The sequence below is a fragment of the Streptomyces dryopteridis genome, from assembly GCF_049606955.1.
GTDB lineage: Bacteria > Actinomycetota > Actinomycetes > Streptomycetales > Streptomycetaceae > Streptomyces.
In genome coordinates, this window is record NZ_CP187114.1 from 112768 (window position 1) to 170189 (window position 57422).

49 protein-coding genes and 2 pseudogenes (2 of these 51 only partly in view) are annotated in these 57422 nt (G+C 73.6%); 20 read left to right on the forward strand and 31 right to left on the reverse strand.

Annotated elements, in window-relative coordinates; all coding sequences use genetic code 11:
* Nucleotides 1-222 carry the beginning of a hypothetical protein gene (locus ACN20G_RS26885; protein WP_424215785.1) on the reverse strand. It extends 297 nt beyond the left edge of the window, so 222 of the gene's 519 nt are visible here — the first part of the coding sequence; it begins with the start codon at nt 220-222; the stop codon falls past the left edge of the window.
* Nucleotides 223-557: 335 nt separating this feature from the next.
* Between ACN20G_RS26885 and ACN20G_RS26890 the strand changes: the two genes are divergently transcribed.
* The 4 genes from ACN20G_RS26890 to ACN20G_RS26905 all read left to right on the forward strand — a co-directional run bounded on the left by ACN20G_RS26890 (nt 558) and on the right by ACN20G_RS26905 (nt 4822).
* Nucleotides 558-761 (forward strand): hypothetical protein, encoded by a 204-nt coding sequence (locus ACN20G_RS26890; protein ID WP_424217376.1) that lies wholly within the window; start codon nt 558-560, stop codon nt 759-761.
* A gap of 181 nt (nt 762-942) precedes the next feature.
* A complete protein-coding gene (locus ACN20G_RS26895) occupies nt 943-2490 on the forward strand; it encodes a flotillin family protein (protein WP_424215786.1) in 1548 nt (515 codons plus the stop codon).
* A 175-nt stretch (nt 2491-2665) separates the two neighbouring features.
* Nucleotides 2666-3124, forward strand: a complete 459-nt coding sequence (locus tag ACN20G_RS26900) for an amidohydrolase family protein (protein WP_424215787.1) — start codon at nt 2666-2668, stop codon at nt 3122-3124.
* Nucleotides 3125-3277: 153 nt separating this feature from the next.
* Nucleotides 3278-4822 (forward strand): amidase, encoded by a 1545-nt coding sequence (locus tag ACN20G_RS26905; RefSeq protein WP_424215788.1) that lies wholly within the window; start codon nt 3278-3280, stop codon nt 4820-4822.
* 15 nt (nt 4823-4837) lie between these two features.
* Here the strand turns inward: ACN20G_RS26905 and ACN20G_RS26910 are convergent, their stop codons facing one another.
* Entirely contained in the window at nt 4838-6730 is a 1893-nt protein-coding gene (locus tag ACN20G_RS26910) for an RICIN domain-containing protein (protein WP_424215789.1), read from the reverse strand.
* Between the two features lie 520 nt (nt 6731-7250).
* Between ACN20G_RS26910 and ACN20G_RS26915 the strand changes: the two genes are divergently transcribed.
* Nucleotides 7251-10826 (forward strand): SpaA isopeptide-forming pilin-related protein, encoded by a 3576-nt coding sequence (locus tag ACN20G_RS26915; protein ID WP_424215790.1) that lies wholly within the window; start codon nt 7251-7253, stop codon nt 10824-10826.
* Nucleotides 10827-10937: 111 nt separating this feature from the next.
* Here the strand turns inward: ACN20G_RS26915 and ACN20G_RS26920 are convergent, their stop codons facing one another.
* The 10 genes from ACN20G_RS26920 to ACN20G_RS26965 all read right to left on the reverse strand — a co-directional run bounded on the left by ACN20G_RS26920 (nt 10938) and on the right by ACN20G_RS26965 (nt 20474).
* Nucleotides 10938-11801 (reverse strand): class II fructose-bisphosphate aldolase, encoded by an 864-nt coding sequence (locus ACN20G_RS26920; RefSeq protein WP_424215791.1) that lies wholly within the window; start codon nt 11799-11801, stop codon nt 10938-10940.
* A 29-nt stretch (nt 11802-11830) separates the two neighbouring features.
* Nucleotides 11831-12763, reverse strand: coding sequence for an ROK family protein (locus ACN20G_RS26925; protein WP_424215792.1), 933 nt, complete (start codon nt 12761-12763; stop codon nt 11831-11833).
* Nucleotides 12764-12803: 40 nt separating this feature from the next.
* Nucleotides 12804-13682, reverse strand: a complete 879-nt coding sequence (locus ACN20G_RS26930; RefSeq protein WP_424215793.1) for an SIS domain-containing protein — start codon at nt 13680-13682, stop codon at nt 12804-12806.
* A gap of 68 nt (nt 13683-13750) precedes the next feature.
* Nucleotides 13751-14737, reverse strand: a complete 987-nt coding sequence (locus ACN20G_RS26935; RefSeq protein WP_424215794.1) for a sugar kinase — start codon at nt 14735-14737, stop codon at nt 13751-13753.
* Nucleotides 14734-15420, reverse strand: coding sequence for a bifunctional 4-hydroxy-2-oxoglutarate aldolase/2-dehydro-3-deoxy-phosphogluconate aldolase (locus ACN20G_RS26940; protein ID WP_424215795.1), 687 nt, complete (start codon nt 15418-15420; stop codon nt 14734-14736). Before ACN20G_RS26940 ends, ACN20G_RS26935 begins: the two co-directional genes overlap by 4 nt.
* Nucleotides 15417-16367, reverse strand: coding sequence for an SMP-30/gluconolactonase/LRE family protein (locus tag ACN20G_RS26945; protein WP_424215796.1), 951 nt, complete (start codon nt 16365-16367; stop codon nt 15417-15419). Before ACN20G_RS26945 ends, ACN20G_RS26940 begins: the two co-directional genes overlap by 4 nt.
* Nucleotides 16364-17155, reverse strand: a complete 792-nt coding sequence (locus ACN20G_RS26950; protein ID WP_424215797.1) for a carbohydrate ABC transporter permease — start codon at nt 17153-17155, stop codon at nt 16364-16366. Before ACN20G_RS26950 ends, ACN20G_RS26945 begins: the two co-directional genes overlap by 4 nt.
* A 171-nt stretch (nt 17156-17326) precedes the next feature.
* Nucleotides 17327-18304, reverse strand: coding sequence for a carbohydrate ABC transporter permease (locus ACN20G_RS26955; RefSeq protein WP_424215798.1), 978 nt, complete (start codon nt 18302-18304; stop codon nt 17327-17329).
* Nucleotides 18301-19632, reverse strand: a complete 1332-nt coding sequence (locus tag ACN20G_RS26960; RefSeq protein ID WP_424215799.1) for an ABC transporter substrate-binding protein — start codon at nt 19630-19632, stop codon at nt 18301-18303. The genes ACN20G_RS26955 and ACN20G_RS26960 overlap by 4 nt, the downstream gene beginning before the upstream one ends.
* Nucleotides 19629-20474 carry an NAD-dependent epimerase/dehydratase family protein gene (locus tag ACN20G_RS26965; RefSeq protein ID WP_424215800.1) on the reverse strand — a complete coding sequence of 282 codons (846 nt, stop codon included), beginning with the start codon at nt 20472-20474 and terminating at the stop codon, nt 19629-19631. Before ACN20G_RS26965 ends, ACN20G_RS26960 begins: the two co-directional genes overlap by 4 nt.
* A gap of 221 nt (nt 20475-20695) precedes the next feature.
* Here ACN20G_RS26965 and dgoD point away from each other — a divergent pair, with 221 nt between their 5' ends.
* Nucleotides 20696-21844 carry a galactonate dehydratase gene (gene dgoD / locus ACN20G_RS26970; protein ID WP_424215801.1) on the forward strand — a complete coding sequence of 383 codons (1149 nt, stop codon included), beginning with the start codon at nt 20696-20698 and terminating at the stop codon, nt 21842-21844.
* 89 nt (nt 21845-21933) lie between these two features.
* On the forward strand, nt 21934-23142 hold the full coding sequence (locus ACN20G_RS26975; protein WP_424215802.1) for an ROK family protein: 1209 nt from the start codon (nt 21934-21936) through the stop codon (nt 23140-23142).
* A gap of 53 nt (nt 23143-23195) precedes the next feature.
* On the opposite strand, the gene ACN20G_RS26980 is transcribed toward ACN20G_RS26975, so the two are convergent.
* A complete protein-coding gene (locus ACN20G_RS26980; RefSeq protein WP_424215803.1) occupies nt 23196-24083 on the reverse strand; it encodes a serine hydrolase in 888 nt (295 codons plus the stop codon).
* Between the two features lie 973 nt (nt 24084-25056).
* Between ACN20G_RS26980 and ACN20G_RS26985 the strand changes: the two genes are divergently transcribed.
* On the forward strand, nt 25057-26193 hold the full coding sequence (locus tag ACN20G_RS26985; RefSeq protein ID WP_424215804.1) for an N-acetylmuramoyl-L-alanine amidase: 1137 nt from the start codon (nt 25057-25059) through the stop codon (nt 26191-26193).
* Nucleotides 26194-26321: 128 nt separating this feature from the next.
* Entirely contained in the window at nt 26322-27509 is a 1188-nt protein-coding gene (locus tag ACN20G_RS26990; protein ID WP_424215805.1) for an MFS transporter, read from the forward strand.
* A 28-nt stretch (nt 27510-27537) separates the two neighbouring features.
* Here ACN20G_RS26990 and ACN20G_RS26995 read toward each other — a convergent pair whose 3' ends face one another.
* The 4 genes from ACN20G_RS26995 to ACN20G_RS27010 form a co-directional block, all read right to left on the reverse strand.
* A complete protein-coding gene (locus ACN20G_RS26995; protein ID WP_424215806.1) occupies nt 27538-28698 on the reverse strand; it encodes an oxygenase MpaB family protein in 1161 nt (386 codons plus the stop codon).
* Nucleotides 28699-28923: 225 nt separating this feature from the next.
* Nucleotides 28924-29490: a dihydrofolate reductase family protein gene (locus tag ACN20G_RS27000; protein ID WP_424215807.1), complete on the reverse strand. Its 567-nt coding sequence runs from the start codon at nt 29488-29490 to the stop codon at nt 28924-28926.
* Nucleotides 29491-29601: 111 nt separating this feature from the next.
* On the reverse strand, nt 29602-30252 hold the full coding sequence (locus ACN20G_RS27005) for a TetR/AcrR family transcriptional regulator (RefSeq protein WP_424215808.1): 651 nt from the start codon (nt 30250-30252) through the stop codon (nt 29602-29604).
* Nucleotides 30249-30929, reverse strand: a complete 681-nt coding sequence (locus ACN20G_RS27010) for a DUF998 domain-containing protein (protein WP_424215809.1) — start codon at nt 30927-30929, stop codon at nt 30249-30251. The genes ACN20G_RS27005 and ACN20G_RS27010 overlap by 4 nt, the downstream gene beginning before the upstream one ends.
* Before the next feature lie 234 nt (nt 30930-31163).
* Between ACN20G_RS27010 and ACN20G_RS27015 the strand changes: the two genes are divergently transcribed.
* Nucleotides 31164-32027, forward strand: coding sequence for a hypothetical protein (locus ACN20G_RS27015; protein ID WP_424215810.1), 864 nt, complete (start codon nt 31164-31166; stop codon nt 32025-32027).
* Nucleotides 32028-32106: 79 nt separating this feature from the next.
* On the opposite strand, the gene ACN20G_RS27020 is transcribed toward ACN20G_RS27015, so the two are convergent.
* Entirely contained in the window at nt 32107-32463 is a 357-nt protein-coding gene (locus ACN20G_RS27020) for a MerR family transcriptional regulator (protein WP_424215811.1), read from the reverse strand.
* A 78-nt stretch (nt 32464-32541) separates the two neighbouring features.
* On the opposite strand from ACN20G_RS27020, the gene ACN20G_RS27025 reads away from it, so the two are divergent.
* Nucleotides 32542-33468: an aldo/keto reductase gene (locus ACN20G_RS27025; RefSeq protein ID WP_424215812.1), complete on the forward strand. Its 927-nt coding sequence runs from the start codon at nt 32542-32544 to the stop codon at nt 33466-33468.
* A 47-nt stretch (nt 33469-33515) separates the two neighbouring features.
* On the opposite strand, the gene ACN20G_RS27030 is transcribed toward ACN20G_RS27025, so the two are convergent.
* The 8 genes and pseudogenes from ACN20G_RS27030 to ACN20G_RS27065 form a co-directional block, all read right to left on the reverse strand.
* Nucleotides 33516-33890: a hypothetical protein gene (locus ACN20G_RS27030; protein ID WP_424217377.1), complete on the reverse strand. Its 375-nt coding sequence runs from the start codon at nt 33888-33890 to the stop codon at nt 33516-33518.
* 204 nt (nt 33891-34094) lie between these two features.
* Nucleotides 34095-34823, reverse strand: coding sequence for a helix-turn-helix transcriptional regulator (locus tag ACN20G_RS27035; protein ID WP_424215813.1), 729 nt, complete (start codon nt 34821-34823; stop codon nt 34095-34097).
* Between the two features lie 82 nt (nt 34824-34905).
* Nucleotides 34906-36109, reverse strand: a pseudogene (locus tag ACN20G_RS27040) (globin domain-containing protein).
* Between the two features lie 57 nt (nt 36110-36166).
* Nucleotides 36167-37363, reverse strand: coding sequence for an MFS transporter (locus tag ACN20G_RS27045; protein ID WP_424215814.1), 1197 nt, complete (start codon nt 37361-37363; stop codon nt 36167-36169).
* A 663-nt stretch (nt 37364-38026) separates the two neighbouring features.
* Complete coding sequence (locus ACN20G_RS27050) at nt 38027-38275, reverse strand: hypothetical protein (RefSeq protein WP_424215815.1); 249 nt, start codon at nt 38273-38275, stop codon at nt 38027-38029.
* A 448-nt stretch (nt 38276-38723) separates the two neighbouring features.
* Nucleotides 38724-39446 (reverse strand): TetR/AcrR family transcriptional regulator, encoded by a 723-nt coding sequence (locus ACN20G_RS27055; RefSeq protein WP_424215816.1) that lies wholly within the window; start codon nt 39444-39446, stop codon nt 38724-38726.
* Nucleotides 39436-41040 (reverse strand): MFS transporter, encoded by a 1605-nt coding sequence (locus tag ACN20G_RS27060; protein WP_424215817.1) that lies wholly within the window; start codon nt 41038-41040, stop codon nt 39436-39438. The genes ACN20G_RS27055 and ACN20G_RS27060 overlap by 11 nt, the downstream gene beginning before the upstream one ends.
* 206 nt (nt 41041-41246) lie before the next feature.
* Nucleotides 41247-42092: a LysR family transcriptional regulator gene (locus ACN20G_RS27065; protein ID WP_424217378.1), complete on the reverse strand. Its 846-nt coding sequence runs from the start codon at nt 42090-42092 to the stop codon at nt 41247-41249.
* 284 nt (nt 42093-42376) lie between these two features.
* On the opposite strand from ACN20G_RS27065, the pseudogene ACN20G_RS27070 reads away from it, so the two are divergent.
* A pseudogene (locus tag ACN20G_RS27070) lies at nt 42377-42738 on the forward strand (DoxX family protein).
* A 9-nt stretch (nt 42739-42747) separates the two neighbouring features.
* On the opposite strand, the gene ACN20G_RS27075 reads toward ACN20G_RS27070, so the two are convergent.
* Nucleotides 42748-42963 carry a hypothetical protein gene (locus tag ACN20G_RS27075; protein WP_424215818.1) on the reverse strand — a complete coding sequence of 72 codons (216 nt, stop codon included), beginning with the start codon at nt 42961-42963 and terminating at the stop codon, nt 42748-42750.
* A gap of 257 nt (nt 42964-43220) precedes the next feature.
* Between ACN20G_RS27075 and ACN20G_RS27080 the strand changes: the two genes are divergently transcribed.
* Nucleotides 43221-43781: a hypothetical protein gene (locus ACN20G_RS27080; protein WP_424215819.1), complete on the forward strand. Its 561-nt coding sequence runs from the start codon at nt 43221-43223 to the stop codon at nt 43779-43781.
* On the opposite strand, the gene ACN20G_RS27085 is transcribed toward ACN20G_RS27080, so the two are convergent.
* A complete protein-coding gene (locus ACN20G_RS27085; RefSeq protein ID WP_424215820.1) occupies nt 43768-44709 on the reverse strand; it encodes a helix-turn-helix domain-containing protein in 942 nt (313 codons plus the stop codon). The two genes, ACN20G_RS27080 and ACN20G_RS27085, sit on opposite strands and share 14 nt — an antisense overlap.
* A gap of 418 nt (nt 44710-45127) precedes the next feature.
* Complete coding sequence (locus ACN20G_RS27090) at nt 45128-45700, reverse strand: TetR/AcrR family transcriptional regulator (RefSeq protein ID WP_424215821.1); 573 nt, start codon at nt 45698-45700, stop codon at nt 45128-45130.
* A gap of 418 nt (nt 45701-46118) precedes the next feature.
* Here ACN20G_RS27090 and ACN20G_RS27095 point away from each other — a divergent pair, with 418 nt between their 5' ends.
* Together ACN20G_RS27095 and ACN20G_RS27100 are read left to right on the forward strand one after the other, a co-directional pair.
* On the forward strand, nt 46119-46358 hold the full coding sequence (locus ACN20G_RS27095) for a hypothetical protein (protein WP_424215822.1): 240 nt from the start codon (nt 46119-46121) through the stop codon (nt 46356-46358).
* A 164-nt stretch (nt 46359-46522) separates the two neighbouring features.
* Complete coding sequence (locus tag ACN20G_RS27100) at nt 46523-47161, forward strand: TMEM175 family protein (protein WP_424215823.1); 639 nt, start codon at nt 46523-46525, stop codon at nt 47159-47161.
* Nucleotides 47162-47174: 13 nt separating this feature from the next.
* On the opposite strand, the gene ACN20G_RS27105 is transcribed toward ACN20G_RS27100, so the two are convergent.
* Nucleotides 47175-48260: a right-handed parallel beta-helix repeat-containing protein gene (locus ACN20G_RS27105; RefSeq protein WP_424215824.1), complete on the reverse strand. Its 1086-nt coding sequence runs from the start codon at nt 48258-48260 to the stop codon at nt 47175-47177.
* 72 nt (nt 48261-48332) lie between these two features.
* Nucleotides 48333-49589 (reverse strand): ATP-grasp domain-containing protein, encoded by a 1257-nt coding sequence (locus ACN20G_RS27110; RefSeq protein ID WP_424215825.1) that lies wholly within the window; start codon nt 49587-49589, stop codon nt 48333-48335.
* Between the two features lie 179 nt (nt 49590-49768).
* Between ACN20G_RS27110 and ACN20G_RS27115 the strand changes: the two genes are divergently transcribed.
* The 5 genes from ACN20G_RS27115 to ACN20G_RS27135 all read left to right on the forward strand — a co-directional run.
* Complete coding sequence (locus tag ACN20G_RS27115) at nt 49769-51064, forward strand: MFS transporter (RefSeq protein WP_424215826.1); 1296 nt, start codon at nt 49769-49771, stop codon at nt 51062-51064.
* 223 nt (nt 51065-51287) lie between these two features.
* Nucleotides 51288-51491 (forward strand): MbtH family protein, encoded by a 204-nt coding sequence (locus ACN20G_RS27120; protein WP_424215827.1) that lies wholly within the window; start codon nt 51288-51290, stop codon nt 51489-51491.
* Nucleotides 51488-52447, forward strand: a complete 960-nt coding sequence (locus ACN20G_RS27125; protein ID WP_424215828.1) for an ornithine carbamoyltransferase — start codon at nt 51488-51490, stop codon at nt 52445-52447. Before ACN20G_RS27120 ends, ACN20G_RS27125 begins: the two co-directional genes overlap by 4 nt.
* Nucleotides 52448-52733: 286 nt before the next feature.
* Complete coding sequence (locus ACN20G_RS27130) at nt 52734-55802, forward strand: amino acid adenylation domain-containing protein (RefSeq protein ID WP_424215829.1); 3069 nt, start codon at nt 52734-52736, stop codon at nt 55800-55802.
* Nucleotides 55792-57422, forward strand: the 5' end (the start) of a protein-coding gene (locus ACN20G_RS27135) for an amino acid adenylation domain-containing protein (RefSeq protein WP_424215830.1). 3664 nt of this gene lie beyond the right edge of the window; the window shows 1631 of its 5295 coding nt (coding positions 1-1631); its start codon is at nt 55792-55794; its stop codon lies beyond the right edge, outside the window. Before ACN20G_RS27130 ends, ACN20G_RS27135 begins: the two co-directional genes overlap by 11 nt.

Here is a 57422-nt window from a genome sequence, read left to right on the forward strand (position 1 = left end):
GCCCAACCCACCCCGCACCCACCGTGAGTGGCGCGCGCCCGGCAGGTCGAGGACGGCCAGGTCCCGGCCGTCCAGCGTGACCGTCCAACGCGTCGGGAGCGTGCCGCGCCACGTTCGCAGCCGCAGGACCATGCGCCGCCACGGCCCGCCGCCGGCGACCGCCGCCGGATCCGGCTCCGATCTCCGGCGCGTCAACTTCACCCGCCCGACAGGCGTGTCCATGATGACGTCGTTCCCGACCCACCGCACCCCGACCGACCGCCCCGAGCCGTTCACCCGCGGCTCATCCGTCCTCGTTCGGTTCGGGATCTCGTCCCCGGTCTCGCGTAAGTGCTCCGACACCGCCACCCCCATGGGTCCGTATGGCAACTCTCCTGCTCTCGACAGGACTGACGCACCATCGGGGGGCACTGGTTGAGTCCGAGGTGGCACGGGAAGCGGCGGCCGCCGTTCCGTACCGGTCGCGCTGCGGGTTTCCGGGAGGTGGGGGTGGGCACGAGCCCGGCTGGGCGGCGGGCCCGGGAGCAGGGGGTGGTGGGGTGGGCGGCGAGGGGTCGATGGTGGGGATGGTGGGGCGGGTCACGGGGGCGGTCGGGCCCGGGCTCGTCGGCGAGGTGATGCTGCGGATCAGGGGCGGGGCGGAGCACTTCCTCGCGTATCCGGCGTTCCGCGGGGAGCGGATCGAGGTGGGGACCGTGGTCGTGGTGGTGGAGCACCTTCCGCCGAGGACGGTCCACGTGCGCCCGGCGTATCCGGACTGACGCGGCACGCGCGGCCCGCGGGTTCGTCGGCGGCCGGGAAGGTCATGGTCGTCACGCGGCGGCGTCAAATCCGCACCAAGACGCGTCGGTTGTCTTCTCCGTCGCGGCGTCGCGGGCGGACACTCCCTTCGTTCGGTGCCGGGCATCGGGATCCGGTACCCGGCGAAGGGGGCGTGTGTCGATGGCCGTCGGCGTCGTGGCGGGGCTGGTAGTCCTCGCCGTGGTTGTGGTGATCGGTGTCTTCAAACTCATGTGGCGGGTGGCGGAGCCCAACGAGGCCCTGGTCATCTCCGGGTCCGCGCATCACACCGAGGGGCTCGGTGAGGGCATGGGGTTCCGGATCGTGACCGGGCGGGGCACGCTCGTGGTCCCGGGGGTGCAGGCCGTGCGGAAGCTGTCGCTCGACCTGAACGAGACGCAGTTGTCGGTGGAGTGCGTGACCCAGCAGGGCATCCCGCTCAAGGTGCGGGGCGTGGTCATCTTCAAGGTGGGCGACGACATGGTCTCGATCGCCAACGCGGCCCGTCGTTTCCTCGACCAGCAGAAGCTGATGTCGGAGCGGGTGCACAACGTGTTCGCGGGGCACCTGCGGTCCATCGTCGGCGGGCTGACCGTGGAGGACATGATCCGCGACCGGGAGAAGTTGACCGGGCAGACGCGGGCCGCGTGCGGTACCGAGATGGAAAAGCTCGGGTTGATCGTGGACTCGTTGCAGATCCACGAGATCGAGGATCCGTCCGGGTACATCAAGAACCTGGCCATGCCGCACGCCGCGCCGGTCCAGCGCGACGCCCGGATCGCGCAGGCGGCCGCCGACCGGCTGGCGACGGAGGCCGAGCAGGAGGCGTTCGCGCGGATGGCGGAGGCGACCCGCGACAGCGAGATCCTCCAGGCCGGGTACCAGGCGGAGCGGGACAAGGCGTCGGCGGCGGCGCGGCAGGCGGGGCCGTTGGCCGACGCGGCGGCCCGGCAGGAGGTGGTGGTGCAGGAGACGCGGGTGGCGGAGTTGGAGGCGCACCGGCGCGAGCAGCAGCTCCAGGCGGACGTGCGCAAGCCGGCCGACGCTCGGGCGTACGAGCAGCGGATCCTGGCGGAGGCGGAACGCGACGCGCGGATCTCGGCGGCGCAGGCCCGGGCCCGGGAGACGGAGTTGGCGGCGGCGGCCGAGGCCACCCGGGTCAAGACGGCCGCGGCGGCCGAGGCGCAGGCCACGGAGGCGCGGGGCGCGGCGAGCGCGACGGCCACGCGGGCCACGGGCGAGGCGGAGGCCGCGTCGGCGCGGGCGAAGGGTTTGGCGGCGGCGGAGGCACGGCGGGCCGGGGGGCTCGCGGAGGCGGAGGCGATCAAGGCGCGGGCGGCGGCTCTCGCGGAGAACCAGGAGGCGGTGGTCGCCCAGCAACTGGCCGAACGCTGGCCGGAGATCGTGCGGGCCGGCGCGGAGGCATTCGGCAACGTCGATCACCTGGTGTTGTTGAACGGGGCGGACGGCATGGCCGACATGTTCGCGAAGGCCCTCACCATGGGTGGCGCGGGTCTCGGACTGGCCCGGTCCCTCCTGGCCGGCCTGGGCCCGGACGGCGGCGCCGTGCCGGCGAGGACCGGTGCGCCGACGGGCCCGTCGGAGGGGGTCGGGCCCGAGCCCGGGGTGGTGTCGACGGCGCCGCTCGGGCAGGACGCGCGGGAGTCCCGGCGCATCCCGATCACGGAGGACCTCCCGCACGCCCCCTGAGCGCAAGGGCGGGGCGCGGGGGCGGTGCACACCATGGTGCCGGGGATGGCGCCGCGCCGGGCGTTGGCCGTGCGCGGGGACCGGATCGTGGCGGTGTCGGCCGATCCTCGCGGGTGCGACGGGTTGGTGGGGGCGGGCACGCGGGTGCTCGACGTGCCCCACGATCCAGCAGCCGTTGCCGCACGACACGGCCGGGGTGGAGGAGGGGTTCTGGGGTGTCGAGCGGGTCGCCCGGCTGTTCCCGGCGCGGGGCTGGATCGACGCGGGGGCGCAGGTGAGCGCCGGGTCGGATTTCCCGGTCGGCCGGTTCGGTGCCATGCGGTCGGTCTGGGGGATGGTCACGCGGGAGACGGTGGTCGGGGTCAGGGGTCCCGAGCACGCCATCGGCTACGAGGAGGCCCTCGCCCTGCACACCGTCAACGCGGTGCGGCTGCTGGGCGAGGAGCGGTCGCGGGGGTCTCTGACGCCGGGGCGGCTCGCGGACCTGACGGTCTGGGAACGGGATCCGGCGGACTGTGCGGGTGACGTCCTGCGGGATCTGCTTCCCGCGCACACCGTGCTCGGTGGGCGGTGGGTCACGGGGGCGGACGCGGGGGCAGGGGCGGGTGCGGGTGATCGGGGGGACGCCGGTTGACATGGGGGTGCGTCGTCGGGGTGAGGGCGGACGGCGGGGCCGGCGCCGGCGGCGGGCGGGGCGCGAGACTCGTCGTGCCCGGTCCGTCCGTGCCCGTTCGTTCGTGCCCGTTCGTCCGTGCCCGTGCCGCGGGCAGTCGTCGAGGAGTCCCGCATGCCCGTGGAACCGCCGTCCTCGGCCCGGTTGGACGAGTTGGCGGCCCGCGCCGGGTTCGCCCTCTCGGCGGCGGAACGGGACGCCATCGGTGCGGTGTCGGGCACGCTGCTGGACGCCTGGGGCGTCGTGGAGCGTCTGCACGCCGAGCACTCCCCCGCCGTGCCCGTCGGGCGGGAGCACCACCGGCCCGATCCGGCCGAGAACCCGTGGGGCGCCTGGTGTGTGCGGACGCGGCTGCGGGAGCGGGACGCGGGTCCGTTGGCCGGGTTGACGGTGGCGGTGAAGGACAACGTGGCCGTGGCCGGGGTCCCGATGACGAACGGCTCGGCCGTCCTCGCCGGTCACACGCCGGCCGAGGACGCGACCGTCGTCCGGCGTCTCCTCGACGCCGGCGCCACCATCACCGGCACCGCCACCTGCGAGGACCTGTGCCTGTCCGGGGGCAGTCACACCTCCGTGGGCGGGCCCGTCCGCAACCCGTGGGACCCCGCCCGCACCTCCGGGGGCTCCTCCAGCGGCAGTGCGGCCTTGGTCGCCGCCGGGGAGGTGGACCTGGCGCTCGGCGGTGACCAGGCCGGTTCCATCCGGATCCCCGCCGCGTTCTGCGGGGTCGTCGGCCTGAAACCCACCCACGGCCTGATCCCCTACACCGGTGCCTTCCCGATCGAGACCACCCTCGACCACCTCGGCCCCCTCACCCGCACCGTGCGCGGGGCCGCCCTCGCCCTCGGCGTCCTCGCCGGCGAGGACCCGGGCCGCGACCCGCGCCGCTGGGTCCACCACCGCGACCGCTCCGGCCCGCCGGACCCCGTCGCGGCGCTGGAGCGGGGCGCCGACGGGCTGCGCGTGGGGCTGCTCGCCGAGGGATTCGGGCTGCCGGGGGTCAGCGACCCGGCCGTGGACGCCCGGGTCCGCGAGACCGTGCACGGGCTGACCGCCGAGGGGGTGGGGGTGAGCGAGGTGTCCGTGCCGTTCCACGCCCTCGGCGGCGCCGTCTGGACGGTCGTCGCGGTGGAGGGCGCGACCCGTCAGCTCTTGGGGGGCAGCGGGTACGGGGCCAACTGGGAGGGCCGCTACGACCCGGCCCTCATGACACGGTTCGGTCGGCGACTGCCCGCGCATCTCGGCGAGCTCCCCGCGACGGTGAAGCTGTTCGCGCTGCTCGGCGGGCACACCCTCGATCTGGGGCGGGGCGGCTTCTACGGCATGGCCCGCAACCTGCTGCCCGTGCTGCGGGCCGCGTACGACACGGCGCTGGCGGAGGTGGACGTGCTGGCGCTGCCCACCGTGCCCTTCACCGCCCCGCCGCTGCCGCCGGCCGCGCCCGATCCGGCCCTCGACCTGACCCGGGCCCTGGAGTCGGTGCCGAACACGGCGCAGTTCAACGCCACCGGGCACCCGGCCCTGAGCGTGCCGGCCGGGCTGGTGGACGGGCTGCCGACGGGCGTGATGCTGGTCTCGCGGCACGGCGCGGACGATCTGTGCCTGCGGATCGGCGCGGCCGTGGAACGGCTGGCGGGAGGCTTCCCGAGCCCGCCGTGAGCACGCCGGTTCGGCTCAGGTGGTCAGCGGGGAGCCCGTCCAGCGCTGGTTCGGGCCCCCGTGGCAGGGCCAGAGGATGAGCCGGGTACCGGGTCCGGTCGCCGCGTTGCGGGCGTCGAGGCAGAGTCCGTCCGTGCCGTGCCGCAGGGTCAGGTCCGCGTTCGGGGAGGTCCAGGACTGTACGGGGGTGCCGTCGCAGGCGGCCACCACGACCGGGGTGCCGGGCACTGGGCTCGGTGTGGCGGGGGCCAGGCAGCGGCCCAGGGCGGTCAGGGTGCCCGAGGGGCCCGCGGTCCAGCTCTGGTTGGCGCCCTGTCGGCAGGGCCACAGCCCCACCGGGGTACCGGGGGCGTCGCCGCCGCCGAGGACGTCGACGCAGAGTCCGGAGCCCTGCCCCAGGATCGGGCCGGGTGCGGGGGTGAGGGTCACGCCGCCGAGCGGGTACCAGCCGGCGCCGGTGCGGGGACCGGCCAGGGCCAGGTCGATGCCGGGCCGTCCGCCGTCGGTGGTGTCGACCAGGGCCACGGCCAGGCGGTACTCCCCCGGCGGCGCGTCGAAGCGGGCCCGGGTGGTCGTGGTGGCGGGGGTGCCCCGCAGCCAGTCCCCGGGGTCCGTCACGGAGTCCGCGGAGCGGGCCGCGACGGAGTCGTCGGCGCGCAGCAGGGCGTAGGAGACGCGGTACTTGCCGTTCCATCCCGGCAGTTTGTTGGGGAGGACGCCGACGGCGGTGTTGGACCAGGTCTGGGTGATCGGCACGGAGGTCCCGGAGGGGAACGAGGCGGGGGCCTCGATCCGGTCGGGGGCCAGGCGGTAGCCCCCGTTGAGGGCGAAGTCCCGGACCAGGGACGGGTACTCGTCGACCCAGGTGTGGACGTCGGTGCCGGGGTGCCGCAGGTCCAGGGTGTTGGCGTGGACGTTCTTCGCGTCGGCGACCACCCTGCCGAGGACGGTGCCCAGGCCGTCGCGGCCGATGGCCCCGTCACAGGAGTCGGTGGGGCGCAGGACGAATTCCTGGTAGCAGTTCTCGGAGAACACGGGCGAGGCGGGGAAGCGCTCGGCGAGGGCCTGTTGGGCTTCGGCGGGGAAGTACTGGAGGCTGCCGAGGCTGTCGCGGCGGGTGGCGAGGCCGCCCGCGCTCCTGGCGGTGTCCTCACGGGCGACGGTGAACTCGCTGCCGAAGTTGAGGGTGAGCAGGACCCGGGTGAAACGGGTCCGGTAGAGGGCGGTGGACCAGTCGAGCGTGGGCCCCAGGTCCGCCTCGGCCAGTTGGAGGTGATGGCCCTCGCCCCACCAGCCCAGGCCGGTGGTGTCGACGAAGTCGACCCGGGCCGGGTCGTCGTATTCCTTGGCGAATTCCGTGAGGAAGGTCGCGAAGGCCGCGCGGAACGCGGGGTCGGTCAAGAGCGGGTTGCGGAAACCGGTGTTGGAGTTCTGGGGCGCGGGTCGGGCATGTTCCTCGTCGAAGACGTAGTCCGGGGTGGCGGAGTAGTTCGTGTCCTGACTGTCGACGGTGATCCGGAAGGCGAGCTTCAGTCCTCGTCGGAGGGCCTCTTCGACCAGGCGGCGGTAGTCGTCGTTCTCCTTCCACGCGTAGTGCCCTCTGGTGGGTTCGAACTGGGACCACGGCAGTCGTATGTAGAGCTCGGAGGCGACGGAGTCGCGTCCGCCGATCTGGTTCCAGAAGGTTTCGGGGTCGGGGATCTCCTTCTCCACGTAGAGCTGCCAGCCCATGGCCGGATTGCGCAGGATGGTGCTGGTGTCTCGTGGGGGTGTGACGAGGAGTCGGGGCCCGTCGGTCTCCCCGGACCGGGCCGCGGCGACGGGACGGGCGTGTGCCGCCGGCGCCGTCAAGGCCGACAGCAGGGCGCCCAGGAGGGCCAGGACGGTAAGCAGGGTGGTTGCTGACACGCGCCCGAGAAAGTGGGACACGAGGGCTCCTCAAGGTGTGAGGGAGGGGCGGTTTTCGGCCTGGGTTGATGGTCGATCACCACCCGAGCTTCGTCAACTATTCTGACGAACTTTCCCGCACGGCCGATGTGTGCCCGCGCGCACCCGAGAGTGCGTCGGAAGTACGAACGAACGTCGATCGCGGCCCACCGGCCCGGACGACCCTGGTCACTCGACAAAAAAACACCAATGAGACATCTATTGACGCATCATGCGAAGAATGTCCCGGACCTCACGAGAAATGTGGGTGCACGCGACCGCAGGGCGTAAATCATCATGATGACCTGTTCGCGCTCACACGAATCCACCGAACAGGGAATCGGTCCTGTGGCGAACACGTCGATTCGCGAACGCGGCGTTTTGCTCCTGCTAGGCATGACCCGGGTCGGCCGCGCGCGCATTCATTCGGGAATTCGCGCGGGCCCCTCTCCTCCCCGATTATTCGAGCACTGGAGCCCCTGTGTCCTTCTCGTCCCTTCGAATGCCGCCCGATCGCAGACCACGCCTGCATCTGGTGCACCGCGCCGTCACCCTCGGCATGGCCCTCCCCCTGTTCGCCGGCTGCGCCATGGCCGGTGTGGCCTCGCCGGTGGCCTTCGCCGCGAGCACGAGCCGGGCCGACACGGGGGACGGGACCGTCAAGGTCCGTGTGGTGCGCGAGGTGAACGCGAACGGTTCCTGGGACCGGACGCTGGAGCCGGGCATGGACCAGGTCGAGGTGACGCTCACGGACGACGCGGGCAACGTGATCACCGCGAAGACCGGCGCCGACGGCGTGGCCACCTTCACGCCGGCCGGGACCGCCCTGAAGGGCGGCAAGTACCGGGTGCAGGTCATGAACCCGAAGCCGGGCGTGCTCTACTCGGCGTTCGCCTCTCGTGAGGGCCTCGACAAGGCCCCCGACCGGCTGTCCAGCACCGAGGAGTTCGTCGACGTCTCGGGCGGCAAGAACGTCGAGTTCACCACCGCGTACTGGAACCCGGGCGACTACTGCCAGAAGAACGCCGAGCTGGCCACCGCGTGCATTCCGGCCGACGTCCCGAACAAGGCCCCGGACTCGGCCCGCACCGCCCTGGTGTTCCCCTACAACGCGCGGGGCAACAACAATCAGGTCACGAACCTGTCGACGAAGGGCGACACGGGCGCCGTGTACGGCGTCGGCTACAGCAAACAACAGAAGTGGATCTTCTACGGGGCCCAGGCGCACCGCGCCGCCGGCTACGGCCCCGGCAAGCAGGGCGCGATCTACCTGGTGGATCGTCAGTCCAAGGAGACCTCGCTGTTCACGACCGTGCCGGACGCGGGCACGACGGAGCACGACTTCACCGACGCCGGGCACCACGACGTGGACTTCATGCCCGCCGTGGCCAAGGAGTCCCTGGGTGATGTGGAGGTGTCGGAGGACGGCAGCGAGCTGTACGTCGTCAACCTCAACGACCGCAAGCTGTACGTGTACGACGCCACGCAGAAGACCGCCGCCGCCCCCAAGGGCTCCTACCCGATCCCGGACCCGGGCTGCGCGGACGCCGGCGACTGGCGTCCCTACGGGCTCGGCGTCCAGGACGGCGTCGTGTACGTGGGCGGGGTCTGCTCCGCCGAGTCCACCCAGTCCAAGGCCGACATGCGGGCCGTGATCCGCACCTTCGACCCGAAGGCCAAGACCTTCGGCGACGTCATCATGGACGAGAAGCTGGACTTCCCGCGCGGCAAGGCATTCGTCGGGGTCTCGTGCGAGGGCGCGGGATGGTGGCCCTGGTCGGACACCTTCCGTTTCCAGCAGGACGGCAAGAGCTGCGGGTCGAGCGGTTGGATCGGCTACCCGCAGCCGATCCTCGCGGACATCGTCGTGGACACCGACGGGCAGCTGATCCTGGGCTTCCGCGACCGCTTCGGCGACCAGGTCGGCATGGACACCTTCGTGGCGAAGGGCAACAACAACCGCTGGTCCGTGGCCTCCGGTGGTGACCTCAACCGGGCCTGCAAGGACACGGACGGCAAGTTCAAGCTCGACGGCAACGGCGGGCCCTGCCCGAACAACGCCAACTCCTCCAACAACAACGGACAGGCCGCGAACGTCCGGGAGTTCTACCCCGGCGACTACCGCACCGGCTACCACCAGGAGGCCATGTACGCGGGCATCGCCCTGTCCAAGGTCGAGGACGCCATCGCCTCGTCCGGGGTGGACCCCAACACGGACCTGTGGAGCGGCGGCACCGGTTTCGTCAACCGTGACGGCACCCACGACGCCAAGTGGGGCAACAAGCTGATCGACGGCAACACCAGCTTCGGCAAGGCCGGTGGCATGGCCGACCTCGAAGTCCTCTGCGACGAGGCGCCCATCCAGATCGGCAACCGCGTCTGGTACGACGTGGACAAGGACGGCATCCAGGACCCGGGCGAGAAGCCCGTCCCCGGCGCCACCGTCAACCTCTACGACGAGAACGGCGTCAAGGTCGCCACCACGAAGACCAGCGCCCGCGGCGAGTACTACTTCGACGCCGAGAACGTCCCCGGCGGCCTGAAGTTCAAGACCAAGTACACCATCAAGATCGACAACGCGGACGACTACGACAACCCGAGCGGCCCCCTCTACGGCTGGGCCGTCACCAAGAACGACGCCGGCGACAACGACTTCGTCGACAGCGACGGCAAGGTCCCCGCCGGCGGCCGCTTCCCCGAGCACTCCATCGTCACCGGCGACGCCGGCCAGGACAACCACACCTACGACTTCGGCTACAACCAGCCCACCGGCCCCGTCACCGTCGTCAAGGTCGACGCGGACAGCGGCGAGCCGGTCGACGGGGCCGAGTTCCAGTTGTGGAAGGAGTCCAACGGCACCGACGGCCTCCAGACCACCGGTGACGACGCCGACACCAAGACCGGCGACCCGGTCACCGGCGGCGCCGACGGCAAGGCCACGGTGAAGGACCTCGCCCCCGGCACCTACTACTGGCAGGAGACCAAGGCCCCCGCCGGCTACGCCCTGCCCGACCCGGCGGTCTTCGGCCCGGTCGAGCTGACCGCCGCGAACGCCGCCGAGGGCGTGACGGTGACGGCCGAGGACAAGCCGCTGCCCGGCAGGATCGTCCTGCTGAAGAAGGACGAGAAGACCGGCGACCCGCTGCCCGGTGCCACCTTCCAACTGTGGAAGGAGACCAACGGCACCGCCGGCCTCCAGCGCGACGGGGCCGAGCCCGACACCAAGCAGGGCGACACCTGCACGACCGACGCCGCCGGTCGGTGCGAGTTCGACGCCCCGAACGGCGCGTACTACCTGGAGGAGACGGCCGTCCCCACGGGCTACACCCTCCCGGCGAACCCGGTCTCCGGCCCGTACACCATCGACCGCGCCACCAAGGAGGTGACCGCCACCGCGGACAACGCCCGGATGCTGGGATCGGTGACGGTGGTCAAGGTGGACGCGGACACCAAGGCGCCGCTCGCCGGTGCCTCGTTCCAGCTCTGGAAGGAGACCAACGGCGACGGCGGTCTCCAGACGAGCGGTGACCGGCCCGACACGAAGGTCGGCGGCGCGCTGACCTCCGGCGTGGACGGCAAGGTCACGGTCGACAAGCTCGAACTGGGCACGTACTACTGGCAGGAGACCAAGGCCCCGACCGGCTACGCCCTGCCCGACCCGGCGGTCTCCGCCCCGATCGAGCTGACCGCCGCCAACGCCGCCCAGGGCGCCGCGGTCACCGCCGAGGACAAGCCGCTGCCCGGCCGGATCGTCCTGCTGAAGAAGGACAAGAAGACCGGCAAGGCCCTGGCCGGCACGGTCTTCCAGCTGTGGCGCGAGACCAACGGCGTGCGCGGCCTCCAGCGGACCGGCGCCCGCCCCGACACCGAGGTCGGCACCGGCTGCGCCACCGACGCCCGCGGCCTGTGCGAGTTCGACGCCCCGAACGGTGTCTACTACCTGGAGGAGACGGCCGTCCCCGAGGGGTACGCGCTGCCCTCCAACCCGGTCTCCGGCCCGTACACCATCGACCGCACCACCAAGAAGGTGTCGGTCACCCTGGAGAACGCCCGGCACGAGAACCCGAAGAAGAAGTGATCGACCCCTTCGGCCTCTGATCGACCCCTGATCGGGTCCCCCCGGGGGCTGGCGTCGGCCCCGGTTCCGCCTCGCGGAGCCGGGGCCGACGGCCGTTCCCGCCCGGAAACCTCAGCCGGCGGTCGCCGTCACCGGCAGGCGGGCGGCGCCCAGGAGCACCAGCAGTCGGGCCACCTCCCGCGCCGCGGCCTCGCGTCCGGCGCCCAGGTAAGTCCGGGTGTCCACGAGTCCGGGATCGCGCGCCAGCCGGTCCCGGACGGCCTCGGTGAACAGCCGGTTCAGGTGCGTGGAGACGTTCACCTTCGTGATGCCGTGCGCCACGGCCGCGCGCAGCCCCTCGTCGGGAACTCCGGAGGAGCCGTGCAGGACCAGGGGGACGGGGACCCGCCGGCGGAGTTCGGCGAGCAGCCCGTGGTCGAGGACCGCGACCCTGTCGCGCATGGCGTGCGAGGAGCCGACGGCCACGGCGAGCGTGTCCACCCCGGTCGCCGCGACGAAGGCCGCCGCCTCGGACGGGTCGGTCCGGGCATCCGGGGCGTGAGCGCCGCCCTTGCCCCCGATCTCCCCCAGCTCGGCCTCCACCCAGACCCCGGCGGCGTGGCAGCGTCGCGTCACCTCGCGGGTGACGGCGAGGTTGTCCTCGTAGGGCAGGGCGGAGGCGTCGATCATGACGGAGGTGTACCCGAGGGCCGCGGCACGGCGCACGAGTTCGGGGTCGGTGGCGTGGTCCAGGTGGACCACGACGGGAACGGCCGCGGCCCGGGCCACCGCCAGCGCGGCCAGGCCGAGGGGTTCGGGGCGGCCGTGGTAGCGGAGGGTGTTCTCGCTGATCTGGAGCACGACCGGGGCTCCGACCCGTTCGGCTCCGGTGACGATGGCCTCGGCGTGCTCGATCTGGACGACGTTGAACGCGCCGACGCCGTGGCCGGCGGCTCGTGCGGGAGCGATGACCTCGCTCGGTGACACCAGGGGCATGGTGGGGCCTTCCTTCGAGGAGGGGCGGGTCAGAGCGTCCGGGTGCGGGCGCGGCCGAGGTCGTGGGCGAGGAGGGCGGCCCCCAGGCAGCCCGCCCGGTCCCCGAGTCGGGCCGCGGCGAGCGGGGGCGGGTCGCGGAAGGCGAGGCGTCGGGCCACGGCGGCTTCCAGCGGCGTGAACAGGCTCGCCCCGGCCCTTGCGAGTCCGCCGCCGACGAGCAGCGCGTCGGGGTCGAGGAGGGTGGTGACGGCGGCGAGGCCGTCGGCGAGGGCCTCCACGGCCTCCGCCCAGACCCTCCGTGCCACGGGGTCTCCCTCGTCGGCCCGGTCGCGGACCTCACGGGCCCCGCGTGCGGCCGTGCCGGTCGCGGCCGCGTAGCGGCGGGCGATGGCCGAGGCGGAGGCCAGGGTCTCCAGGCAGCCCCGGTTGCCGCAGCCGCAGCGTTCGGTGTCGGGGCCCGAGCGCACCGGGAGGTGTCCGATCTCCCCGGCCTGCCCTCGGGCCCCGCTGAAGGGGCGGCCGGCGAGGACCACGGCGGTGGCGATGCCGGTGCCGACGGGGGTGAAGGCGAAGCGGCGGCGGCCCCGACCGGCGCCGAGTCGGGCCTCGGCCAGGGCGCCGGCCCGCACGTCGTGGCCGAAGGCCACGGGCAGGCCCAGGTGTTCGGAGAGCCAGGGGCCCACCGGGGTGTGGTCCCAGTCGAGGTTGGCCGCGCGGACGGCGATCCCGGCGGTCTCGTCGACGATCCCGGGGACGACCACGCCCGCCGCGATCGCCGGATCGCCCGCGCGCCCCGCCCGGTGGACGAGGGCGTCGGCGAAGGAGTGCAGGGCGTCCACGAGGGCGTCCGGGCCCCTGCCGGCGGGGGTGGGGCGGGTCTCGGCGGCGAGGATCCGGGAGTCGGCGGTGACCACCGCGCCCTTGACGAAGGTTCCGCCGAGGTCGAGGGCGACCACGCTCACGTTCCCGCTCCCGAGGGGGCGCCGGGGTGGAGTCCTCGGATCACGCTTCGGCGCCCGTCAGGACGACGGAGCGGGTGAGGTGGCGGGGCTTGTCCGGGTCCAGCCCGGCCCGCTCGGCGCGCTCGACGGCGAGCCGGTGAACGCGCACCAGCTCGGCCATCGGGTCGAGGGTGGGGAGAATCGCCGTCCCGCCGGTGGCGGCGATCCGCTCGCACAGGCCGGGCGGCGGCGTGTCGAGGAACCAGACGACGCGGCCGGGGCCGGTCACGCTGACGGGTCCGTGCCGGTACTCCTTCGCGGAGTAGGACTCGGTCCACAGTCCGGCGGCCTCGCGGACCTTCAGCGCCGCTTCGTCCGCGAGGGCGGCGGCCCAGCCGGTGCCGAGGAAGGTGATCTGCTCGGCGGTGGTCGCGGCCGGCGGAAGTTCCTCGGCCAGGGCCAGTTCGGCCTGCGCGGCCAGGTGCTCGGAGGAGGCCCCGAGGTGGGCGCGGAGCAGCATGAGGGCCGTGGTCGCGAACCGGGTCTGCACGATGGAGCGTTCGTCGGCGAAGTCGAGGACGACGAGGTGCTCGGCCACGGCCGCGGCGGGCCCGTCGGGAACGGCGGTCAGGACCGTGCGGGGGGTGTCGCGCAGGGCCGCGAGCGCGTCCAGGACCTCGGTGGTGGTGCCCGACCGGGTGATGGCGAGGACCCGGTCGTAGCGTCGGTGGAGGGGGAGTTCGGCGGCGGCGAACACGTCGGTCTCCCCGTGCCCTCGGGATTCGCGGAGCACGGCGTAGGCGTGCGCCATGTGCCGGGAGGTGCCGCAGCCGATGACGGCGACGCGTTCCCCGCGTTCGGGCAGACCGGTCACGACGAGGTCGAGGGCCCGGCGCCAGCAGGAGGGCTGGGAAGCGGTCTCGGTGATGGTGAAGGACATGCGGATGCGCCTTTCGGGCGGTGGTGGTGACGAGGGGCCGGATCGGGCGGGCGGTGAGAGCCGCGGGGTCAGCGCAGCACGGTGCCGGGGGCGTCCAGGGGCAGGGTGAGTTCGGAGCGGTCCGGCAGCCCTTCCCAATCGCCGTGGGCGGAGACGGAGAACGCCGCCACGCGCGCGCCGAGGGCCAGCCGGCCGGGCGCGTCGGTCCCGTCGAGGAGGGCGGCCAGGTAGCCGGCGACGAACGAGTCCCCGGCGCCGACCGGGTCGACCTCGGGCACGGACAGGGCCGGCTGCCGGTGCGTCCCGTCGGGGCCGACGGAGACGGCGCCGGCCCGGCCCCGGGTGAGGACCACGGTGGCCGGTCCGAGCCCGTGCAGGGCGCGGGCGAGCCCTTCGGGGGTGTCGTGGGTCCCCGCGCCCTCGCTGTCGTGGCCGAGGAGCAGGTGTGCCTCGTCGAGGCCGGCGAAGAGGAGGTCCACGTGGGCCAGCAGCGGGAGCACGGCGGTGCGGGCGGCCTCGCGGGTCCACAGCGAGGCGCGGTGGTTGGCGTCGAAGGACACGGTGACCCCGGCCCGGCGGGCCCGTGCGACGGCGGTGCGCACAGTGTCGGCGGCGGACGGGGACAGGGCGGTGGTGATGGCGGAGGTGTGCAGGACCCGGGCCCGTTCGACGAGCCCGTCCGGGAGGTCGGCGGGGGTCAGGCGGGAGCCGGCCGAGTCCCGGCGCAGGTAGTGGACCCGACGGGCGCCGGCGGTTCGCCGTTCCTTGAACATGACGGCGGTGGGGGCCTCGTGGTCCTCGGGGCCGGGCAGGGCCACGTCCTCGGCCTTCAGGGTGCGGCGCAGGTGGGCGCCGAGTTCGTCGGCGCCGAGCCGGCCGATCCAGGCGGTCGGGTGTCCGAGTCGGCGGACGCCTATGGCGACGGTGGTCTCGGCCCCGGCGAGGCCCAGTTCGAGGGTGCGGGCGGTGCGCAGGGGGCCGATGCCGGTGGGGGTGAGGGTGGCGAGGGCCTCGCCCAGGGTGACGAGGGCGGGCGGGCGCGGTGGGGCGGTCACGGGTGGGCTCCGGTGGGTTCGGTGGCGCGGACGAAGGCCCCGGCACGTGTCCGCAGGGCCCGCCGGTCCTCGGGGGTGAGGGGGAACGGTCGGTCGAGGGCGTCTCCGAGGAGGGGGCGGCCGACGGCCACGGCGACGGCACCGGCCGCGAACCAGGCCGGTACGTCGCGGAGTTCGATGCCGCCGGTGGGGACGAGGGGCACCCCGGGCAGGGGTCCGGCGAGGGCCGTGAGGTGGTCGGGGCCCAGGGGGCCGGCGGGGAAGAGCTTGACGGCGGGGGCTCCGGCCCGGTGGGCGGTCAGGATCTCGGTGGGGGTGAGGGCCCCGGGCATCAGGGGCACGTGGTGTCGGTCGGCGGTCGCGGCGAGTTCGGGGTCGGTGTGGGGGCTGACGAGGAATTCGGCGCCCGCCCCGGTGGCCCGCTGGACCTGCGTGGGGGTCAGGACGGTGCCGGCGCCGACGAGGGCGTGCCGATCGTGCCGGGCGCGGGCCCGTGCGAGGGCGCCGAGGGAGCCTGGGGTGGGCAGGGTGATCTCCAGGCAGCGGACCCCGGCGTCGACGAGGGTGTCGACGACGGCGTCGAGGTCGGCGCGGAGGGTTGAACGCAGGATGACCACGAGGCGGTGTTCGGTGAGGGCGGTGGTGAACCGGGTGGTCGGGGGCGGGGGGCCGGGGGTGGTCATGGGCGGTCGCCGTTCGGTGTCGGGATCGGGCCGAGGTGGGGTCGTGCGGGCGGTCCGCCGACGCCGACGTGGGCGAGGAACAGCCGGCCGGCGTCGGGTTGGCGGGCGAGTTCCCCGGGGTCGAGGCCCTCCCGCGCGGAGGTGATGACGAGGGTGTCGTGGTGGAAGCAGCACGCGGTGGGGCGGCTGACGGGGGTGTCGACGCGGGCGAGGAGGGTTCCGTCGGGGGCGAGGCGCCGTACGCACCACCCGTCCCACATCGCGACCCAGACGCAGCCTTCGTGGTCGACGGTCAGGCCGTCGGGGACCCCGTCTCGGGCGGGGTCGAAGCGGGCCAGGACGCGACGGTCGGTGATCTCCCCGTTCCGGTCGAGGTCGAGGACGTCGATCCGGTGGGTGGCGGTGTCGGTGTAGTAGGCGCGCCGGCCGTCGGGGCTGAAGTCGATGCCGTTGGAGATGGTGACGTGGGGCAGCAGGACCCGGACGGTGCCGTCGGTGTCGCGGCGGAGCAGGCGGCCGGCGCCGGGTCTGACCGGGCGTCCCGTGCTGCCGATCCAGAATCTGCCCAGGGGGTCGCAGGCCCCGTCGTTGAAGCGGGTGCCCCGGCCGGCTTCGGGTCGGTCGAGGACGGTGGTGGTGCCGTCGGGCGCGAGGTGTAGCAGCGCGTCCTCGCGGGTGACGGACCAGCCGGTGCCGGGGTCCGGGAGCGGGGCGAGGGCGCCGACCATGGCGCCGGCGTCGCCGCTGAGGTCGTGGGTGGTGAGGAGGGTCGGGCCGGTGGCCCGCCAGTGGGCCCGGTGGACGAGTCCGGCGGGGATGTCGACCCAGAGCAGGGTGTCGTCCCGGGGGTCGTGCCGGGGTCCTTCGCCGAGTTCGGACGGGGGGACGGTGGCGACGGGCACGGCCTCGTGGACGCCGATCGCGGCGCGCGGGGCGGCCGGGCTCATTTGCCGACCCCGACGGTCATGCCGTCGATGAGCCGTTGGCCCAGGACGACGAAGAGCACGAGGACCGGCACCATGATGATCACGACACCCGCGAACATGCCGCCCCAGTCGGTGCCCTGGAACTGTTGTTGGTCGATGAAGGAGAGGAGGGCCGCGGGCAGGGTGCGGTTCTCGGCGCGGGTGGTGAGGACCAGAGAGAACAGGGTCTCGTTCCAGGCGCTCAGGACCGCGAGGGTGAAGGCGGTGATCAGTCCCGTCCGGGCCAGCGGCAGGATCACCCGGAAGAAGGTGCGCAGTGGGCCCGCCCCGTCGATGACGGCGGCCTCCTCGATCTCGATGGGCAGGGAGACGAAATACCCGGTGAGGAGGAAGACGCTGAAGGGGACGGCCAGCGCGGTGTACACGAGGGTGAGGCCCTGGAGGCTGTCGATGAGTTTGAGGTGGGTGAGGTCCTGGACCCGGGCCAGGGCCAGGTAGACGGGGACGACGATCAGTTGGGTGGGGACGCCGACGCCGAGGGCGAAGCCCAGGGTCAGACGTGAGCCGGTGCGGCGACGGGTGCGGGCGAGCGCGTAGGCGGCCGGGGCGGAGACGAGGACGGCGAGGAACGCGGAGGTGACGGAGACGATCGTGGAGTTGAGCAGCGCCGGGCCGAAGCCTCCGGTGCGCCAGGCGGTGGCGTAGTTCTCCCAGCGGGGCGGGAAGGGGAGTCCGGTGGGGTTCTCGAAGACGGCTTTGGTGTCCCGCAGGGAGGTGCTCAGCATCCAGAGCGCCAGGAGCACGTTCACCAGGACGAGCAGCCGGATCAGCAGGGCGCCGACGTGCCGGGCCCGCGGTCGGAGTCGGTGTCTCGGGCGCGGTCTCGGTCGGGGTCTCGGTCGCGGTCGGGGGTCCCGGGAGGCGGGGACCGGGGGTGTGGTGGTGGGGTGAGCGGTCGTCGACACGGTGGCTCCGGGGGATCAGAGGTGGATCGTCTCGCGTCGCATCAGGCGGCGCAGGAGGCCGGCGACGAGGGCGATGAGGACCAGGCTCGCGACGGCGGCGGCCGAGGCGATGCCGAAGTCCCGTTCGGTGCGGGTGGCGAACGCGCTCTGGTAGACGTGCAGGGCGGTGGTGTAGGTGCTGGTGGGCGGCTGCCCGCCGGTGCTGCCGCCGAAGACGAGGACGAGTTCGAAGACCTTGATCGAGGCGATGGTCCACAGCACGGCGCAGACGGTGACGACCTCCCACGACAGCGGCAGGGTGATGTGCCGGAAGCGGTGCCAGGCGCCCGCCCCGTCGAGTTCGGCGGCCTCGTAGTAGAAGCGGGGGATCTGCTCGACCCCCGACATCAGCAGGGTGGTGTAGAAGCCGACGGAGGCCCAGACGAGGGTGCCGAGGATCATGGGGAAGAGGTTGTCGACACCGAGCCACTTGGGCGGGGAGTCGACGCCCACGAGGGACAGGAACGCGTTGACGACGCCGTCCGGTCGGAACAGCAGGCCGGTCATCACGCCGAAGACCAGCGGGTTGACCAGGACGGGGAAGAACAGGACGTAGCGGATGAGCTTGCGGCCGGCCATCTCGCGCAGGAAGAGGGTGATCCCGAAGCTGATGACGAAGGTGCACGCCCCGCCGACGACCAGGATCAGGCCGGTGTTGCGCAGTGCGGTCAGGAAGGTGTCGTCGCGCAGGAGTTGCGCCCAGGTGTCGAGGCCGCGGAATTCCATCGGCCCGACCCCGTCCCAGCGGTGGAAGCTCAGCCAGACGCTGAAGAGGACGGGAGCGACGAAGAAGAGCAGGAAGAGGAGGACGGCGGGGAGCACGAAGAGCCAGAAGACCCGCTGCCGGGACCGGTCCAGGGGGGTGTCGGGCGGCGGCTTCGGGGCGGTCGGGCGGTCGGACGCGGGCCCTCGTGCCCGACCGCCGGACCGCCCCGGCGCGAGCGTCGAGGTCATCGGCCCGTGGCCTTCCGGTAGGCGGCCGTCCCGGTGCGCATGGCGTCGATGAATCGGGGCGCGGTGGTCTTGCCCAGCCACAGGTCGGTGAAGGCGGGTTCCAGGACCTTGGCCTGGTAGTCGGGGTCGAGGCCGTCGAGGGGCAGCCGCACGCCGGAGTTCCGCACGCTCGCGGCGGCGTCGGCGAGGGCGGCGGGCGCCGGGATGTCCTGGCGCGGGGTGGTGTTCCCGGTGCGTTCGGCGATGCCCTTGAGGCGGTCCTTGGCCAGGAACCAGGCGGCGAAGCGTTCGGCGGCCTCGGGGTGGGCGGCCTTCTTGGGGATGGCGAAGCCGAAGGGGATCACGGCGGTCGCGGCGCGCGGGTCCCGGGGCCCTGCGCCGGGGTTCTGGGGCGCGGTGGCGGGGAAGTCGATGGAGCGGGTCTTGAAGTCCTTGGCGGTGAAGGTCGCCGTCTCGCCGGGGAGCCAACTCCCCATGAGGTAGTAGAGGGACTTGCCGGTCGCCCAGTTGTTCTGCTGGGTGGGGTACTTGGTGGCGTCGTAGCCCTTGACGAGGTATCCGCCCTTGACGAGTTGTTCGACGCGGCGGGCGGCGTCGAGGGCCTCGGGGGCGTCCCAGCCCTTGCCGGAGGGGTCGGCGGCGAAACGCGGCAGGGAGCCGCCGGCGCGGTTGACGAGGTGGTCGTACCAGTAGACGGTGGCCCACGGGGCGTCGCCGTCGGTGCCCACGCACGCCGTGCCGGCGGCTTTGGCGCGCTCGCAGCCGGCGAGGAACTCCTCCCAGGTGCTCGGGCGGGGCGTGGCGAGCGGGTCGGCCCCGTTGGTGAAGAGGGAGACGGTGACGAGTTCGTAGGGGATCAGCCAGGGGGTGCCGTCCTTGCCCCGGGGGACGACCTTCAGCAGGTCCGCCGGTATCACGTCCCTGACCTTCCGGCCCTCCCCGGTGTCGCGGTCGAGGACTCCGGTGACGTCGCGGGCCTGGCCGTTGGAGGCCAGGGCCGGCAGCAGCCGGTCGTAGGACTGGTCGACGAGGTCGGGGGCGGCGCCGGTCAGCAGGGCGGGGCCCACCTTGTCGAGGACCTTGCGGCCCTGCCATTCGACGTGGACCTTGATCCCGGTCTGGGCGGTGAACCCGTCGATGGCCTCGCGCAGTACCTCGGCCTGGGGTTCGGTGCTCGTCCACATCGACCAGTAGGTGAGTTGCCCGGCGCCTCCCGTCCCCGGGCCGTCGGTGCCGTCGGTGGTGGCGCAGGCGGAGGTGGCGGTCAGGGTGAGGAGCAGGGCGAGGGCGGTGGCGGAGCGCGTGCGGGTCGTGCGGGGTCTGGTCATCGGTTCCTCGTCTCGTGGGTGCGCGGGTCCGTGGGGGTGAGGTCCGTGGGGGTGGTGGTGCTCGGGTGGGGCGTGAAGAGCTCGCAGGGGGCCTCGCGGGCCCAGGGCAGGTCGGCGGCTCCGGCGGGGAGTTCGCTCCGGGGGGTCCAGCCGAGGTCGCGGCGGGTGGTGGAGAGGTCCCAGCGGGCGGCGCCGGGGCGGGAGACGGCGAAGTGGATCCCGTGGCGGACCGGTGCCGTGAGCGCTCGCGTGAAGACCGCGCGGGCGTCGTCGTCGGAGAGCCACATGTCGTTGTAGTCGCGTTCGGTCAGCGGCCAGCCGGTGAGGCCGAGGCGGAGGGTGAGGACGGTGGCGCCGGTCCGCAGGGAGTGCAGCCGGCCGAGGGACTCGCAGGCGACCTTGGAGCCTCCGTAGGGACAGCAGGGCCGGGGCGGGTCGGTGGGGTCGACGGGGGCGCGGCGACGCGGGTGGTCGCGGTGGTCCAGGCCGGCGGCGTGGACCGAGCCGGCCATGACGATCCGGCCCACCCCGTGCCGTTCGGCGGCCCGCAGGAGGTGGTCCGTGACGGTGACGTTGTCGGCGACCCGTCGCCACGGGGACCGGGGGTCGGCCACGGCGGCGAGGTGCACGACGGCGGAGACCCCGCGCGTGACCTCGTCGGCGAACTCCGGGTCGGTGAGGTCGCCGTGACGGATCTCGTCCGGGCCCTCGGCCGCCGGCGCCGGGTCGGTGCGGATCCGGTCGACGATCCGCAGGTGATGGCGTTCCCGCAAGGCGGGGCGGAGCACTCCCCCGACCACTCCGAGACCACCGGTGAGCAGGAGAACGGGGCGGGTGGTCACGTGTGTTCCTTCCGGGCCGGTTGCGATGGGGATCACTGTGGGGCGACCCCGCCACGACTGTCAAGACTTCGAACACACCATGTCGGCACTCACGGATTTCCGATACCCAGAGCGCACAGAGCAAAGAGAATCCCACGCACAACGTCCAGACTCTTGACAATCACGAGCCTTGAGTCGATCTTCTAAAGGCACTCACCACCGCCACCGCCCCGAGGAGTCACGTGAAGATCGGCAAGCTGGAGACGTTCCCGGTCCCACCCCGCTGGCTGTTCCTGCGCATGGAGACCGACGAGGGCGTCGTCGGATGGGGGGAACCCATCGTCGAAGGGCGCGCCGCCACCGTCGCCGCGGCCGTGGCCGAACTCGCCGAACTCCTGGTGGGCCGGGATCCCGGCACGATCGAGGACCACTGGCAGACCCTCACCAAGGGGGGCTTCTACCGAGGCGGACCGGTCCTCTCCAGCGCGGTGGCCGGCATCGACCAGGCCCTGTGGGACATCAAGGGCAAGACGCTCGGCGTCCCCGTCCACGACCTGCTCGGCGGCCCGGTCCGGGACACCGTGCGCGTCTATCCCTGGATCCACGGGACCTCGCCCGGGGAACTCGCCGACAGCGCCCGGGCCGCCGTCGCCGCCGGCTACGACGCCATGAAGTTCGCCGCCGCCGACGGCCCGCTCCGCCCGTTGGACTCCCCCGCCGCGCTCCGCGAGATCGTGGCGCGGGCCGCCGCCGTCCGCGAGGCCGTCGGCGAGCACGTGGACATGGCACTGGACTTCCACGGCCGCGCCTCCCGCGCCCTCGCCCGTCAAGTCCTGCCCGCACTGGAGGAGTTGCGGCCGCTGTTCGCCGAGGAGGTGCTCCTGCCCGAGTACTCCCGCGACCTGCGGGCCGTCGCCGAGAACACCACCGTCCCCCTCGCGACCGGTGAACGCCTCTACTCCCGCTGGGACTTCCGCGATGTCGTCACCACCGGCATCGCCGTCGTGCAGCCCGACCTCAGTCACGCCGGCGGCATCTCCGAGGTGCGGCGGATCGCGGCCCTGGCCGAGGCCCACGACGTGCTCGTCGCACCCCACTGCCCGCTGGGCCCCATCGCCCTGGCCGCGAGCCTCCAGATCGACTTCGCCACCCCCAACACCCTGATCCAGGAACACAGCCTGGGAGCCTCCTACGGCGCCGGCGACGGGCTCTTGGCCCACCTGGTCGACCCCGAGGTCTTCCGCTTCGAGCGCGGTCGCGTCGCCCGCCCCACCGGCCCCGGACTGGGCGTGGAGATCGACGAGGCATCGGTCCGAGCGGCCGCCCGCCGGGACCACGGGTGGCGCAACCCCGTGTGGCGGCACGAAGACGGCTCCCTCGCCGAATGGTGAACCGCCGCCTCCCGGCGCCCGCCGCGCACCCGCGCGCGGCCCGCCCGGACACCGGATCCGGCCCGCAACCCATGGCGTACGCTCGGACCATGACGGTCACGAAGGGCGGATCCCTGCGCACCCTGCGCCGGACGAACCAGGAGACGCTGCTCACCCTCCTGCTCCACCACGGCCCCACCCACCGCGCGGCCCTCGCCCGTCTCGCCGGTGTCTCCCGCACCACGGTCTCCACCATCGTCGGCGAACTCGTCGACGCCGGGCTCCTCCTCGAAGCCGCGCCGGAGAGCGACCGGCAGGTGGACGGGCGGGCGCGCGAACTCCTGCACGTGAACCCGGTGGCCGGGGTCGCCGCCGGACTCGACTTCACCCTCACCGAGGTCTCCGGCCGGCTCACCGACCTCTCCGGGCGTCCCCTGGGCACCGCCGCGACCACCGTGGCCCCGGACGCGAACCGCGACGAGCGCCTCGACGCCGGCCTGGCCCTGCTGGACGGCCTGCTCGGAACCGCCGACGTGCCCCGGGACCGTCTGATGGGGCTCGGCGTGGGGGTGCCGGGGCAGGTCATCCGGGGCACCGGCCGGGTCGGCCCCTCCCTGCCCGGGCAGCCCTGGGCCGGGGTGGACGTCACCGCCGAGGTCCGCCGCCGGCTCGACGTGCCGCTCTTCGTCGAGAACAACACCCGGCTCGAAGGGGTCGCCGAGGCCATGTACGGGGCGGGTCGCGGGGCCCGTCACCTCTTCTACTTCGGCCTGTCCAGCGGCATCGGATCGGGCATCTTCCTCGACGGCGCCCTCTACCGGGGCGCGGTCGGCGGGGCCGGCGAGCTGGGCCACTTCTCCGTGGACCCCGACGGACCGGCCTGCCCCTGCGGCAACCGCGGCTGCCTCGTCCAGCAGGCGTCCGTGCCGGCCGTCCTGGAGGCGCTGCGCCCCGCGCTGGGGCCGGCGGTGACGATCGAGGAGGTGCTGGCCGCGGCCGCCGCCGGGGACCGGGCCTGCGTCGGGGTCCTGGGCGACGTGGGGCACGTGGTGGGACGCCTCCTGGCCAACGTCTGCAACCTCCTCAACCCCGACCGGATCGTGGTCGGCGGGGAGCTCGCGCAGGCCGGCGAGGTCCTCCTGCACCCCATGCGCTCCGCCCTCCGGCGCTACGCCATGCCCCTCACCCGCGAGGTGGAGCTGCGGGCGGCGGAACTCGACCTCGGGGCCCGCGCCGGCTCCGCCGGGGCGGCGGCCCTGGTGCTCCGAGAGATCCCCGACATCGCCGGCTCCCTCCTGAACACCCTCCCCGCCGGCTGATCCCCGGAGGCGTCGTACGGCCCGGGCCCGACCGGCCCGGGCCGGCCGCCGGCTCAGCCCGTCCGGGTGTCGAGGGCTCTGACCAGGCGCGGCATGATCGCCCTGAGCGCGCGGTCCCCCTGCTCGACCCCGGCCTCCTGGGACTCCTGCTCCTCGGAGAGCATGACGATGTCGAGCAGCCGTCCGTGCACCGGGACGCGCCCGATGCTGTTGACGATCCACAGGCCGCTGCGGGACCTCGGGAGCCAGCCGTCCTTGGCGGCGTAGGTGCTGTCCGGGTCCGCGATGGTATGCACGCCTCCCTCGATCCCCGAAGTGTCGAGGCTGCTCATGAGGCCCAGTTCGTATCCCCTGGACTCCTCGTCCAAGGGTCCGCGGGGGTCGTGCAGCATGGCCAGGAAGTGCAGTTGGTCGCGGACCGTGGTCGTGGTCAGGCCCCAGTCGAAGTTCTGGCCGGGCTCGGTGTCGATCATGCCGAACCGTCGGTAGGCGCGGACCATCGCGGAGTCCTTGCCGAGCCGCGCCCACAGGGCCGTGGTGGGTTCGTTGGCGCTCTGCCGGATCATCGGGGCCGCGAGCCGCCGCTCGGCGGGACTCAGGCTCCGTCCCTCGTCCTGCGCCTTCAGCAAGGTCGCCGCCAGCAGGTGGGACTTGACGACGCTCGCGGTGTCGAACCTGAAGTCCCGGTCCCCGGCGAGGGCGACCGCGTCCGTGCGCACGTCCCGGACCCCGAGCGCGAACCGCCCCTTCGGCTCGGGCACGGCCTGCGCGAACGCCTGGGCCAGCTCGCGGGAGAGGACGGTCTGCGGGTCCTCACGCACCGGTGGCCGGGCCCCGCTCTTGGCGTCCACGGCCCGGACCACGACCGGCCGCGGCTCGACGGTGGGCTCCGGTTGCCGCGCCGCCCACCCGCAGGCGACCGCGATCGCGGCGGCGGCCACACCGCCGAGGAAAGCCGCGGCCCGACGCGGCCGGAACCGGCCGCCGGGCTTCACGGTCCGGGCGACAGGATCCTCCTCGTTCTCCCCGGAAGGCGGGCACACGACACGCAGGGGCCGGGCTGGGGGCATGAGGGAGCTCCGGGAGACGCGGGACGCACGGGGGCCGGGTCCGGGACGGGCGGGCACCGCGCACGGGTTCGGCGCGGACGAGGGGGCGACACGTCTCGGGCCGCGGTGGCCCGCGCTCCGATGTCCCGATCATCGGATCATGCCCCGGCGGTCCGAGACCGAGGCACACGAGAGGCACCGTCGACACTCACCCCGGTGGCCCACCGGAGACGACTCGGGTGGCGGCGTCGCGCCCTCGGCGGGTGTCAGGGGTCGGGAGGCGCGGCTCAGGAGGCGAGGGTCACGTGTCGCGCCTCCAGGGGGTGTCCGACCGTGGATCGACGGGTACGGGAGCGCGGTCCCGGCGGGCACGCAGCCGGGCGGGCAGCGGATCTCGGCGTCCGGGTTGCCGTCGTGGAAGAACGCGGCGGAGCGACGCCGCGGACCCGACCGGTGGAATCGGTGGACGGCGGCACGCGGTGCCGGCCGGCCGGCGGTCGTTGACCCAACGGGCCGTCAGGTCAACGAGGTTGACCAGCGGACAGCCCGGCCCGGGCAGTACGCCGTGCCGGCGGCCCCGGGGGTCGGGGATCCACCGGCCGGGGGCCCGGTCGGCCCACAGCACGGCGGAAATCCCGTGATCGGTGTGGGCGCCGGTACGTCAACAGACAGGCGAACGCGACGAAATGGACAAGGACCGGGGTGTGGCGGATTCGTTGAACGGCAAGGGGCCGAATACCGGCGTCGAGGGGACCGAGGACCTCTGCCGGCGGGCCGCTCCGGCTGTTTTGATCTTGTTCGGCGCGGGACATCGGTCCGTCTATCCCGGGCCGTTCGCCCCCCGACGCTCGTCAAAGGTGCTTCCGTGTCCTCGCGTTTCCCGATTCCCTCCCGTGCCCAGCGCCCCCTCGGTCGTCGTGGGGTGATGGTGGCCGGCGCCGGCGCCGCGGCCGCCGTCCTCGGCGGGGCCTCCCTCGCCTCCGCCGCCCCCGGCCCGTCCCCGTCCCCGGCCTCGGGTGCGGGGCTCGCGGGGCTGCCCGTCGAGCCGACCGCCACCGCGCCGTTCTCGATGGTCGGTCTCACCTGGGACGACCCGTCCCGGTCCCCGTCCGTCACGTTCCAGGTCCGCACCCGGGACGCGGCCGGCGGACGGTGGCGTCCCTGGCGGACCCTGACCGAGCTCCACCACCGCCCCGACGGGGCCGAGGGCACCGGCCGGGGCGGCGTGGAACCCCTGTGGGTCGGCCCCTCGGACGGCGTGCAGTTCCGCGCGGCGGCCGGCGCCGGGGCGGGCGCCGTGCGCGCCCTGCCGCCGGGCCTGGCCCCCGCCCTCGTCGACCCCGGGACGAGCACCGCGGCCTTCGCGCCCCGCCGGCTCGACGTGCTGCCCGACCGGCCCCCGAAGCTGGTCGACCGGGCGGGCTGGGGCGCGGAGGAGTCCCTCGTCGCGGACCCGCCGCAGTACATGGCCGACGCCAAGGCGATGTTCGTGCACCACACGGCGGGCGGGAACGACTACACGGCGGACGAGGCGCCCGCCGTGCTGCGGGGGGTCTTCCGCTACCACGTGGTGGACCTCGGGTGGAACGACATCGGCTACAACTTCTTCGTCGACAAGTACGGGGTGCTGTACGAGGGCCGGGCGGGGGGCGTGGACCGTGCGGTGCGTGCGGCGCACACGTACGGGTTCAACACCGACACCACCAGCGTGGCGCTGCTCGGCAACACGGAGGAGACCGGGGTCAACCTGCGGACCCGGCTGGCCATCGCCCGGCTGGCCGCGTGGAAGCTGCGGCACCACGGGCACCTGCCCCTGGACCGGGTCACCCTCCCGGCGGCCGCGGCGGGCGGCAACCTGGCCGGGCAGAGCTGGAAGCTCGGCGACCCGATCGAATTCCACCGGATCTCCGGTCACCGCGACGGGTTCAACACCCTGTGCCCCGGCAAGGCCCTGTACGAGGCCCTTCCGGAGATCCGCCGCATGGCCGGCCTGATGCCGTAGGGCGCGGGCGGGCCGACGGTTCTCGGTCGGCCGCCCCACCCGTTCGGCGCAGCGCGCGCGGGCCCGTCCCCGGGCGATCGGCCCTCGCGGCCGGTCCCGGCGGGGCGGGTCGGGGGTACCGTCGGGGGATGGACCGTGATCATCGCCCCGGGTGGCGGTGGTGCCTGCTCGCGGGCGCCGTGTTCGCCGTGAGCATGGCCGGCACCACCCTGCCCACCCCGCTCTACCCCCTCTACCGGGAGCGGTTCGGGTTCTCCGAACTGACGGTCACCGTCGTCTACGCCGTGTACGCCTTCGGCGTGCTCGCCGTGCTGCTGCTCGCCGGCAACGCCTCCGACACCATCGGCCGACGGCCCGCCCTGTGGTGGGGGCTGGGGTTCGCGGCGGCGAGCGCCGGCTGTTTCCTGGCCGCCGGGGGCGTCGGCGAGCTGTACGCGGGCCGGCTGCTGTCCGGCCTGTCGGCCGGGTTGTTCACGGGGGCCGCCACCGCGTACGTCCTGGAGCTGGGCCCGCCGGGCGGGGCCGCGCGGGCCACGTTCGTGGCGACCGCGGCGAACATGGGCGGGCTGGGGTGCGGGCCGCTGCTGGCCGGGCTGCTCGCCCAGTACGCGCCGGAGCCTCTGCTGCTGCCGTTCCTCGTGCACCTCGGGCTCGTGCTGCTGTCCGCGCTCGTGCTGTGGCGGCTGCCGGAGACCGTCCGTGACCCGCGGCCCCTGCGGTCGCTGCGCCCCCGCCGGCCGAGCCTGCCGGCGCGGGTGCGGGCCGTGTTCGTGCCGGGGGCGGTGGCCTCGTTCGTCGGGTTCGCGTTGTTCGGCGTGTTCACCTCCGTCGGCCCGGCGTTCCTCGGGGAGGCGCTGCACGAGACGAACCACGCGCTCGTCGGCGTGGTCGTCGCCCTCGCCTTCTTCTCCTCGACGGCCGGGCAGCTCGCCGCGGGCCGGCTGGGCCCCGCCCGTTCCCTGCCCTGGGGCGGGGCGGTGCTCCTCGCCGGGCTGCTGCTGATGGCGGTCTCGTTGTGGGCCGAGTCGCTGTGGGCGTTGATCGCGGCGGCGGTCGTCGGCGGGGTCGGGCAGGGCCTGACCTTCCGGGGCGCGATGACGGCGATCGCCTCGGCCGCGCCCCCGGAGCAGCGCGCGGCGGTCATCTCCGCGCTGTTCGTCGTGGCCTACACGGGCATCTCGCTGCCGGTCATCGGGGTGGGGCTGTTGACGGGGCCGCTGGGGCTGGAGGGCGCCGGGCTCGTCTTCATCGCCTGCATGGGCGTGCTGGTCGCCTCCGCGACCGTCTACCTGCTGCGCCGCGACCCCGCCCGGTGAGGTGCGGGGTGCGGTCGGCGGGTGGTGGTCAGCGGTCGTCGCCGAGTTCGGCGTGCATCTGGGGCTGGTCGTCGCCCTGGCGGCGCAGCGCGTACGCCTCGACCTTGTTGAACTGCTTGGCGGCGATCCCGATGATCTCGTCGTAGGGGTTGACCCCGACGGCCTTGTCCGCGGCGCCGCCGAACAGCCCGCCGCCGATGCCGCTGAGCACGCCGTGTCCGGCGGACGCGAGTTTCGCGCCGGCGTCCAAGGCGGTGTTGCGCGGGATGCCGACCTTGTCTGCCCAGGTGTCGGACAGGGCCTTGCGGACCATCGCGACGAACGGGGAGTAGGCGGGCTCGGGCAGGTACTCCGTCTTGTAGAAGTTCAGCGCCTGCGCGGTCATGAACCTGCCGTCCTCGCTGTCCTTCCACTCGTCATCGCGGGCGGTGAGCCACAGGGCCGTGGACAGCTCGACGTCCTTCGGCGACAGCCAGCGCTCGGGGGTGCCGAGGTAGTGGTTGATGTAGTGCCACGCGCCCATGAACCCCTGGGCGTCGTTCTTGGAGACGGTCAGGCCGAGGTTCCGCATCGCTTCGAGGACCTGCACGCTGAACACGTAGGTGGCGCCGCAGGTGTACTTCTGGGAGACCGGCTCGCCCCACGTGGCGTAGTCCCACTGGCCGCTCTTCTTGTGGAGTTGGCGCACCGAGGCGTGCACGAGACGGACCTTGGTCACGGTGGCCGCGAGGCTGCCGTCGCTCAACGCCCCCCGGTCGCCCATGCCGAGGAACAGGCGGGAGGACTGCGACAGTCGCCGGCCGGGGCCCTTCAGCCCGCCCAGGCGGCCGGTGGAACGCAGGGTGTGGGCGCCCGTCGGGGACAGATAGGTGCCGATGAGGCCGACGGTGCCCTGGAGCATCGAGGCCACGCCGTGGTGGTGGTCGAAGAAGCTCTCGGCGGCCTTGACGTCGGCCGGGCCCCAGCCCGGCGGGTCGACGGTGGCGCCCTTGAGGAACGCGGCCAGACGCGGCGGCAGTTCGGAGTGGTCCTGCCCGGGACGCAGCGAACCGATGGTCCTGAACAGGGTGTTCACGCCGTCGATCTCGCCGCGGTCGATGAGGTCGGAGACGAGCCGGTCGGCCTCGGGGTCACCCACCTGGTTCGCCACGTCGAGTTCGGCGGCGATGTTCTCGGTCGTCAATGCCACGACGGAAGTCCGTTCTTCGGGAGGGGGCGGGGAGGGGCGGGCACGGAGGCTCCGCCGAACCCTCGGAGAACCGATGCTGGCGCCGCGGACAGTGCCCGGGAACCTCCTCGCCCCAGAAGATCGTTTCGCCCTCACCCGATCGAGGCGCACACGTCCACCACCGAGGAGGACGGGGACGGCGTGGGATCGTGCCCGCCCTCCCTCGGGCGCGGTGCGGCCGGTGGCTCAGTGGCTGGTCTCGTACCTGGTCAGGACCACGCCGTCGGGCAGCTGGCGGGTCTCCAGGAGGTTCAGGTCCACCCGGCCGTCCAGGGCCGTGAAGAAGGGGGTGCCGCCGCCCACCAGGACCGGGTGGGTGGCGATCACGTACTCGTCGATCAGCCCGGCGCGCATGGCCGCCCCGGCGAGCGTCGCGCCGCCGATGTTCATCGGGGCGCCGTCCTCGGCCTTGAGGCGGGTGATCTCGGCGATCGCGTCCCCGGTGACCAGGCGGGCGTTCCAGTCGACGGCGCGCAGCGTCGAGGAGAACACCACCTTCGGCGTGTCCCGCCAGTTCCGCGCGAACGCGATCCGCGCCGGGTCGGCGCCCGGCTGTCGGTCTCCGGTCGGCCAGTGGCCGCTCATCGCCTCCCACAGTTTGCGGCCGTACAACGAGAGGCCGCACGCCCGCTCGTGGTCGAGCCAGAATCGGAACAGCTCGTCGCTCGGCGTGCCGCCCCAGCCGATGTCGTCGCCGGGCGCCGCGATGTAGCCGTCCAGGGTGAGGTTCATGCCGTAGATCAGTTTCCGCATGGCCGGCCTTCCGTCGGGCGGGTGTGCCTCGCTCTCCGCGCCCAGCATGCTGCACACGGCATACCCGGACAAGCAGCCTGATATCGACGATTTCGGTGATGTCCCAGGGGGTCAAGGACGTGGGGGCCAGGTGGCCCGTCGGATCTGTTCGTCGGTCATCGGCGCGGTCCGTTCCCTGGCGTCCGCCGCGAGACCGAACCCGGCGAGCAGCACCTCGGCGTAGCGGCGCCACGCGCCGGGGGCGAGGCTCTCGGTGCGGTCGGCGACGGCGCCGAGCATGTGGAGCACGTTGTACACGTCGGAGGCGGTGACGTCCGCGTGCACGGCCCCGGCCGTCACGGCCCGCTCCACGAGCCCGTCCACGTGGCGGCCGAGTTCGTCCCGCATCCGCGCGATCTCCGGCCGGTCGACGCTCGCGTGCTCGACGATCACTTCGAGCGCGGGGTCGGCGGCGCGCCGCGCGGCCGCGTCCAGCACGTACCGCCGCAGCGCGCGACCGGGGTCGGACTCACCTCGCGCGTCCGTCGCGAGGCGCAGGAAGGACGCGAAACGTTCCGTGAACAGGGCGTCGATCAGCGTGCGCAGGTCGGGGAAGCGGCGGTACACGGTCCCCACGCCGACCCCCGCCTCCCGCGCGATCTCGTTGAGGGTGACGTCCGTGCCCCGCTCGGCGAGCATGCGGCCGGCGGTCGCCAGAACGAGCCTGCGGTTGCGTTCCGCGTCCGCGCGCAACGGGCGCCCGGCCCCGGCCTCCGGGCTCACGCCCCGGCCCCTTCCCGCACGACGGGACGCCGGACGCCGCGGCCGCTTCGGGCGAGCAGGAGCATGCCGGTGACCGCGCTCCACAGCAACCACGCGTACACACTGCCCCGTTCGAAGACCCCGGCGGTGCTCGCGGAGACCCCCACCAGGGCGATGCAGACGAGACCGAGCACCCCGACCGCCACACTGAACACGCGGTACGCGGTGGAGACCCGCGGGCCCTTCAGCACGCCGGCCAGGATCGCCACGGTGTTCGCGCACAGGATGCCGAGGCCCGCGCCCACGACGTGCAGCACGAGGCCCCGGCTCGGACCGTCGGCCGAACCGTGGAACACGCCGACCGCGATCATCCCGATCCCGTGCGCGAGGGCCAGGACCGTCACCACGCGCCGGGCCCGCCCGTCGAGCAGTCGGGCGATCAACACCACACCGATCGCGAACAGCACCCCTTCCAGCGCGAACGAGGCGTTCATCAGTTCATGCCGGGGTGAACACAGCTCACGGCCCTGGAACCGCACACCGCAGTCGGGCACGCCCAGATCGCTGATGTAGTTCGTGGCGTAGCTGTACGCCGGACTCCGCCAGGCGCTCGCCGCGATCGCCTCCACGACCACCCACTGCACGGCGTTGACGACCAGAACGATCGCGCCCAGGCGAACCCACATTCCGCGCGTCACGGGAACTCCTCTCCGAACGGTACCTCCATGGAAACACAACCGGATAGAGTTATCCACTTCTGGTGGGGCGCGGCCGGCCCGTGGGGCTCGGCGTGGCGCCCTCCGCGGTCGACGCGCTCATCGCCGCGCCCCGACCGGCGGCCCGATCGGGGCGTCTCGGGCCGGGGTCGCGGGGTCGGGTCATCTTTTTCGGTTTCGCCCACCAACCCCCCGCCCGTTGCCCACAATGCGGACATGAGCACCGACCTGCCCGCGGCGCGCACCGCGTCCGTCACGTCCACGTCCGATGTCGCCCCCTCGTTCGCCGAGTTGTACGAACGCGAAGTCGCGCAAGGGCCCGACCTGTACGTCTCGGTGGTGCGCGATGCCGTCGAGGGCGGCGTGTGGGACCCCGAGGAATCCCTGCTGATGGCCTGCGCGGCGGCCGAGACCGCCGACGCCACCACGCGGGCGCTGTCGAGCCCGTGGTCCCTCTACACCCCGCGTCAGGCGGCGACGGTCGCCTCCGCGCTGTTCGTGCAGCTCCGGCAGAACGCGGCCTCCCTCCAGGAGCTCGGGCGGGCCATCGAGCGCATCGGCGAACGAGGGGACGTCGAACTGCCCGACCCGGCCGGCCCCGGACAGCCTCCGAACCTGGCGACGGCGCTGGAGACCCTCGGCGCGCTCGCCGAGCAGTTGGAGGGCCTGGTCGCACGACACGCCGGCGCCACGGTCGACGCGATCCGCGCGGCGGCCCCCTCGACCTCCCACCCGGCCGACGCCCACGAGACGCTCGTGGCGGTCGCCGCGCTCCTGACCGAGCAGGCCGAGGGCCGCGTGACGCTGATGCGAGCCCACGCCGACGGCGAGTACGTCCCGGACTCCGACGGTGAGCCCGACTGCGGATGCCAGGTGACCATTCACGAGAAGGTCGAGGAGTACACCCTCCACCGGGGCGAACACGAATGGAACGTGATCAGGCAGTCCGACGTGATCCCCACGCCCGACGGAGGGGCCTACGCCGACACCTGGTCGACGTTGAGCAACGTGATGGCGACGGCACACCCGCAGCAACTCACCGACGACATCCTGAGCATCATCGAAGCCGACCGACGCTGACCCCCCGCCCCCGCGCCCAACGCTCGGCCCACACCGAGCGTTGGGCGCGGGGCCCGTCGGGGGAGGTGTGGGGGTGGGGTCAGGTGGGGGGCTTCGGGGTGGCGGTCCTGACGAGTTGGGCCAGGGACTCCCTGGTCAGGGCCAAGCGGTCGAGTTCTTGGTCCACCTGGTGGAGTTGCTTCAGGATCAGAGGGTTCAGGCAGGGTTCGATCTCGGCCTCGCTGCCGCAGACACAGGTCAGGATCTCGCCGATGATCCGCGTCGAGAGGCCGGCCGCCAGGAAGTGGCGGACGCGGCGGACCGTCTGCGGTGCGGAGGGGCCGTACGTGCGGTGTCCGCCGGGGGTTCGTTCCGCGGTGAGCAGGCCCTGCTCCTCGTAGTAACGCAGCAGGCGCACGCTCACCCCGGTCCGTGCAGACAGCTCCCCGATCTTCATCACACCCTCCATCTCCGGTGTGACCCCCCTCACATCCTCTTGAACCTCACACGAGTGTGAGGTCCTAACGTCACCGTCATGACGAACACGAACACGAACACGAAGTCCGCACCGACGGCGACCCGACAGTTCGACACCATGTTCCCCCTCGGCGGCGACCTGCCCGTGCGCAGGGTCGGATTCGGCACCATGCGCCTGGCCGACGCGGCCGACGCCCCCGGCGGTGCCGAGGCCGCGATCTGGACCGCGCCCGGCGACAGGGCGGCGGCGATCCGGCTGCTGCGTTGGGCGGTCGAACGCGGGGTGAACCTGATCGACACCGCCGACGCCTACGCCCTCGGCGCCGGCGAGGAGCTGATCGCCGACGCCCTCCACCCGTACCGCGACGACGTGGTCATCGCCACGAAGGTCGGCGTGCTGAGGCCCTCGCCGACCGAGTGGACGCCCCTGGGACACCCCGACTACCTGCGCCAGCAGGCCGAGCTGAGCCTGCGCCGGCTGCGCACCGACCGCATCGACCTGCTCCAACTCCACCGGCTGGATCCGAACTACCCCCTCGCCGACCAGATCGGCGCGCTGGCCCGACTGCGCGACGAGGGCAAGGTCCGGCACGTCGGGCTCTCGGAGGTCACCGTCGCCCAGCTCGAAGAAGCCCGTCGGATCGTCCCCATCGCGAGCGTGCAGAACCTGTACAACCTGGCCACCCGCGACCACGAGGACATGGTCGCCCACACCGCCGAGCACGACATCGCGTTCATGCCGTTCTTCCCCCTCGCCACGGGCACCCACGCCGCCGCCGGCGGCCCCCTCGCCGACATCGCCCGCGAGATCGGTGTCACGCCGTCGCAGACGGCACTGGCCTGGCTCCTGCACCACTCCCCCACCATGCTGCCCATCCCCGGCACCACGTCCGCCACGCACCTCGCGCAGAACACCGCCGCCCTCGACATCGCCCTCACCCCCGAACAATCCGCCCGCATCGCCACCGCCACGGGCGCCGCCTGAGCACGGGACGGAGCGAGCGGGTGTCCGGCGCCGGGCGGGAGTGCGGCTCAGCGCAGGGTGCTGAGGCCGAGGGCGATCAGGGTGAGGACCTTGATCACTTCGAGGGCCGCGTAGGAACGGTGGGCCGCGCCTCGGCGCGGTGCGGGGGCGCCGGCGAGGGCGGCGCGGCTGCGGCGGGCGAGCATCGGTTTGACGACGCACAGTTGCGCGGCGAGGACGAGGCCCGCGGCGAGCGTCCATCCCAGGGTCGCCGGGGGTGTCGTGGTGAGGGCGGCGAGGAGGGCCAGGGCCGCCAGCAGGGCGAGTTCGACCCTGTTCAGGGCGCGGAAGACGATCCGGCCGATGCCGACGCCCAGGGGGACGGTGATGCCCGGGGCGCGGAACTTCAGCGGGGCTTCCAGGAAGGAGATGGCCAGGACCATCCCCAGCCACAGGAAGGCGAGGGCGGAGGTGAGGTGGGGGCCGAGGTGGGAGGAGAACTGCACGGGGTGTTCCGTTTCGGACGTGCGTGTGCGCGTGCGCGCGCCCGTGAGCGCGCGCCGCATCACGGCGCTGGGTGGGGGGTGGGGTGGGCCCGGCCCGGCGTCGTGGTGTGCGTCGGCGGTGTGGCCGGCGGCGGGCTCGGATCAGCCGGAGGGGCGGTCGGAGGGGCGATCGGTGGGGGGATCGGTGGGGAAGTCGATGGTGCAGAGTTCGGGGCCGGCGAAGGGGTGGAGGGTGATCCGGCGGTCGGGGTCGGTGGTGGCGGTGAGTCCGTCGAGGAGCCCTTGGTGGACGGCGCAGACGACGGTGGGACGGGTGCGGGCGAGGTCGCGGTAGGGGCAGCCGTGCAGGAGCAGGCGGGGTGTGCCGTCCTCGGTCTTGTCGCGTGCGGGCCGGAAGCCCATGCGCGCGGTGTGCTCGAAGGCCAGGTCGACGGTGGGGTCCTGGCCGGGTTTCGGGGGCGGGCTCGGGCTGGGTGGGGTCGGGTGGGGGGTGAGGCGGTCGGCCCAGCGGCGGCCGGCCGCGCGGGGTGAGGCGCTGTCCCCGGCGACCACGTCGGCCAGGGCCCGCGCGAGGTCGCGGTAGGCGCTGTCGGATCGTGCGGGGTCGGAGGCCGGGTCGGGTGCGGCGTGCCACCGTTGTTTGGGGCGGCCCCGGCCGGGGCCCGGGGTCGCGGTGGCGCCGACCAGTCCGGCCTCGGCGAGGGCGGTCAGGTGGTGGCGGACGGTCGCGACGGCCAGCCCCGTCGTGGTGGCGAGCTCCTCCGCGCGCAGCGGTTCGGCCGCCTCGCGCAGGAGGGTCAGCAGGCGCCGCCGCGAGGGGACCGCGAGTGCGCGGTGGAGGAGTTCGCCGCCGTCGGTCGGTTCGGTCATGCCTCCAATTTAGATCGTCGTGGTCGCGGAAATACCGGGTCCAAGGGCCCGCCCTCCGCGTACGGCCTCTCGGTGCGGGCGCTCAGGCGTCGGCGAGCCAGAGATCGGGGCCGAAGACCTCGTAGTGGATGTCCGCGGCCGGAACGCCCTTGGCCAGGAGCTGGGCGCGGACGCTCCGCATGAAGGGCAGGGGCCCGCACAGGTAGGCGCGGGTGCCGGGCAGGACGGGCACGCCGTCGAGGTCGACCAGGCCGGTGCGGGCCGCCGGGTGTCCTTCGTCGGGGTGCTCGTACCAGAAGTGGGCGGCGGCGTCGTGCAGCTTGTCGGTCAGTGCCTGGTGGGTGGCCCGCAGGGGGTGGGCGGCGGGGGTGCGGTCGGCGTGGACGACGGTGACGGGTGCGCGGTGGCCGGTGTGGGTGAGGTGTTCGAGCATGGAGACCATGGGGGTGCAGCCGATGCCGGCGGAGGCGAGCAGCAGGGGTGTGGTGGGGGCCGCGTCGAGGGTGAGGTCGCCGTAGGGGGTGGAGAGGAGGAGGGTGTCGCCTTCGCGGAGGTGGGAGTGGAGGTGGGTGGAGACCTCGCCGGCGGGGGTGTCGTGTCGGGGGTCGACGCGCTTGACGGTGATGGTGCGGGTGGGGCTTTCGGGGGCGCTGGAGAGGGAGTACTGGCGTATCTGGCGTGCTCCGTCGGGGAGTTGGGTGCGGACGGACACGTACTGGCCCGGCTTGAACTCGGGTGCGGGCGCGCCGTCGACGGGGCGGAGGTGGAAGGTGACGACGTCGACGGTCTCCTCGGTGCGTCGTTCGACGGTCCATTCCCGCCAGACGTCGCCGGCCAGGATGCCCTGCTGGGCGTAGAGGCGGGCCTCGATGCCGATCAGGGCGTTCGCCATCAGCCAGTAGACCTCGTCCCAGGCCGCGACGACCTCGGGGGTGGCGTGGTCGCCGAGGACCTCGGCGATCGCCGCGAAGAGGTGTCGGTGCACGACGGGGTACTGAGCGGGGACGATGCCCAGCGAGGCGTGCTTGTGGCCGATGCGCTCCAGCATCACGTCCGGTCGGCGGTCGGGGTCGGTGACGAGGTGGGCGGCGAAGGCGGCGATGGATCCGGCGAGGGCCTGCTTCTGGAGGCCGGAGGTCTGGTTTCCCCGGTTGAAGAGGTGCCGCAGGAGTTCGGGGTGGGCGGCGAACATGCGCTCGTAGAAACGGCTCGGCGATCGTGCCGATCGCGGCCTGGACGGCGGGCAGGGTGGCGCGGACGGTCTCGGTGGACGCGGGGGACAACATCTGGGGGTTCCGATCGATTGGGGGGATGACGGGACGGGGTGGTGTGTGTTCGGTGTGTCAGGGGTGGGTTTGCGCGTGTTCGGTCGCGGGGCGGGGGTGTTCGTGGTTCGGGCCGTGTGGTGTGGGCGGGGGCGGGTGGCGGAGGGATCGGGCCGTGGCCAGGGCGGCGACGAGGGCGGCGGCGAGGAGGAGGATGCCGGGGACGAAGGTGTCGGTGGCGTGGCGCACGGTGCCCAGGAGGAGGGGCAGAGCAAAGCTGCCGAGTCCGCCGACCGCGCCGACGATGCCGCCGACGGCTCCGGACCGGCCGGGTGGGGCGAGGGTGGCGACGAGTTGGTAGACGGCGCCGGCGGCGGCGCCCATGAGGGCTCCGGCCAGGACCAGGGTGGCGGCGACGACGGTCGGTCCGGTCCCGGTGGCGGCCACGGTGACCGTCGCCGCCGCGCCGGGCAGCGCCAGGTGCAGGAGGCGGACGGCGCCGATCCGGTCGGCGAGCCGGCCGCCCAGGACCCGCGCGAGGACGGCGGCGACGGTGAAGAGCGCGGCGGTGGTGGTCGCGGCGGCCGGGGGCATCCGGTCGGCGTCGGTGAGGAGTACGGGCAGATAGAGGGCGAGTCCGCCGTAGCCGCCGTAGGAGACGGCGTAGAGCAGGGAGAGTCGGACGGTGGTGGGCAGGCGGGCGGTGTCGCGCAGCCGGGGAGCCGTGCCGGAGGCGGTGGGCTCGTGGCCGGGGGCGGGGGACATGATCTTCAGGCAGCAGGCGCCCACGAGCAGCAGGAGTGCGGCGGGGAGCAGGAAGGCCGCGGTGCGACCGGCGGTGTCGACGAGCCACGGGGTGACGGCGGTCGCCACGGCGGTGCCGGCGGTGCCGAGGCCGAACAGGCCGAGGGCGGTGCCCCGGCGGTGCGGGGGATACCAGGCGTACAGGTGGGGCATGCCGGCGGCGAACGCGGTTCCGGCGACCCCGAGCAGCAGTCCGCCGCCCAGGACCGCGAGCAGCGGCCCGTCCACGAAGGCGAGGAGGGCCACCGGCGGGACGGAGATCCAACAGACCCCGGCCATCACGCGATGTCCGCCGTAGCGGTCGGCGAGCGCGCCGACCGGGATCCGGCCCAGCGAGCCCACGAGCACGGGCACGGCGGTGAGCAGCGCCGTCGCCGGCGGGGAGAGCGAGAGGCGTGCCTGGTATTCCGGGGCCACCGGGCTCAGCAGGGCCCAGGCCCAGAAGCAGCTCAGGAACGCGAGGGTGGCCATGACCAGGTTGGTCGCGGCCCCGCGCGGGGTGGCGGGGAGGGGAGGGGCCGGGGGGCGCGGGTTCGGGAGGGGAGGTGGGGCGGCGAGCGACATGGGTCCTCGTCATGGTCGTGCGCACGGGGGTGTCCGATCCAATCGGACATTCGCGGGCGCGTCGGGATGTCTGGGGGGAGGGCGGTCCGACGGTTCGACCCGGCGTTCGGCGAGGCCACGGACACGGGCCCGCGCTCGAACACGGCACGGTCACCGCGCCGTTCGCGGTCACCGCGCGGGCGAACGCACCGCCGGATGCGGCGTGGTCGGTACCTGCGACCACCGCAAATTTAAATCATGGACATTGTGTAAAAACTTGCCAAAGGACCCGCCCTCCCGGGACCTACGCCCGAACCCACCCTCCCTCGGAGCGAACCGACGGCCGGGGGCGTCCGCCGTACGCGGCTCGGGAAACAAGACCGGGGCCGGCGGACGCTAGCATCACCGCGGCGGGGCCTGGGCAAGGCCCGCCGGGCGGCCGACGGGCCGCCCGCCGTCGGGAGGGGGGCGGCGCGGCGGACGGCTCGTGCCACACGGCACGCGGCACCGACGGCCGGCTCGTGGCGCCGTACGGGCAGCCGGCTCGTGGCGCGATGCCGATGGACGGCTCGTCGCGCGGCGCCGGAGGGGTCAGCCGATCTGTTCGTCGGCGAAGGGCCCCTCGGGCAGCCAGAGGAGTTCGCGGCGGGCATGGACCTCGCGGATCCGCGCCGCGCGAACGGTGGTGTCGTCCACGTCGGTCCACGGCTCGCACAGCGGGCAGGCGCCACGCGCGTGGCCGGGGGACACGTGGTCGAGGGGGTCTTCCCAGTCCCCGGCGGCCAGATCGTAGGGGTCGAGGTCCCAGGCGTCGACGTAGCGGGACGGGTACGGCTGCATGTCCCCCATCCTGCCGCGCGCGACCGCCGGAAGGGGACCGAACCGGCGTGCTCGGGGGCGCGACCCGGCGTACAACCGGCGGAATCAGCCCGACGGTTCACCGGCCGGCACCCGCACCGGGCCGAGTGACCCGGCACGTTCCGAGTGACGGACCGTCGGTCGTTCCGCAGGAGCAGGGGGCGCCCGGACATGCGTCCGACGTAGCACTCGCATCCACCCCTGGGGGGTGACGCACCTGCCCCGTGGCCGCGTCGAGGATGGGGGCAGGGGCCGAAACGCCCCGGGGAGCGCTTCCCGCAGCGTGCCCGCACGGCCCGGACCTCCACGGACCGGCGCGGCACGGCGCGGCACGGGCCTGATCGTGTCCGCGTCCGAGCGGACCTCCTGACGGCCGTCGACGGCGGGTAGCGGTCGTGGGGAGGGACCGGCGGTCGGCGGGGCGGCCGGCTCAGGGGGCGGGGTGTCCGGGGGCGCGGTGTTCGGAGTCGGAGCGTCCGGGGGCGGGGTTTCTGGGGGCCACGCCGAAGAGGACCATGTCGACCATCTCGGCGGCGATCTCCTCCGGTTTCCCGACCAGGGGGGTGCCCTCGACGGAGCGCAGGATCAGCGGCGCGGTGAGGAGTTCCGCGATGGTTCCCGGGTCGAGGTCGCCGCGCAGTTCGCCCGAGGCGATGCCGGCCCGGATGGCCCGCCGGGTCACCTCGCGGCGGGGCTCGACCACGTCGGCGTAGTAGCGCTCGCGCAGCTGCGGGTACTGCCGGCCGGCGGCGACGAGTCCGTTGAGGATGCTGGTGGCCCGGGCGTTCTGGAGTCGGGTGACCAGGACGCTGAGCAGCAGGATCAGGTTCTCGCGGGCGGTGGCGCGGTCGGGCGGGGGCAGCGGCGGGTTGAGCGTGGCGACCGCGTCGACCAGGAGGGCGTCCTTGTTGGGCCACCGCCGGTAGACGGTGTTCTTGCCGACGCCGGCGCGGGCCGCGATGACGTTGATGCTGATCGCGCCGAGGTCGGTGCCCTCGTTCAGCAGGTCGAGGGCGGCCCTCAGGATGGCCTGTTCGGAGTCTGCGCTGCGCGGCCGCCCTCGGGCGGGGCGCCCGCTCGGCGGGGCCGGATCCGTCGAGGGGGCCGGGGCGGTGGGCGCCGGGGCGGTGGGGGAAGGGGATTCAGTCGGCAACGGGGACCTTCTCGTCGTCGCGGCTCGTGGTGGCGGGTGTCCCGGGTGCGCCCTGTGCCGCGCGGGTGCGCCCCGGCAGCCAGAGTAGGGCGATCAGCACGCCGACCGCCCCGAAGGCCACGGAGCCGATCACGGCCAGGTGCATGGCGTGGACGAATGCCTCCTTGGCGGGTTCGAGCAGCGCGTCGGCGTGCGGGGCGAACTTCTCCACGAATGCCTCGGTCGCCGTGATCGAGCCGGACAGCTCCTTGACCGCGCCCGGCTGGGCGTGCAGCTGCGGGACGGCGTCCAGGACCGGGATGATCCTGTCGCGGTAGGCGGAGGTGAGGACGGAGCCGAGGACCGCGACGCCGAGCGCGCCGCCGACCTGGCGGACGGTGTTGCTGATGGCCGAGCCCTCGCCCGCCTTCTCGCGCGGCACGGCGGCCATCACCGCGGCGGTGGCCGGAGGCATCACGTTGGCCATGCCCATGCCCATGAAGAACAGGGCGATCTCCAGGTGCCAGATCGGGGTGTCGGTCCCGGCGAAGAGGTAGGAGCCGAGGGAGAGGGTCACCAGGGTCATGCCGCCGGCGATGACGGCGCGGGAGCCGAAGCGGCGGACCAGGCCCGCGCTGCGGGAGGAGAAGATCAGCTGCGCGGCGGCCAGCGGGATCAGCAGAACGCCGCACTTGAGCGGGGAGAAGCCGCGCACGGCCTGCATGTAGAAGGAGAGGAAGAAGGTCATGCCCATCAGGGCGAGGAACACCAGGCCGACCACGGCTATGGCCGCGGAGAAGCTCTTGTGGCGGAAGAGGCGCACGTTGAGGGCGGGGTGCTCGGTGCGGCGCTCCCACAGCACGAACGCCACGAGCAGCAGCACGCCGAGGAGGATGGTGCCGACGGCCTCGGGCTCGGACCAGCCGATGTCGCCGCCCCGGATGATGCCGTAGACGAAGGCGGTGATGCCGACGATCGACAGCGGCACGCCGACGGGGTCGAAGCGGCCCGGGGCGGGATTGCGGGAGTCCGGCACCAGCAGGAAGATCAACAGCAGTCCGGCGGCCACGATCGGGATATTGACGAGGAAGACCGACCCCCACCAGAAGTGCTCCAGCAGCACGCCGCCGGTGATCGGGCCGATGGCGATGGCGATGCCCACCGCTCCGGACCAGATCCCGATGGCCTTGGGCCGCTCCGCCGGCTCGAACACGTTGGAGATGATCGCGAGCGTGGTGGGCATCACGGCCGCGCCGCCGATGCCCATCAGGATCCGGGCGGCGATCAGCTCGCCGGGCGACTGGGCGTAGGCGGAGGCCAGGGAGGCGATGCCGAACACGGCCATGCCGATCAGCAGCATCTTCTTGCGGCCGATCCGGTCGCCGACGATGCCCCAGGTGAACAGGAGCCCGGCGAAGGCCAGGGTGTAGGCGTTGGTCGCCCATTCCAGATCCGTCTGGGAGGCGCCGAGCCCCCGGTTCGGATCGGCGATGGTCTTGAGCGCGACGTTGAGGATGCTGGAGTCGAGGACGACGACCAGCAGGCTCAACACCAGCACGCCCAGGATCAACCAGCGGCGCCGGTGCACCGCCGGGGCGACTGCGGGAGTGGTCATGGGGACTTCCGTTCACGATTTACGAGACTTCGAGGTCTCGTAAACGGTAGTCCTCATTTACGAGACCGGCAAGTCTCGTAAATGAGGGAGCTCAGGGCGCCGCCACGCGACGGCGGGCAGCGGGCAGCCCATGGCAAAGGCCCCTCCCTCGGGACGAACGCCGGGAACGGGGGCGGGCGGCGCGGGCGTGGAGCGTACGTCGGTGCTCAGCGGCGGTAGGCGGCCGTCGCGGTCTCGATGAACGAGCGGACCAGCGGGTTGGTCTCGCCGGCCTTGCACACCACGACCACCCGACTCGGCGCCATGTCGATCAGCGGCACCGCGGTCAGGCCCTCGGGCAGGTCGTGACCGAGCGGGCCGAGCGGGGCCAGGCCGACGGTGCCGTTCCAGAGCACGGCCTGCAGGCACTCCTGCACCACCCGCACCACCGGGCCCTCGCGGGTCTCGCCTCCGTTCCAGTACGCCTGCCAGATCGGGTCGGTCCCCGGCGGGAACCGGAACCAGCGGCGGTCGGCCAGGTCGTCCAGGGTCAGGCGGTCGAGACGGGCGAGTGGATCGTCGGCGCGCAGGACGACGCCGACCGGATCGGTGCGCAGCTCACGCACGAGCAGGGCGGTGTCGTCGAAGGGCGCACGGGTCAGGGCGAGGTCGACCAGTCCGGCGCGGAGCCCGCAGGTCGGATCGGTCAGGTCGGTGTCGCGGACGCGGACGTCGACGCCGGGGTGGCGGCGTCGGTAGTCGGCCGCGAGCCTGGTGACCCCGGGGTCCGTGCCGTCGCCCAGGATGCCGACGGTGAGGGTCGCGGTGCCCGCCGCCTCGGCCACGCGGACGCGGAGGCGGTCGGCCCGGTCGAGGAGGGCCCGCGCCTCGTCGAGCAACACCGATCCGACGGGGGTGAGCGCGACACCGGCCGGGGAACGGACGAACAGCGGGGCACCGAGCTCTGCCTCCAGCCCCTTGATCGCCCGGCTCAGCGGCGGCTGGGTCATGTGCAGGCGCGTGGCGGCCCGACCGAAGTGCCGTTCCTCGGCGACCGCGACGAAGTAGCGCAGGATGCGTAGCTCCACGCCGGGACGATACCCCCGGGGTATCGGCGTGCCGGAACAGGTCTTGGACGGGGGCGGCATCCCGACGGTGTACTCGCGGTACACGGCACCGGCCCGGGCACGGGCACCGCCGTCGCCCGGCACGACCAGCTCACGCAGCCCACCCGGCCCACCCGGCGCGACCCGCTCGTCCGGCTCGTCCGGCTCGTCACTCACACACGCTCACGTGCGGATTTCGGGGCAGTCCCGAATCCGCGGGTCGCCCGCGCACGGTGGCCCTGAAGGGAATCATGACCATCGCCTACTGGATCGTCGCCGCGTCGCTCGCCTCCTTCTACCTGTACGCGGGCCTGCTCAAGGTGGTGCGCGACCGCGACCGGCTTCGGCCGATGATGGCCTGGGTGGATCGCGTGCCCCTGCCGGCCGTCCGCGTGCTGGGAATCGCGGAGGTCCTGGGCGCGGTCGGACTGCTGCTGCCGCCGGCGACGGGCATCGCGCCGCGGCTCGCCTGGCCGCGGCCATCGCGTTCCTGGTCCTGCAGATCGGTGCGATCGCCGTGCACCTGACGGGCGGGGACCGCAGGATCGGGCTCAACCTCGCGCTCCTCGCCGGCGCGGCCGCGACCGTCGGGCTCGCCTCCGCCGCTCTGTGACCCGCGTGCTCAGGGTGGACCGGGAAGGGGCCAGTGGCCGGGGCCGGAGCGGCGGAGGGCGGCGCGTATGTGGACCATGGCGAGCACCGCGCTCAAGTGGGTCTTCCCGGCCGTGAGGCGGACGTGTTCCCGGCAGAACCACAGGGCGTTCTCCGGGTGGCCCACGTCCCCGCGGAGCGGTCGGACCCGTCGGAACCACACCAGGGTGAACGCGTCGTGACCCACCTCCGACCACCCCACCCGACACACCACACACCGCGGAGGCATCACGGCCCCACCCCCCTCGCTCGACCGTTCGAGTCCCCCGAGTCTCCCACTGAGCACCGACAACGGCCCCTCGGCCCAAGGCGCTTCGGTGGCCCCCGTGCGGTCGGGCAGCCGGGGTCAGCGGTGCGTGTTTGTTCAAGAGGGTCTGGGGGGTGGGGTTTCACGATGGGTGGGCCCGGTGGTCGCCGGGCGGTTCCTCGTGAAGGGATGCACCCGTGTTCGACACGCGCAAGGTGACGTTCGGTCTGGTCGCGGTGACGACGCTCGCGACCTCCGCCCTCCTCGCCGCCCCCGCCGGGGCGGCCGGCGCTCCGGCCCCGGACGGCACGACCCGTTTCGCCTCGTTCGAGGGCCGGACCCTGGACCTGTCCGGGGACTGGGGCGCCGCGAAGGTCTGCATGGTGTGGAAGGGGCGCGGGGTCGCGGAGTGCTTCCGCACGGCCGCCGCGCAGGAGGCCCGTGCGCAGGAGCTGCGCGAGACGTCCACCGCGCGGCAGGCCCTCGCCGCGTGCTCGACCCCGCTGGACCTGTACGGGGACGGCGGCCGGCAGGGTCGGAACCTGAAGTTCTACGACCGCGGGTACTGGCAGAACCTCTCCGCGTACAACTTCGACAACCAGATGTCCTCGTACTGGACGGGGGCCTGCACGGCGCACCTGGCGGAGAACGCGAACGGCGGCGGCTACTGGTATCCGGGGAACACCGGGCCGAACCACATCGAGGACGTGCTGCGCAGCGGTTGGAACGACCGGGTCAGCTCCATCAAGATCGACTGACCCGGTCCGGCAGCACGACGCTGGTGACCTGCCCGGTGACCCGGTCGACCCCGACCGGCCCGGGCAGGGCGGCGTCCCGTTCCGTGCGGAACCTGCGGGGCGAGCGGCCGCTCATGGCCTTGAACTCCCGGTTCATATGGGCCTGGTCGCTGAATCCGCAGGTCACGGCCACATCGGCCAGGGGGCGGTCGCCGCGGGCGACGAGCCGCAGGGCGTGTCGGAAGCGCAGGACGCGGGCGGTGGTCTTCGGGGGCAGGCCGATCTGTTCCTTGAACAGGTACTCCAGCCGGCGCGTGCCGCGACCGCTGTGCGACACCAGTTCGCCGACCGAGAGGCCGCCGTCACGACGGACCAGCGCGTCCCACGCGTGGCGCAGGGGCGGAGCGGCGCCGACGCGGGCGTGCCCGGTCCAGGTCCGCAGGCCGGCGTCGAGCAGGGCGAAGCGGGCCGGCCAGCCGGCCGTCTCGTACAGGGCCTCGGCGAGCAGGTCGATCCGCCGGCCGAGGAACGCGCCCGGATCGGCCATCCGGTCGGCCAGGTCGCACATCGGGTGATCGAGGATCCCGAACGCCGCCCAGGGCGCGAGGAGCACCTCCACGCCCTCCACGCGGCCGGTGTGCTCGCCGAAGGTGGGCCGGGTCTGGAGGCCGGAGACCAGGGTGGCGTAGGGCCGGGGTGTCGCGGTGTCGCAGGTGCCGAGCGTCACCCACACCGGGCCGGCGAGGTTCAGGACGAGCGAGACGCAGCCGTCGGGCAGTTCCAGCCGTCGGCGGGGGTGTCCGAGGTCCATGCGGTAGCCCCGGTAGCCGAGCACCCCGGGACGGAGCCCCGGGTGCGGCAGGGCGCGGACCACCTCCCACGTGCCGTGGGGGCAGGTGTCACGGGTGTGGGCGCGGGGGGTGGGGGATGGGCCGGACGCGGACGGCATGTCGCACCTCCTGCCGCGCCGGGCGGGTGGGGGGCCGGTCGCGGCGGCAGACGGTCGGACGGTTCCGGGGGGGGGGCGGGGATCGGCGGCGGGCGCGCACGCGGTGGTCGGCCGCGGGGCGCGCTGACGCGGCCGCGAGCATGGCAGGGCCCCGTGTCGGCCGCCACGCGGTCCTCGCACGGGTGGGCGGGGGGCGGCCGGTTCACGTCGTGCTCCGCCGGCCCGGGTCCGGGCTCCGCTTTCCGGCCCGGGCGCCGGGCCGGGCGGGCCTCGGGCCATCTCCCATCGCGGTCGACGGCGCACGGGGGTTTCCCGGCGTCGTGCGGTCGATGTTCCGTTCGCCTCGGATCTCGGTCTCGGGGGTCCGAGCCGAAGCCGGCCGAACATCGCCGGGCGGGGCGGGCGCGGGCGCGGAGCTTCAGTGGTCGTCGGCGGTGAGGCGGGTCACCGCCGCCACGACGGCGCGACGCTTGGCGGCCACGGCCGCCGGGTCGGCGGGGTCGAGGGGTTCGGGGGCGCCCTCGGTCCACGTGGTGGCGATCGAGACGATCAGTGCGAGCAGCAGCTCGGGCGGGAGGCCGGGGTCGTCCTGTCGCGGGGCCCGTGCGGCGGTCAGCGCGGCGAGTTTGGCCGCGTTGGCGGCGGCGACGGCGGGAAGGTCCGGGGTCCGCCCGCCGCGCTCCAGGCTGTGCCAGCGGGCCAGGCGCATCAGGTGCGGGTGTGCGACGTGGAAGTCGAAGAGGGCGCCCGCGTAGCCGGGCAGGTCGTTCGCCGTGATCGGCGTGGACTCCACGATCTCCCGCACGGCCTGCTCGAAGACGGCGTCGAAGAGCTGCTCCTTGTTGCCGAAGTAGACGTAGAGCAGGTTCTTGTTCTTGCCGGCGGACTCGGCGATCCGGTCGACGCGGGCGCCGGCTATGCCGTGGCGGGCGAACTCGTCCGCCGCGGTCCGCAACAGCTGTGCGCGCGTGGCCTCGGATTTCCTGGTCATTTCCTCATGGTAGTCAGCCCCGCCCCGACCTCCTCACGGGTAGCGGACGCGGGTCGGTTCCTCGGAGCGTCGCCACAGGTCGGCGGCGCGGGCGAGGTTCGGCGGCGGCGTGCGGGAGGCGGACCGGGCCGGGGGCCCGCGGCCTTCGGCGCGTCCGGTCGCGCCGTGGAACCCGCCCGGGCTTCCGCCCCTCCACACCAGGTCCGGCGCCCACAGGACGGGGGCCGCACGGTGGGCGCGCGCGGTCGGGGCGCGCGGGCGTGGTGGCGGAGCGGCGCGGGCGCGGGTGGAGGCGCCGGAGATCGGCCCAAGTTGGTCTGGACCATTGCGCGGTGGGGGGCGCGCCACTACGTTTCCCTCACGGCCGCACGGCCGGCACACGCACCCTCACCGCATCGTCCATCCGGGAGGACACGCCATGTACCGTCGCCTCGCAACCGCCCTCACGACCGCGGCCGCCGCCGGCGCCCTCGCGCTGGGGGCCGGCGGCGCCGCCGAGGCCGCCGGGCCCGGCTTCTACGCCCGCAGCCACCACTCCTCGTACGCGGAGTGCCAGGCGGCCGGCATCGCGGGCCGCCCGATCTGGGGCGCGCTCTTCCTGTGCGAGCCCTTCGCCCCCAGCCGCCCGGACGTGTACGTGCTCTGGGTCCGATACTGACCCCCGCCCCCCACTCGGACCCCGGCCGCGTGACCACCCCGTCCAGGGCGCGGTGGTCACGCGGCCGAAGTTCGAGTCGGGCCGCGGGGGCCGTGCGCGTGGACACTCGGCGGGTGGGAGGCGGGGTCGGTCGTGGCGGGCGTTCGTCCCGTTACCTTGGCGTCGTGACGGCGGAGAGCACGCGGGTCGAGGAGGGGCCGGACCGGTTGGTGGCCCTGTCGGACGGGATCTACGCGATCGCCATGACCCTGCTCGTCCTGGACGTGAAGGTGGCGGACGGTCTGGATCCGTCCGCGTTGCGGGACGCGCTCGTGCGGCTGTGGCCGCAGGTGGCCGCGTACGTGTCGAGTTTTGTGCTCCTGGCCGTGTTCTGGCGGGACCACCGGCGGCTGTTCCTGCGCGTGCGTCGCGTCGACAGCACCCTGGGCGGGCTGGTCGTCGCCTCGCTCTGCGCCGTCGCCCTGCTGCCGTTCCCCACCGCGCTGCTCGCCGAATACCGGCTCCAGGCCCCGGCCGTCGCCCTGTACGCGGGCGTGATCACGCTGATCGTCGCCCTGCACCTGGGGGCCGCCGGCACCGTGTGGCGGCGCGCCGGTCTGCGGCGCGGGCACATCGGTGACGCGGTGGGGTTTCGGGTGGCCCAGGACCTGGGGGCCACGGTCGTCTTCTTCGGCCTGTCCGTGCCCGTCGCCTTCCTGTCCCCTTCCGCCGCGATCTGTCTCTGGTTGCTGCTGATCCCCGTGAAGGTGGTCACCGGGCGCCGGGTACGCACGGCCCTCCACCGCGAACGCGCGCGCGATTGACGGTCGGGGCGGGTCAGTTCACGGGCGGGATGTTGGTGAGGCCCTTGCGGGCGTTGGTCACGGTGTTGCTCGTGTGGACCTTGTTGGGGTTGGCGGCGCACTTCGACACGGACGGGACGTACACGGCGTAGTCGCCGACGCCGCCGAGGTCGGACCTGTTGTCCCGCCAGACGTTGCCGCAGCCGTATCCGGCGAGCGGGTTGTGGACCTCGTAGCCGTTGGCGAAGGTGCCGGGCGGGGCGAAGGTGCCCGTGTTGCCCTCGATCAGGTAGTCGTTGCCCTTGGCGTCGATCCAGGAGTCGCCGGAGTTCTCGCCCGTGATGCCTCGGGCGTCGAAGGTGTTGCCGCGGACGGTTCCGCCCCGGGTCCCCTCCTTGATGTCGACGCTCTCGGCGGCGACGTTCGGGCCGATGCGGTTGTCGAGGACCTGGACGCGGTCCGAGGCGTCCACACCGGTCGGGCCCGCGTAGCAGGTGAAGTTGGACTTGGCGGAGCCGATGTACACGCCTTCGCCGTAGCCGGGTTGCACGAGGCCGGTCCGTTCGATGGTCGCGTCGCGGAGCACGCCGTCGGAGGAGGACCGGCGGAAGTGCACGGCCTCCTCGTCGGTGTCCCGTACCGCGACGCCAGCGATCGTCACGTGGGTGGCGGAGTCGAGGACGATGCCCTTCTTCGATTCGGCGACGGTGAAGCCGCTCAGCTTCCAGTGGCTCGCCCCGAACAGCCACAGGCCGTAGCCGGAGTCGTATCCGGCGGCCGGGGCGGGGCAGGAGCCGCTCGGGCCTCCGGTGGGGCCGTCGTTGATCAGCACGGCCTCGCGCGGGCCGGTCAGGGTGATCGGGGCGGTGGCGGTGCCCGGGCGCTCGGCGACGAAGGAGCCCCGGTAGGTTCCGGGCGCCAGGGCGATGGTCTGGCCGGGTTGCGCGGCGGCCAGGGCCGCCTTGAGCTGGGCGGCCGTGGCCACGGCCACGTCGGCGTTCACGGCGGCGTTCACGTCGGCGGCGGCGTGCGCGGGTGGTGGGGTCGCCGCGGTCAGGGCCCCGCAGGTGACGGTGGCCGCGAGCAGGACGGCGAACGTTCGTTGCTTCGTTGACGGCATGACACGACATGGTGGGGCGGGCGGCGCGGGAGGGTCAAGGGGGCGGTTAGGAAACTTTCCTTTCGGTTGTCCTCAGAGGAGGTCCGGGGTCCGGGCGGGGACGCGGGTCACGAAGGTGAGGGCCTCGATGGTCCGGCGGGCCGCCGTGAGGGCGCTGTCCGCGTCGGGGCCGTGCGCGCGGGCCCAGGCGAGTCGGGAGAAGCTGTTCTGGAGGCCCGTGAGTCGGGTCCCGGGTTTGCCGGACACGGTGAGGGTGACGTGTTCGGGTCGGTCGGCGTCGGCGCCGAGCACCTCCACCAGCGTGCCCTCGGTGGGGGCGCCCGCGAACCAGATGGCCTCGGCGCGCCGGATCCGGTCCGGATCGGCCAGCACGGCCCGGATGCCGGGCAGCACCTTCTCCCCCAGCACCTGCCGGAGCTGACACTCGATCATGTCCACGCCGGTCGCGTCGGTGACCATGTCGAAGAGTTCGTCGCCCCCGGTGCGGACGTGCGTCTCGATGACGCGGGGCCCCTTGGGGGTGAGGATGATCTCCGTGTGGGTCGGCCCGAAGCGGATGTCGAGGGCGGTGAGCGTGGCGGTGACGTGCGCGCGCACGGCCGCTTCGTCGGCCGGTTCCAGGGGGGCCGGCATCACGTGCCCGAGCTCGACGAGGCTGACGGGTTCGGAGTACTTGCGGGTGACGGCCGCGATCACGTGCTCGCCGTCCTCGGAGAACGCCTCCACGCTGAACTGCGGCCCGTCGAGGTACTCCTCCACGAGGGCGCGCGGGTCGGGCAGCGCCTCGGTGGCGCGACGCAGGGCCTCGGCGGCGCCCGAGGGTTCGCGCAGGACGGAGACGCCGCGGCTGGCGGCCCCGGTGAGGGGTTTGACGACGCAGGGGTAGCCGACCCGCTCCGCGAAGGCCGTGACCTCGACCGGGTCCGCGACCACGGCGGATTCGGTGACCTCCACGTCGGTCTCGGCCAGGCGACGGCGCATCGCGTTCTTGTCGAGGACGATCTCGACGACCTCCGGGGTGTGCGTGTGCAGTCCGAGGTCACGCGCGATGGCGGCGGCCTGGGGGCGACAGTCGTCGTAGAAGGAGCCGATGCGGGTGATCGGGGTCAGGGCGTGGACGGTCCGGGCCAGGGCGATCCACTCCTCGACGGGGGCGTCCGGGGCCAGGACCAGCACGCGCGCGTGCTCGGGCACGTCGTCGGTCTTCTCGAGGTGTTCCGGCCAACACATGACGGAGGTCGTGACCTCCCGTCCGGTCTCCGCGCCGAACGCGCGCATCCGGGCGGGGATGTCGTAGCCGACACCCAGCACCAGCACATGCTCCGTCACCAGGGGTTCCCTTCGTCGATGGGTGGGGGGTGGGACGTCGAGGTCCACGATCAGCCACCCTTGTCCGGTCGCGGACGCGCGGGCAAGGTGGGTTCGCGCCAAACTGGCCGAGATATCACGGACGTTCGGTCGACGCCCCGGCTATCGTCGCCGGATCGTCCGATCCCTCAGGAGTGTTCGTGAGCGGCAATCTGATTCCTCCGCCCGGGCCGGCCCGGGGCCTGGCCCTCGCCCAACTCGTGTGCCGCACCGGTGACGGCGCTTACTACATCTGCGCGGCCCTGTACTTCACTCGCATAGCCGGGCTGTCGCCCGTGGAGATGGGGCTCGGTCTGACCATCGCGTGGTCCACCGCCCTGGTGGCGAGCGTGCCCCTGGGGCACCTCGCGGACCGCAAGGGTCCCCGGGGCACCGCCGTGACCCTGTTCGTGGGCGCCGCCCTGGCGCTCTCCTGCTACCTGTTCATCTCCTCCTTCGCCGCGTTCGTGGTCGCCGCCTGCGGGTACGCGATCTGTCAGCGCGGCGGTTCGGCCGCGCAGCAGGCCCTCCTGGCGGGGTTGACGCCGAAGGACGCGGTCACGCGGACCCGTGCGCACGTGCAGGCCGCGTACAACGCGGGGCTCGCGGTGGGCGCGGGCATCGGCGGGCTCGCGCTGCTCTTCGACAGGCGGGAGGCGTACGTCTCGGTGTTCGCCCTGAACGCCGCGGCCTTCCTGCTCGCGGCCGCGGTGTTGGCGCGGCTGCCCGCCGTGGCCCCCGTGCCCCGGCCGCCCGCCGGCGGGGGCGAGGGCGGGCGGCGCTCGGGCGGTGGGGCGGGGTCCGTGTTGCGCGACAGGCCGTACATCACGCTCAGCGTGCTCAACACGGTGCTCCTGCTGCACATTCCGCTCGTGGACATCGCGCTGCCGTTGTGGATCAGCGAGCACACCGCCGCCCCGACCTGGTTGTTGTCGCTGATGTTCATGCTGAACACGGTGGCCGTGGTGCTGTTCCAGGTGCGGGTCTCGCGGGGGGTGCGGGGGCTGGAGAGCGCGGCGCGGTACGTGTTGCGGGGCAGTCTCCTGCTCGCGGCGGGGTGCGTGGTCTTCGCGTGGACCGGTTCCACCGACTCCGCGTGGGTGGCGGGCGGGTTGCTGCTGACGGCGGTGGCGGTGCAGGCGCTGGGCGAGATGATGCAGGCCGCGGGGAGTTGGGAGTTGAGCTTCGGACTCGCGCCCGAGGGGCGGCACGGGCAGTACCAGGCGTTCTTCGGGAACGGGACCACCGTGGCCGAGATGGTCGGTCCGCTCGCCCTGACCGGCCTGATCGTCTACTGGGGGGCGCCGGGCTGGCTGCTGTTGGGCGGGCTGTTCGTGGTGGCCTCGGCCGCCCTCGGGCCGGTCGCCCGGTGGGGGGCCCGGGTGCGGGCCGCCGAGGCCGAGGCGTCCGCGCCGGCGCCGGATCCGGCCACGACACCCGGCCCGGGCATCGAGTGACGTGACTCACACCAGGCCCCCGGCAGGCTCGGAGCAAGCCGCCCGAATTGCCGTGGACATCCTGATGACCGGCTTCTCCCGGGACCGTTCAAGGGAATTCACCCCCACCCTCGACAGCGTTTTTCCGCGCCCTTGGGTACCGCTGAGCGGAGAGCCGTGAGAGGCTCGACAACGGCAAGATCATCGATTTCCGCAACAATGCACCCGGCGTTACGGAGAGAACATGAGCGATTACCGACGCCACCGCGTCGTCCTGAACGACGAACAGCAGTACGCCGTCTGGCCGGCCGACTTACCCGTCCCGGCGGGTTGGCGGCCGGAGGGGTTCGAGGGCACCCGCGAGGAATGCGTGGAGCGGGTCGACCTGGTCTGGGTCGACATGCGCCCGGCCTCCCTGCGCCGGTCCGAACGGGAGGCGCGCGCATGAGCACCCGCCCCGCCGACCGCTCCCCCGGGGAACCGGCCCGTCACCTGATCTCCGTCAACGACCTCCTCGACCCGGAACTGACGGCACTGGTCACGCGCGCCGCCGACCTGTCGGAGCGTCGGGTGCGCTCCGGGAACAGCCTCTCCGGCCTGGTCGCCGGCATCCACTTCCTGAAGACCTCCACCCGCACCCGCACCTCCTTCTCGACGGCCGCCCTGCGGCTGGGCGCCGACATCGTCTCCTTCGGCCCCGACGACCTCCAGACCAACACCGGCGAGACCCTGGAGGACACCGCCGAGGTGCTCTCACGGATGCTCGACGTGCTCGTCGTGCGGTCCGCCGGAGACCCCGCCGACCTCCGCGCCATGGCCGTGCAGCGACGAATGTCGCTGGTCAACGCCATGACCGCGGACGAACACCCGACCCAGGCCGTCGCCGACCTCGCCACCCTGCTGGTGCGCTTCGGCCGCATCGAGGGCCTGCGCGTCGCCTACGTCGGGGAGGGCAACAACTCGGCCGCCGCCCTGGCCCTGACCCTCAGCCGGTTCAAGGGCACGCACCTGGAACTGCGCACCCCGCCCGGCTACGGACTGGCCCCGGCCGTCGCGGCCAAGGCCCGCGCGAACGCCGCGGCGGCGGGTTCCACCGTGGTCGAGACCCACTCCATGGCCGAGCCCTTGGTCGACTTCGACGCCTTCTACGCCACCCGTTGGCAGACCACCGGCACCGAGAAGCCCGATCCCGACTGGCGCGGGGTCTTCGCCCCCTACCAGGTGACCTCGGCCCTGTGGGAGCGCAGCCCGGAGGCCGTCTTCCTGCACGACCTGCCGGCGCACCGGGGCGAGGACGTCACCGCTGAGGTCCTCGACGGCCCGCGCAGCCTGGCCTTCGACCAGGCCGAGAACAAGATGTACGCCGCCATGTCCGTCCTGGAATGGTGCGCCCGCAGGAACTGACCGGTCCGAGAGAATCCGGCCCCACCCACCGCAGCCCCGAGGAAATGCCGCCGGCCCGCCGCCGACGGCGGTTCCTCCCTTCGGTGCGCCCGAGATTTCCCGCCGACCCTGCTCCACCATTTCCTCACGCCTCCCACACAACGATATGAGCGAATTCCGCGTTCCGGAATCCGTTCGCCGCAACACGGGGGAATTCCGCATGACCTCGCACCCGACCGCCGCTCGGGAAAATCCGACGGTGCGGTCCGAAATCGGAAGTTCCGGCCCGGTGGTGACCCTGCCCCGCATGTTCGAGGAGCAGGTGGCCCGCACCCCGGACCACACCGCCGTCGTCCACGCCGAGCACTCGCTCACCTACCGTGAACTCAACTTCCGCGCCAACCGGTTGGCGCGCCGTCTCATCGCCCTCGGCGCCGGCCCCGAGCACCTCGTGGCCCTGCTCCTGCCCCGGTCCGCCCGGACCGTGACCACGCTGCTCGCGGTGGTCAAGGCCGGGGCCGCCTGGATCCCCGTCGACACCGAGTACCCCGCCGCGCGCGTCAACGACGTGCTCGACACCGCGCGCCCCCTCCTGCTGCTGACCGCGGGCGACCTCGACGCGCTCGTCCCCGGCGCCCGCGTCCCGGACGGCACCCGGGTCGTCGACCTCGACGCCCCCGGGGCGGTCGCCGAGGAGGCCGCGGCGCCCGCGCACGACGTCACCGACGGGGAACGGCGCGGGCCGCTGGAGCCCGACCACCCGGCCTACGTCATCTTCACCTCCGGCTCCACCGGGCGCCCCAAGGGCGTGGTGATGACGCACCGGGGCCTGGGCAGCCTGGCCGCGGACCACATCGGCCGGTTCGGCATCCGGGCCGGTGACGCGGTGCTCCAGTTCGCCTCCTTCTCCTTCGACTGCTCCGTCGGCGACCTGGTCATGGCGGTGGGCTCCGGGGCCGCGCTCGTCGTGCGCCCCCGCGACTGCCTCTCCGGCCGGCAACTCGCCGAACTCGTCGCCCGGACCTCGGCCACCCACATGACCATCCCGCCGCAGGTCCTGGCGGCGCTGCCCCCGCTGGAACTGCCGACCCTGCGGTCCCTGGCCACCGCGGGCGACGTGCTCACGACGGAACTCGTGGACCGGTGGGCCCCCGGCCGGCTCATGGTCAACGCCTACGGCCCCACCGAGACCACCGTCGACTCCCTCGCCGCGGAGGTGACCGCGGGCGGCGCCGGCGTGCCCCCGATCGGCCGGCCCGTCCTCGGCACCCGCGCGCACGTCCTGGACGAGGACATGCGCGAGGTGCCGGCCGGCGTCGAGGGCGAGTTGTTCCTCGCCGGGCCCGGACTGGCCCGCGGCTACCTGGGCCGCCCCGGGCTGACGGCCGACCGCTTCCCGCCCTGCCCGTTCGGGGCCCCGGGCGAGCGCATGTACCGGACGGGCGACCTGGTGCGACGGCTGCCGGACGGGGACCTGGTGTTCGTCGGGCGGGTGGACGAGCAGGTCAAGGTCCGCGGTTTCCGCGTCGAACCCGCCGAGGTCGAGGCGGTGCTGCGGCGGCACCCGGAGGTGGTCGAGGCGGTGGTCACCGCCCGCGAGGACGTGCCCGGCCACAAGCGGCTGGTGGCGCACGTGGTCCCGACGCCCGGCGCCGCGCCGGACGCCGCCGCGCTGCGCCGGCACGTCGGCACGGCGCTGCCCGAGCACTTCGTGCCCTCGGCCGTGGTCCTCCTGCCCGCCCTGCCGCTGACCTCCAACGGAAAGATCGACCGCAAGGCCCTCCCCGCTCCCCCGGAGCGCTCCGCGCCCACCGGGCGGGAATTCGGGGATCCCCGGGAATCGCTGGTGGCGGGGTTGTTCCGCGAGGTCCTCGGGGTGGGCCGGGTCGGGGTCGACGACGGCTTCTTCGACCTCGGGGGCGACAGCGTGAGCGCCATCCGGCTCGCCGCCGCCGCGCACGAGCGGGGCTGGGTCCTCGAACCCGCGCAGGTCTTCGAGCACCAGCGGCCCTCCGCCCTGGCGCCCGTCCTCCTGCGCACGGCCCCGGAGAGCGCCGGGAGCTCCGAGGAGGCGGGGGCGCTGCCGCCCGGGCCGTTGCCCGCGCGCTCACCGGGCGGCGCGCGGCGGCGGGTCCTGCTCACGCCCCCGGACCCGCTGCCGGTCGCCCACCTCGCGGCGGCGACGGCGGATCTGACCGCCCACCACCAGGTGCTCCGCCTGGTCCGGACGGCGGACGGCGGCGGCCGGATCACGCGGCCTGCGGACCTTGCGACCGCGCCGCCCCCGGTCCTCGTGCTGCCCCCGGAGACCTCGGACGCCGAACTGCTCGCGGCCCTCGGACGGCCCCTCGACCCGCCGCCCCTCGCGGTGGCCTGCGCGGCCGACGGCTCCGCCGTGCGTCGACTGCTGGTGTCCGTCGACGCCGACCTCGTGGACACCACCGCGCTGCACGTCCTGGTGGCCGACCTCGGCGCCGCGTGGCGGGCCCGGTCGGCCGGGCTGCCGGTCGCCTTGGCCCCCGTCGAGGTGCCGTGGGCGGACTGGCTCCGGCACACGGCCGACGCCGGTCACGGCGTGCCCGCCGCCGTGCCGCCCGCTCCGGTCGAGGAGGTCACGGGGTGGTTCGTCCAGACCCTGCCCGCCGAGTTGGCCGGGCCGCTCCTCGACGCCGTGCCGGCCGCGTTCCGCACCGGCCCGGCCGACGCGCCGCTGACCGCCCTCGCCCTCGCCGTCGCGGACCACCGCGACCACCGCGACCGCCCCGGCGCCCACCGCGCCGATCCCGTCGACCTGCTGGTCGTCGACGACGGCCGCCGCCCCCCGCCCGGCGGCGCCCGCCTCGATCGGACCGTGGGCCCCCTCGCCCGCGCGCTCCGGCTGCGCCTCGTCGCGGACCCCGAGACCCGGGCCGGAGTAGAGGCGGGCGGCCCCGCCGCCGGCGACCTCCTCAAGAGCGTCAAGGAACGACTGCTCGCCGGCGGCGACCCGGCCCCCGACACCACGAGCACGCAAGGCCCGATCGGAAACCGTGTCGGGTACGCCCACCAAGGACGCCCCGGGCAGGACCCGTGGGTCGCCGCGGCGACCCGTACGCGGCCGGGCCCGCACCCCGCCGGCTGCGCGATCGCCCTCACCACCACGGCCTCCGGGACCCCGGAGCGGCCCGGACTGGACGCGGTGTGGACCTGGATCGGCGACCCGACCGAGGAGTCCGTGCGCGAGCTGGCCGAGGGCTGGCTGCGGATGCTGCGCGGCCTCGTCGCGCACGCCGCGCGCCCCGGCAGCGGCGGCCCCACCCCCTCCGACATCACGCTGCTCGCCCTGAGCCAGGACGACATCGACGACCTCGCGAACGAGTGGACCCATGACTTCTGACCGCACCGTGTTGACCGACATCCTGCCGCTGTCCCCCCTCCAGGAGGGCATGCTCTTCCACTCCCTCTACGACGAGCGGACCGTCGACGTCTACATGCCGCAGATGGTGATCGAGCTGACCGGTCCCGTCGACCCGGACCTGCTGCGCGCCGCCGTCGACGCCCTGCTCGCCCGGCACCCCAACCTCCGGGCCTGTTTCCGCACCCGGGCCCGGGGCGGGGAGCCGGTGCAGCTGGTCCCCGACCGGGTGCCGGTGCTGCTGCGCGAGCACGACCTGCGCGAGCTGTCCGAGGAGCGGCGCGAGGCCGAGATCACCCGGCTGATGGAGGAGGACCGCGTCACCCGCTTCGACCTCGCCCGGCCCCCGTTGATCCGTTTCCTGCTGATCCGGCGGGCCGAACGGGCCTGGCGCCTGGTGATGACCCACCACCACATCGTCCTCGACGGCTGGTCGATACCGCTGCTGATCGACGAACTCACCACGCTGTACCACCGGGGCGGCGACCCGACCGGCCTGGCCCCGGTCGCCCCCTACAAGGACTACCTGGCGCGCGTCGCCTCCGCGGACCGGGCCGGCGCCCGGGCCGCGTGGCGGGAGGCCCTGGCCGGTCTCGACGCCGGAACCCTCGTGGTCCCCCCGGACCCCGACCGGACGCCCCCGCTGCCCGACACCCTCGAACACTCCCTCGGCCCGGAGGACACCGCGCGGCTCGTGCGGCGGGCCCGGGAGCACGGCCTGACGCTGAACACGGTGGTCCAGGGCGCGTGGGCCGTCGCGTTGAGCCGGCTGACCGGCGTCCGCGACCTCGTGTTCGGGGTGACGGTGTCCGGACGGCCCGCCGACGTCCCCGGTGTGGAACGGATGGTCGGGCTGCTGATCAACACCCTTCCGGCCCGGCTCCGGGTCCGGCCCGAGCTGTCCCTGGTCGATCTGCTGTCCGGGCTCCAACGCGAGCAGGGCCGGCTGCTGCCGCATCAGAACCTGGGTCTGACGGAGATCCAGGAGGAGGCCGGGGTCGGCACCCTCTTCGACACCCTGATGGTGTTCCAGAACTACCCGACCTCGCCCGATCCCGACCCCGGGACCGGTTCACAGGACCGGCCGCGGGTCACCGAGGCGTACAGCGTCGACGCGACCCACTACCCCTTGGGCCTGACCGTGTTCCCCGGGGACCGGTTGACCCTGCGCCTGGACCACCAGGCGGACGTCGTGGACCGGAAGCGCGCCGAGCGGCTGCTGTCCTGGCTGGTGCGGACCGCGGAGGCGGTGGCCGAGGACCCGACCCGTCCGCTCTCCGCGATCGACGTGCTCGGGCCGGACGAGAACCGTCGCCTGGCCGAGGTGGCGGCCGGCCCCGTGCGCGCCTTCCCCGAGGGGACCCTCACCGGGCTCCTCGCGGCCCGCGCCGCCGAGACCCCGGGGCACACGGCCGTGGTCGCGGCGGGCCGGCGGCTGGACTTCGGCACGCTGCTGAGCCGCTCCGAGCGGCTGGCCGGGCTGCTCCTGCGGCACGGCGCGGGCCCCGACCGGACCGTCGGGGTCGCCCTGCCCCGCACCCCCGACCTGGTCACCGCCCTGTTCGCGGTGGCGCGCACGGGGGCGGCCTGGGTCCCCATCGA

Coding starts and splice junctions, on each gene's coding strand:
- ACN20G_RS27120 (WP_424215827.1), top strand. CDS start 51,288: ATGAGCGATTACCGACGCCACCGCGTCGTCCTGAACGACGAACAGCAG.
- ACN20G_RS26940 (WP_424215795.1), bottom strand. CDS start 15,420: ATGACCACCCCCGGCCCCCCGCCCCCGACCACCCGGTTCACCACCGCC.
- ACN20G_RS26960 (WP_424215799.1), bottom strand. CDS start 19,632: ATGACCAGACCCCGCACGACCCGCACGCGCTCCGCCACCGCCCTCGCC.
- ACN20G_RS27105 (WP_424215824.1), bottom strand. CDS start 48,260: ATGCCGTCAACGAAGCAACGAACGTTCGCCGTCCTGCTCGCGGCCACC.
- ACN20G_RS27000 (WP_424215807.1), bottom strand. CDS start 29,490: ATGCGGAAACTGATCTACGGCATGAACCTCACCCTGGACGGCTACATC.
- ACN20G_RS26930 (WP_424215793.1), bottom strand. CDS start 13,682: ATGTCCTTCACCATCACCGAGACCGCTTCCCAGCCCTCCTGCTGGCGC.
- ACN20G_RS27025 (WP_424215812.1), top strand. CDS start 32,542: ATGACGAACACGAACACGAACACGAAGTCCGCACCGACGGCGACCCGA.
- ACN20G_RS26895 (WP_424215786.1), top strand. CDS start 943: ATGGCCGTCGGCGTCGTGGCGGGGCTGGTAGTCCTCGCCGTGGTTGTG.
- ACN20G_RS26905 (WP_424215788.1), top strand. CDS start 3,278: ATGCCCGTGGAACCGCCGTCCTCGGCCCGGTTGGACGAGTTGGCGGCC.
- ACN20G_RS27125 (WP_424215828.1), top strand. CDS start 51,488: ATGAGCACCCGCCCCGCCGACCGCTCCCCCGGGGAACCGGCCCGTCAC.
- ACN20G_RS27045 (WP_424215814.1), bottom strand. CDS start 37,363: ATGGCCACCCTCGCGTTCCTGAGCTGCTTCTGGGCCTGGGCCCTGCTG.
- ACN20G_RS27035 (WP_424215813.1), bottom strand. CDS start 34,823: ATGACCGAACCGACCGACGGCGGCGAACTCCTCCACCGCGCACTCGCG.
- ACN20G_RS26990 (WP_424215805.1), top strand. CDS start 26,322: ATGGACCGTGATCATCGCCCCGGGTGGCGGTGGTGCCTGCTCGCGGGC.
- ACN20G_RS27050 (WP_424215815.1), bottom strand. CDS start 38,275: ATGCAGCCGTACCCGTCCCGCTACGTCGACGCCTGGGACCTCGACCCC.
- ACN20G_RS26890 (WP_424217376.1), top strand. CDS start 558: ATGGTGGGGATGGTGGGGCGGGTCACGGGGGCGGTCGGGCCCGGGCTC.
- ACN20G_RS27060 (WP_424215817.1), bottom strand. CDS start 41,040: ATGACCACTCCCGCAGTCGCCCCGGCGGTGCACCGGCGCCGCTGGTTG.
- ACN20G_RS27015 (WP_424215810.1), top strand. CDS start 31,164: ATGAGCACCGACCTGCCCGCGGCGCGCACCGCGTCCGTCACGTCCACG.
- ACN20G_RS27085 (WP_424215820.1), bottom strand. CDS start 44,709: ATGCCGTCCGCGTCCGGCCCATCCCCCACCCCCCGCGCCCACACCCGT.
- ACN20G_RS27020 (WP_424215811.1), bottom strand. CDS start 32,463: ATGAAGATCGGGGAGCTGTCTGCACGGACCGGGGTGAGCGTGCGCCTG.
- ACN20G_RS27090 (WP_424215821.1), bottom strand. CDS start 45,700: ATGACCAGGAAATCCGAGGCCACGCGCGCACAGCTGTTGCGGACCGCG.
- ACN20G_RS27095 (WP_424215822.1), top strand. CDS start 46,119: ATGTACCGTCGCCTCGCAACCGCCCTCACGACCGCGGCCGCCGCCGGC.
- ACN20G_RS26920 (WP_424215791.1), bottom strand. CDS start 11,801: ATGCCCCTGGTGTCACCGAGCGAGGTCATCGCTCCCGCACGAGCCGCC.
- ACN20G_RS26945 (WP_424215796.1), bottom strand. CDS start 16,367: ATGAGCCCGGCCGCCCCGCGCGCCGCGATCGGCGTCCACGAGGCCGTG.
- ACN20G_RS27130 (WP_424215829.1), top strand. CDS start 52,734: ATGTTCGAGGAGCAGGTGGCCCGCACCCCGGACCACACCGCCGTCGTC.
- ACN20G_RS26955 (WP_424215798.1), bottom strand. CDS start 18,304: ATGACCTCGACGCTCGCGCCGGGGCGGTCCGGCGGTCGGGCACGAGGG.
- ACN20G_RS26915 (WP_424215790.1), top strand. CDS start 7,251: ATGCCGCCCGATCGCAGACCACGCCTGCATCTGGTGCACCGCGCCGTC.
- ACN20G_RS26975 (WP_424215802.1), top strand. CDS start 21,934: ATGACGGTCACGAAGGGCGGATCCCTGCGCACCCTGCGCCGGACGAAC.
- ACN20G_RS27030 (WP_424217377.1), bottom strand. CDS start 33,890: ATGGTCCTGGCCATCTCCTTCCTGGAAGCCCCGCTGAAGTTCCGCGCC.